Origin of the sequence: Pseudomonas sp. R3-56, from assembly GCF_051132075.1 — a bacterium.
Taxonomy (GTDB): Bacteria; Pseudomonadota; Gammaproteobacteria; order Pseudomonadales; family Pseudomonadaceae; genus Aquipseudomonas.
In genome coordinates this window covers 1,987,754-2,045,424 of the sequence record NZ_CP071657.1, presented here as the reverse complement: position 1 = coordinate 2,045,424, position 57,671 = coordinate 1,987,754, and the positions used below count along the sequence as shown (strand labels likewise).

The 57,671-nt window shown below is 62.4% G+C and carries 47 protein-coding genes (1 of these 47 cut by a window edge); 22 read left to right on the top strand and 25 right to left on the bottom strand.

Annotated elements, in window-relative coordinates; translation table 11 throughout:
* The 4 genes in view from nirB to cobA are tightly spaced (at most 10 nt apart) and all read left to right on the top strand, a layout consistent with a single transcriptional unit that may run on beyond the window.
* On the top strand, positions 1-1,337 hold the 3' portion of the coding sequence (gene nirB, locus J3P96_RS09355) for a nitrite reductase large subunit NirB (RefSeq protein ID WP_434656612.1). 1,117 nt of this gene lie to the left of the window's left edge; the window shows 1,337 of its 2,454 coding nt (coding positions 1,118-2,454); its start codon lies off the left edge, out of view; its stop codon occupies positions 1,335-1,337.
* A complete protein-coding gene (gene nirD / locus J3P96_RS09350; protein WP_434572891.1) occupies positions 1,334-1,651 on the top strand; it encodes a nitrite reductase small subunit NirD in 318 nt (105 codons plus the stop codon). Before nirB ends, nirD begins: the two co-directional genes overlap by 4 nt.
* Positions 1,651-4,368 (top strand): nitrate reductase, encoded by a 2,718-nt coding sequence (locus J3P96_RS09345; RefSeq protein WP_434656609.1) that lies wholly within the window; start codon positions 1,651-1,653, stop codon positions 4,366-4,368. The genes nirD and J3P96_RS09345 overlap by 1 nt, the downstream gene beginning before the upstream one ends.
* A 10-nt stretch (positions 4,369-4,378) precedes the next feature.
* Positions 4,379-5,134 carry a uroporphyrinogen-III C-methyltransferase gene (gene cobA / locus J3P96_RS09340; protein WP_434656607.1) on the top strand — a complete coding sequence of 252 codons (756 nt, stop codon included), beginning with the start codon at positions 4,379-4,381 and terminating at the stop codon, positions 5,132-5,134.
* Between the two features lie 724 nt (positions 5,135-5,858).
* Here cobA and J3P96_RS09335 read toward each other — a convergent pair.
* From J3P96_RS09335 to ppsA, 8 genes are all read right to left on the bottom strand, one after another.
* Positions 5,859-6,893, bottom strand: a complete 1,035-nt coding sequence (locus J3P96_RS09335) for an OmpA family protein (protein ID WP_058542369.1) — start codon at positions 6,891-6,893, stop codon at positions 5,859-5,861.
* A 107-nt stretch (positions 6,894-7,000) separates the two neighbouring features.
* Positions 7,001-7,591 carry an RNA polymerase sigma factor SigX gene (gene sigX, locus J3P96_RS09330; protein WP_025212681.1) on the bottom strand — a complete coding sequence of 197 codons (591 nt, stop codon included), beginning with the start codon at positions 7,589-7,591 and terminating at the stop codon, positions 7,001-7,003.
* A 91-nt stretch (positions 7,592-7,682) separates the two neighbouring features.
* Positions 7,683-8,507: a mechanosensitive ion channel family protein gene (locus J3P96_RS09325; RefSeq protein ID WP_434656604.1), complete on the bottom strand. Its 825-nt coding sequence runs from the start codon at positions 8,505-8,507 to the stop codon at positions 7,683-7,685.
* A 2-nt stretch (positions 8,508-8,509) separates the two neighbouring features.
* Entirely contained in the window at positions 8,510-8,755 is a 246-nt protein-coding gene (locus J3P96_RS09320) for a hypothetical protein (RefSeq protein ID WP_014337331.1), read from the bottom strand.
* Between the two features lie 65 nt (positions 8,756-8,820).
* Positions 8,821-9,816 carry a zinc transporter ZntB gene (locus J3P96_RS09315; protein WP_434656603.1) on the bottom strand — a complete coding sequence of 332 codons (996 nt, stop codon included), beginning with the start codon at positions 9,814-9,816 and terminating at the stop codon, positions 8,821-8,823.
* A 25-nt stretch (positions 9,817-9,841) separates the two neighbouring features.
* Positions 9,842-10,333: a ribonuclease E activity regulator RraA gene (rraA, locus tag J3P96_RS09310; protein WP_305499847.1), complete on the bottom strand. Its 492-nt coding sequence runs from the start codon at positions 10,331-10,333 to the stop codon at positions 9,842-9,844.
* A gap of 126 nt (positions 10,334-10,459) precedes the next feature.
* Positions 10,460-11,449 carry an alpha/beta fold hydrolase gene (locus tag J3P96_RS09305; protein WP_434629535.1) on the bottom strand — a complete coding sequence of 330 codons (990 nt, stop codon included), beginning with the start codon at positions 11,447-11,449 and terminating at the stop codon, positions 10,460-10,462.
* A 227-nt stretch (positions 11,450-11,676) separates the two neighbouring features.
* A complete protein-coding gene (gene ppsA, locus J3P96_RS09300) occupies positions 11,677-14,052 on the bottom strand; it encodes a phosphoenolpyruvate synthase (protein WP_434629532.1) in 2,376 nt (791 codons plus the stop codon).
* Between the two features lie 182 nt (positions 14,053-14,234).
* On the opposite strand from ppsA, the gene ppsR reads away from it, so the two are divergent.
* The gene (gene ppsR, locus J3P96_RS09295; RefSeq protein ID WP_434572879.1) at positions 14,235-15,053 is read left to right on the top strand and encodes a posphoenolpyruvate synthetase regulatory kinase/phosphorylase PpsR; all 819 of its coding nucleotides are present in this window, start codon (positions 14,235-14,237) and stop codon (positions 15,051-15,053) included.
* Positions 15,054-15,188: 135 nt separating this feature from the next.
* Here ppsR and J3P96_RS09290 read toward each other — a convergent pair whose 3' ends face one another.
* The 4 genes from J3P96_RS09290 to J3P96_RS09275 all read right to left on the bottom strand — a co-directional run bounded on the left by J3P96_RS09290 (position 15,189) and on the right by J3P96_RS09275 (position 19,184).
* Positions 15,189-15,416 (bottom strand): MbtH family protein, encoded by a 228-nt coding sequence (locus tag J3P96_RS09290; RefSeq protein ID WP_305499843.1) that lies wholly within the window; start codon positions 15,414-15,416, stop codon positions 15,189-15,191.
* 84 nt (positions 15,417-15,500) lie between these two features.
* Entirely contained in the window at positions 15,501-16,913 is a 1,413-nt protein-coding gene (locus J3P96_RS09285) for an aspartate aminotransferase family protein (RefSeq protein WP_434658138.1), read from the bottom strand.
* Positions 16,914-17,172: 259 nt separating this feature from the next.
* Positions 17,173-18,507 carry an ATP-binding protein gene (locus J3P96_RS09280; RefSeq protein ID WP_434656601.1) on the bottom strand — a complete coding sequence of 445 codons (1,335 nt, stop codon included), beginning with the start codon at positions 18,505-18,507 and terminating at the stop codon, positions 17,173-17,175.
* The gene (locus tag J3P96_RS09275) at positions 18,504-19,184 is read right to left on the bottom strand and encodes a response regulator (RefSeq protein ID WP_305499838.1); all 681 of its coding nucleotides are present in this window, start codon (positions 19,182-19,184) and stop codon (positions 18,504-18,506) included. Before J3P96_RS09275 ends, J3P96_RS09280 begins: the two co-directional genes overlap by 4 nt.
* A gap of 175 nt (positions 19,185-19,359) precedes the next feature.
* Between J3P96_RS09275 and dsbD the strand changes: the two genes are divergently transcribed.
* The 3 genes from dsbD to dsbG are packed head-to-tail and all read left to right on the top strand — an operon-like array spanning position 19,360 to position 22,699.
* Positions 19,360-21,087, top strand: a complete 1,728-nt coding sequence (dsbD, locus tag J3P96_RS09270; RefSeq protein WP_434656599.1) for a protein-disulfide reductase DsbD — start codon at positions 19,360-19,362, stop codon at positions 21,085-21,087.
* Positions 21,087-21,956, top strand: a complete 870-nt coding sequence (locus tag J3P96_RS09265; RefSeq protein ID WP_434656597.1) for a prolipoprotein diacylglyceryl transferase family protein — start codon at positions 21,087-21,089, stop codon at positions 21,954-21,956. Before dsbD ends, J3P96_RS09265 begins: the two co-directional genes overlap by 1 nt.
* Positions 21,932-22,699, top strand: a complete 768-nt coding sequence (gene dsbG, locus J3P96_RS09260; protein ID WP_434656595.1) for a thiol:disulfide interchange protein DsbG — start codon at positions 21,932-21,934, stop codon at positions 22,697-22,699. Before J3P96_RS09265 ends, dsbG begins: the two co-directional genes overlap by 25 nt.
* 158 nt (positions 22,700-22,857) lie before the next feature.
* Here the strand turns inward: dsbG and J3P96_RS09255 are convergent, their stop codons facing one another.
* The gene (locus J3P96_RS09255; protein WP_434656594.1) at positions 22,858-23,670 is read right to left on the bottom strand and encodes an alpha/beta fold hydrolase; all 813 of its coding nucleotides are present in this window, start codon (positions 23,668-23,670) and stop codon (positions 22,858-22,860) included.
* 192 nt (positions 23,671-23,862) lie between these two features.
* A complete protein-coding gene (locus J3P96_RS09250) occupies positions 23,863-36,849 on the bottom strand; it encodes a non-ribosomal peptide synthetase (RefSeq protein WP_434656592.1) in 12,987 nt (4,328 codons plus the stop codon).
* Positions 36,850-37,130: 281 nt separating this feature from the next.
* On the opposite strand from J3P96_RS09250, the gene J3P96_RS09245 reads away from it, so the two are divergent.
* The gene (locus J3P96_RS09245; RefSeq protein WP_025212663.1) at positions 37,131-37,679 is read left to right on the top strand and encodes an RNA polymerase factor sigma-70; all 549 of its coding nucleotides are present in this window, start codon (positions 37,131-37,133) and stop codon (positions 37,677-37,679) included.
* Between the two features lie 102 nt (positions 37,680-37,781).
* On the opposite strand, the gene J3P96_RS09240 is transcribed toward J3P96_RS09245, so the two are convergent.
* Positions 37,782-38,795 (bottom strand): GNAT family N-acetyltransferase, encoded by a 1,014-nt coding sequence (locus tag J3P96_RS09240; protein WP_434629510.1) that lies wholly within the window; start codon positions 38,793-38,795, stop codon positions 37,782-37,784.
* 68 nt (positions 38,796-38,863) lie between these two features.
* A complete protein-coding gene (locus J3P96_RS09235; protein WP_434656590.1) occupies positions 38,864-39,640 on the bottom strand; it encodes a substrate-binding periplasmic protein in 777 nt (258 codons plus the stop codon).
* A 320-nt stretch (positions 39,641-39,960) separates the two neighbouring features.
* Here J3P96_RS09235 and J3P96_RS09230 point away from each other — a divergent pair, with 320 nt between their 5' ends.
* Together J3P96_RS09230 and J3P96_RS09225 are read left to right on the top strand one after the other, a co-directional pair.
* Complete coding sequence (locus J3P96_RS09230; protein ID WP_434656589.1) at positions 39,961-40,503, top strand: exonuclease domain-containing protein; 543 nt, start codon at positions 39,961-39,963, stop codon at positions 40,501-40,503.
* Between the two features lie 87 nt (positions 40,504-40,590).
* Positions 40,591-40,875: a pyrimidine/purine nucleoside phosphorylase gene (locus tag J3P96_RS09225; protein ID WP_003183665.1), complete on the top strand. Its 285-nt coding sequence runs from the start codon at positions 40,591-40,593 to the stop codon at positions 40,873-40,875.
* Between the two features lie 99 nt (positions 40,876-40,974).
* Here J3P96_RS09225 and J3P96_RS09220 read toward each other — a convergent pair whose 3' ends face one another.
* Positions 40,975-41,784 (bottom strand): MOSC domain-containing protein, encoded by an 810-nt coding sequence (locus J3P96_RS09220; RefSeq protein ID WP_434629504.1) that lies wholly within the window; start codon positions 41,782-41,784, stop codon positions 40,975-40,977.
* A gap of 72 nt (positions 41,785-41,856) precedes the next feature.
* Positions 41,857-42,780 (bottom strand): chemotaxis protein CheV, encoded by a 924-nt coding sequence (locus J3P96_RS09215; RefSeq protein ID WP_214999118.1) that lies wholly within the window; start codon positions 42,778-42,780, stop codon positions 41,857-41,859.
* Between the two features lie 461 nt (positions 42,781-43,241).
* Here J3P96_RS09215 and J3P96_RS09210 point away from each other — a divergent pair, with 461 nt between their 5' ends.
* The 3 genes from J3P96_RS09210 to J3P96_RS09200 all read left to right on the top strand — a co-directional run bounded on the left by J3P96_RS09210 (position 43,242) and on the right by J3P96_RS09200 (position 45,495).
* The gene (locus tag J3P96_RS09210) at positions 43,242-43,712 is read left to right on the top strand and encodes a hypothetical protein (protein ID WP_305499818.1); all 471 of its coding nucleotides are present in this window, start codon (positions 43,242-43,244) and stop codon (positions 43,710-43,712) included.
* 233 nt (positions 43,713-43,945) lie between these two features.
* Positions 43,946-44,839 carry a sensor histidine kinase gene (locus J3P96_RS09205; RefSeq protein WP_434658135.1) on the top strand — a complete coding sequence of 298 codons (894 nt, stop codon included), beginning with the start codon at positions 43,946-43,948 and terminating at the stop codon, positions 44,837-44,839.
* Positions 44,836-45,495: a response regulator gene (locus J3P96_RS09200; RefSeq protein WP_305499816.1), complete on the top strand. Its 660-nt coding sequence runs from the start codon at positions 44,836-44,838 to the stop codon at positions 45,493-45,495. Before J3P96_RS09205 ends, J3P96_RS09200 begins: the two co-directional genes overlap by 4 nt.
* Here the strand turns inward: J3P96_RS09200 and yegS are convergent.
* Positions 45,479-46,396 carry a lipid kinase YegS gene (yegS, locus tag J3P96_RS09195; RefSeq protein WP_305499814.1) on the bottom strand — a complete coding sequence of 306 codons (918 nt, stop codon included), beginning with the start codon at positions 46,394-46,396 and terminating at the stop codon, positions 45,479-45,481. The genes J3P96_RS09200 and yegS overlap by 17 nt on opposite strands.
* Before the next feature lie 338 nt (positions 46,397-46,734).
* Between yegS and J3P96_RS09190 the strand changes: the two genes are divergently transcribed.
* Positions 46,735-47,043 carry a hypothetical protein gene (locus J3P96_RS09190; protein WP_305499812.1) on the top strand — a complete coding sequence of 103 codons (309 nt, stop codon included), beginning with the start codon at positions 46,735-46,737 and terminating at the stop codon, positions 47,041-47,043.
* Positions 47,044-47,094: 51 nt separating this feature from the next.
* On the opposite strand, the gene J3P96_RS09185 is transcribed toward J3P96_RS09190, so the two are convergent.
* Together J3P96_RS09185 and moaB are read right to left on the bottom strand one after the other, a co-directional pair.
* Entirely contained in the window at positions 47,095-48,282 is a 1,188-nt protein-coding gene (locus J3P96_RS09185) for a molybdopterin molybdotransferase MoeA (RefSeq protein WP_434631235.1), read from the bottom strand.
* A gap of 22 nt (positions 48,283-48,304) precedes the next feature.
* Positions 48,305-48,844, bottom strand: a complete 540-nt coding sequence (gene moaB / locus J3P96_RS09180) for a molybdenum cofactor biosynthesis protein B (RefSeq protein ID WP_434572850.1) — start codon at positions 48,842-48,844, stop codon at positions 48,305-48,307.
* A gap of 78 nt (positions 48,845-48,922) precedes the next feature.
* Here moaB and mobA point away from each other — a divergent pair, with 78 nt between their 5' ends.
* Together mobA and J3P96_RS09170 are read left to right on the top strand one after the other, a co-directional pair.
* The gene (gene mobA / locus J3P96_RS09175) at positions 48,923-49,525 is read left to right on the top strand and encodes a molybdenum cofactor guanylyltransferase MobA (protein WP_434656587.1); all 603 of its coding nucleotides are present in this window, start codon (positions 48,923-48,925) and stop codon (positions 49,523-49,525) included.
* A gap of 75 nt (positions 49,526-49,600) precedes the next feature.
* The gene (locus J3P96_RS09170) at positions 49,601-49,822 is read left to right on the top strand and encodes a YgdI/YgdR family lipoprotein (RefSeq protein WP_025212647.1); all 222 of its coding nucleotides are present in this window, start codon (positions 49,601-49,603) and stop codon (positions 49,820-49,822) included.
* A gap of 77 nt (positions 49,823-49,899) precedes the next feature.
* Here the strand turns inward: J3P96_RS09170 and J3P96_RS09165 are convergent, their stop codons facing one another.
* From J3P96_RS09165 to J3P96_RS09155, 3 genes are all read right to left on the bottom strand, one after another.
* A complete protein-coding gene (locus tag J3P96_RS09165) occupies positions 49,900-50,790 on the bottom strand; it encodes a pseudouridine synthase (RefSeq protein WP_434601390.1) in 891 nt (296 codons plus the stop codon).
* A 71-nt stretch (positions 50,791-50,861) separates the two neighbouring features.
* Positions 50,862-51,182, bottom strand: coding sequence for a transcriptional regulator (locus J3P96_RS09160; RefSeq protein WP_434572844.1), 321 nt, complete (start codon positions 51,180-51,182; stop codon positions 50,862-50,864).
* Between the two features lie 91 nt (positions 51,183-51,273).
* On the bottom strand, positions 51,274-51,513 hold the full coding sequence (locus tag J3P96_RS09155; RefSeq protein ID WP_434574141.1) for a glutaredoxin family protein: 240 nt from the start codon (positions 51,511-51,513) through the stop codon (positions 51,274-51,276).
* Positions 51,514-51,702: 189 nt separating this feature from the next.
* Here J3P96_RS09155 and J3P96_RS09150 point away from each other — a divergent pair, with 189 nt between their 5' ends.
* Positions 51,703-53,415 (top strand): cation:proton antiporter, encoded by a 1,713-nt coding sequence (locus J3P96_RS09150; RefSeq protein WP_434656585.1) that lies wholly within the window; start codon positions 51,703-51,705, stop codon positions 53,413-53,415.
* A gap of 8 nt (positions 53,416-53,423) precedes the next feature.
* Here the strand turns inward: J3P96_RS09150 and J3P96_RS09145 are convergent, their stop codons facing one another.
* Complete coding sequence (locus J3P96_RS09145) at positions 53,424-54,632, bottom strand: ammonium transporter (RefSeq protein WP_434656584.1); 1,209 nt, start codon at positions 54,630-54,632, stop codon at positions 53,424-53,426.
* A gap of 326 nt (positions 54,633-54,958) precedes the next feature.
* Between J3P96_RS09145 and J3P96_RS09140 the strand changes: the two genes are divergently transcribed.
* The 4 genes from J3P96_RS09140 (at position 54,959) to J3P96_RS09125 (ending at position 57,500) form a co-directional block, all read left to right on the top strand.
* Entirely contained in the window at positions 54,959-55,273 is a 315-nt protein-coding gene (locus J3P96_RS09140; protein WP_434572838.1) for a DUF883 family protein, read from the top strand.
* 2 nt (positions 55,274-55,275) lie between these two features.
* A complete protein-coding gene (locus J3P96_RS09135) occupies positions 55,276-55,665 on the top strand; it encodes a phage holin family protein (RefSeq protein ID WP_305499799.1) in 390 nt (129 codons plus the stop codon).
* Complete coding sequence (locus tag J3P96_RS09130) at positions 55,662-56,006, top strand: hypothetical protein (RefSeq protein ID WP_434629485.1); 345 nt, start codon at positions 55,662-55,664, stop codon at positions 56,004-56,006. The genes J3P96_RS09135 and J3P96_RS09130 overlap by 4 nt, the downstream gene beginning before the upstream one ends.
* 165 nt (positions 56,007-56,171) lie before the next feature.
* Positions 56,172-57,500, top strand: coding sequence for a deoxyguanosinetriphosphate triphosphohydrolase (locus J3P96_RS09125; protein ID WP_305499797.1), 1,329 nt, complete (start codon positions 56,172-56,174; stop codon positions 57,498-57,500).
* Positions 57,501-57,671 lie beyond the last annotated feature (171 nt).

Here is a 57,671-nt window from a genome sequence, read left to right as displayed (position 1 = left end):
CCGCGGATGGCGGCTGGTATTTCCGGCAGATCCGTGAGAACCACGGCATCAGCGAGATCCGCGATCACTTGATGTTTGGCGAAAACGCTTTAGGCGACGTCGGCCACCAAGGCCAGGACAAAGCCATGAGCATGGCCGACACCGCCGAAGTCTGCGGCTGCAATGGCGTGTGCAAGGGCACCATCGTCAAGGCGATCCAGGAACACGGCCTGTTCAGCGTCGATGACGTGAAAAAACACACCAAGGCCGCCAGCTCCTGCGGCTCCTGCGCCGGCCTGGTGGAACAGATCCTGATCAACACCGTGGGCGGCGCGGCGGACGTCAAGCCGAAAAGCGAAAAAGCCATCTGCGGCTGCAGCGACCTCAACCATGGGCAGATCCGCCAGGCGATCCGCGACCAGCACCTGCTGACCATCGCCGGGACCATGGGTTACTTGAACTGGCGCACCCCGAACGGCTGCGCCACTTGCCGTCCGGCCCTGAACTACTACCTGATTTCAACCTGGCCCGGCGAAGCCCAGGATGACCCGCAGTCGCGCCTGATCAACGAACGCGCCCACGCCAACATCCAGAAAGACGGCACCTACTCGGTAGTCCCACGGATGTGGGGCGGCGTGACCAACCCATCCGAGCTGCGCCGCATCGCCGACGTGGCCGACAAATACAACGTGCCCATGATCAAGGTCACCGGCGGCCAGCGTATCGACCTGCTGGGCATCAGGAAGCAAGACCTGCCCGGCGTCTGGAAAGACCTCGACATGCCGTCCGGCCACGCCTATGGCAAATCCATTCGCACCGTGAAGACTTGCGTGGGCAGCGAGTTCTGCCGCTTCGGCACGCAGAATTCCACCCAATTGGGCATCGAGCTGGAGCACGACCTGTTCAACATGTGGTCGCCGCACAAGGTGAAGCTGGCGGTCTCCGGTTGCCCACGCAACTGCTCGGAAGCGGGCATCAAGGACGTCGGCATCATCGGCGTAGATTCCGGCTGGGAGATGTACATCGGTGGCAACGGCGGGATCAAGACCGAAGTCGCCGAGTTTTTCGTCAAGCTCAAGACCGCCGAAGAAGTGCGCGAATACAACGGCGCCTTCCTGCAGCTGTACCGCGAAGAAGCCTTCTACCTCGAACGCACCGTGCACTACCTGCAGCGCGTCGGCATGGAACACATCAAGAAAGCCGTGCTGGAAGACCCGGAGCGGCGCAAGGCCCTGCACGAGCGCCTGAAGTTTTCCCTGTCGCTGGAGCAGGACCCCTGGAAACAACGGCTGGAACAACCGCAACTGAAAAAAGAGTTCGAGGTCATCCCCGTGAAGAACCTGGAGGTACTGGCATGAACTGGCTGGATATCTGCGCGCTGGAAGACATCAACGCCTTGGGCTCACGCATCATCAACGGGCCGAAAGGTGATATCGCGATTTTTCGCACCAGCGACGATGAAGTATTCGCACTCGACGACCGTTGCCCGCACAAGGGCGGCCCGCTGTCCCAAGGATTGATCTACGGCAAGCGCGTGGCCTGCCCGCTGCACAACTGGCAGATCGATCTGGAAACCGGCGAGGCCCAGGCGCCCGATGTGGGCTGCGCCCATCATCATTCGGCCCGCGTCGAGAACGGCCGGGTGATGCTGGCCCTGCGGGACGCAAGCTGATGAACCGCCAGACGACTGCCTCGACCTGCTGTTATTGCGGGGTCGGTTGCGGCGTGCTGATCGAACATGACGGCGAGCGCATTCTCGGCGTCAGTGGCGATCCCACCCATCCGGCCAACTTCGGCAAACTGTGCAGCAAGGGCTCGACCCTGCACTTGACCGGCGACCTCGCCGCGCGCGCCCTCTATCCCGAACTGCGGCTGGGCAAAGGCCTGGCCCGTGGCCGTACCGATTGGGACAGCGCCCTGGACCATGCCGCCAACGTCTTCGCCGACACGATTGTCGAGCACGGACCGGACAGCGTGGCCTTCTACATCTCCGGCCAACTGCTGACCGAGGATTACTACGCCTTCAACAAACTCGCCCGGGCGCTGGTCGGTACCAACAACATCGACAGCAATTCCCGGCTGTGCATGTCCTCCGCCGTGGTGGGCTACAAGCGCAGCCTGGGTGCCGACGCGCCACCGTGCAGCTATGAGGATCTGGAGCTGAGCGACTGCGTGATGATCGTCGGCAGTAACATGGCCTACGCCCATCCCATCCTGTTTCGTCGGCTCGAAGAAGCCAAATCCCGCCGGCCGCAGATGAAAGTCATCGTCATCGACCCTCGGCGCACCGACACCTGCGACCTGGCGGACCTGCACCTGGCGATCCTGCCTGGCACCGATGTCGCCTTGTTCCACGGGATCTTGCATCTGCTGCTGTGGGAAGACTGGGTCGACCGCAGCTTCATCAAGGCACACACCGAAGGCCTGGCTGACCTGAAGAATCTGGTGCGCGACTACACCCCCGCCATGGTTGCCCAGCTGTGCGGGATCAGCGTCGAGCAACTGCACCAATGCGCCGAGTGGGTCGGCACCTCGCCAAGTTTCCTCTCGTTGTGGTGCATGGGCTTGAACCAGTCGACTGCCGGCAGCGCAAAAAACAGCGCGCTGATCAATCTGCACCTGGCCACCGGCCAGATCGGCCGACCGGGCGCGGGACCGTTCTCGCTGACCGGCCAGCCCAACGCCATGGGCGGCCGCGAAACCGGCAGCCTGTCCAACCTGCTGCCGGGCCATCGCGAAGCCGGCAATCCGGAGCATCGCGCCGAGGTCGCCAGCTATTGGGGCGTTGAGCAACTGCCGAGCACCACAGGCTTGAGCGCTATCGAATTGTTCGAGCAGGTTCGCAGCGGCAAGATCAAGGCCCTGTGGATCGCCTGCACCAACCCGGCCCAGTCGATGCCGGACCAGGCCGCCGTGCGCGAAGCCCTGCAAGCTTGCCCGTTCGTGGTGTTGCAAGAGGCCTTCCGGACTACCGAAACCGCCGCCTTTGCCGACCTGCTGCTGCCAGCGGCCAGTTGGGGCGAAAAAGAAGGCTCGGTCACCAACTCCGAACGACGCATTTCCCACGTTCGCCGGGCGATAAACGCACCGGGTGAAGCACGGCCGGACTGGGCGATCACGGTAGATTTCGCGCAACGACTGGAGAAACGCCTGCGCCCCGGCCAGCCCAGCCTGTTCGCCTTTGAAACCCCGGCCCACTTGTTCGATGAATACAAGCAACTGACCCGTGGCCGCGACCTGGACCTGTCCGGAATCAGCCATGACGTGATCGACCGCCTCGGCCCTCAGCAATGGCCCTTCCCGGAGGGCGCCACGGTCGGAACAGCGCGCTTGTACGGGGACGGGATTTTCCCGACTGACAGCGGCCGCGCCCGATTCGTGGCCGACCCTTATCGCGCCGCCAAGGAATTGCGCGACGCACGCTACCCCCTGACGCTGAACACGGGTCGGCTGCGCGACCAGTGGCACGGGATGAGCCGTACCGGTACCGCCGCGCAGTTGTTCGGCCATGTGAACGAAGCGGTGCTCAGCCTGCATCCCGACGAACTGCTTCGCCATCGCCTGCAGGCCGGCGACCTGGTCAGCCTCAAGAGTCGTCGCGGCAGCGTGATCGTGGCCGTGGACAGCGACGACAGCGTGCGCCCAGGCCAGGCCTTCCTGCCCATGCACTGGGGCGACCGGTTTCTCAAGGGCGGGGTCAACACCCTGACTCAACCGGCATTCGACCCGTTGTCGAAACAGCCGGAACTCAAGCACAGCGGCGTACGCCTGGAACCGGTGAACCTGCCCTGGCAGCTGTTCGCTCTGGTTGAGGGCAATGTTCAACAGCATCTGGAGGCGTTGCGTCCGCTGTGTGAGGCGTTTTCCTACGTCAGCCTGAGCCTGACCGGCCGCGACCGTCCAGCGTTGCTGATACGCGCTGCCAGCGCCGTGGCGCCCGAACCGCAGCTTTTGCAGGCGATCGACGAACAGCTGGGGCTGATCGAAGGCCCGGTCCTGGCCTATGACGACCCGCGCCGCGCCATTGGCAAGCGGGTACGGATCGAAAACAGCCGCATCACCGCCATTCGCCTGGCCGGCGAAACCCTGGCCCGGCATTGGCTGCAAAACCTCTGGTTGGAAGGGCGCGCCGACGACCAGTTGCGGCGCTGGCTGCTGGCCCCCTTGAGCGCACCGCCGGGTAACACCGGCGCCGCCACGGCTGGTGGGAAGACGCTGTGCAATTGCATGAATGTCAGCCAGCGTGCGGTTTGCGCGGGCATCGAGCGCGGCCTGGATTTGCAGGGCCTGAAAAAAGAACTGGGCTGCGGCACGCAGTGCGGTTCCTGCGTACCGGAAATCAAGCGCCTGCTGGTTGCCACCGCGCAACCGGTCGCCGCGATCTCATGAGGAAAACACTATGAACGCAAAAGTCTGGCTGGTAGGTGCGGGTCCTGGCGACCCTGAATTGCTGACCCTCAAAGCCGTGCGCGCCCTGGGCGAGGCCGACGTGGTGTTGATCGACGACCTGGTCAACGACGCCGTGCTGGAGCATTGCCCCAGTGCGCGCATCATCGCCGTCGGCAAGCGCGGCGGCTGCCGCTCCACTCCCCAGGCGTTTATCCACCGGCTGATGTTGCGTTATGCCCGCCAAGGCAAATGCGTGGTGCGCCTCAAAGGCGGCGACCCGTGCATCTTCGGCCGGGGCGGTGAAGAAGCACAGTGGCTGCGCGAGCACGGCGTCGAGGTGGAGCTGGTCAATGGCATCACCGCCGGTCTTGCGGGCGCGACCCAGTGCGACATCCCACTGACCCTGCGCGGGGTTGCCCGGGGCGTGACCCTGGTAACGGCTCACACCCAGGACGGCAGCAGCCTGAACTGGCAAGCCCTGGCGCAAAGTGGCACGACCCTGGTGGTGTACATGGGCGTGGCGAAACTGAGCGAGATCCGCGAGCAACTGCTGGCCGGCGGACTGGCAGCGGACACGCCGGTAGCGATGATCGAAAACGCCTCCCTGCCCCATCAACGTGACTGCCGCAGCGACCTGGCCTCGATGGAGACGGATGCCGTCGCGTTTCAACTCAAGAGCCCGGCGATCCTGGTGATTGGCGCGGTGGCCGGTGCAGCCGAACTGGCTGCCTCCCCGCCGGTCTTCGCCCAGGCATCAGCCATCTGACAGCCCTGCACAATGTGGGAGCGAGCCTGCTCGCGATGCAATGTATCAGCAACCTCACTGGTGACTGATTTACCGCATTCGCGAGCAAGCTCGCTCCCACAATGGGATTGAGGTACGACTGGGAGAGATAGGTCGACTGTCAGGCCGCCTTCGCGAGCAGGCTCGCTCCCACAGGGAAACGCGGATCCACCCAAAACCAGGTCGGCTATAAGGCCGCCTCGCGGTGGACGTTGATTTCGGCGCCCCGTTAACCACGCTGGCCGAACGCAGGCATTGCGCAGTGGGCATCCCGGCATGGATGCCGGGATAGCCGCGCTGGGCCAGGGACGGCCCTTCGCGGCGGGCCCACGGAGCAATGCCGGAGTGAGGGCATGCCGAGCCTTAGCGAGGTGCCGAGTGGTGGGGCACAGGCGTTTTGCTTACTTTTGACTGGGCCGGCTTCCGGGCCTCTTAAAAGTGAGCCGCTGTAAAAGCGGAACCATAAGCCGCCGTTACCGCAGCAACGGATATGTACCCAGTCAACAAAATCCTGGCCGACTGTCAGGCCGCCATCGCGAGCAAGCTCGCTCCCACAATGAGATTGGGGTACGACTGGGAGAGACAGGTCGACTGTCAGGCTCGCTCCCACAGGTTTTGTGTTTACCGAGCCCCGCCCCCTGATCAACCAAATCGCAGGCAAAGAAAAGCCCGACCTGAGCCGGGCTTTTCCAAAGCTTTGGGCTAATTACTTAGCTTGGGCTTCAACCTGCGCTTCTACGCGACGGTTAACTGCACGACCAGCTTCAGTGGCGTTGTCGGCAACTGGGCGGGATTCGCCGTAGCCAACAGACTGAACGCGGGACGATTCAACACCGTACTGGTTGGTCAGAACCTGCTTGACGGCGTTTGCACGACGCTCGGACAGCTTCTGGTTGTAAGCGTCAGGACCGACGGAGTCAGTGTGACCTTCAACAGTGGTGCTGGTGGATGGGTACTGCTTCATGAAATCAGCCAGGTTCTTGATGTCGCCGTAGCTGTTTTCTTTAACGACCGACTTGTCGAAGTCGAACTTGACGTCCAGCTCAACACGTACGACTTCAGCAACAGCTGGGCAGCCATCAGCGTCAACGGTTACGTTGGCTGGGGTGTCAGGGCACTTGTCGACGTTGTCGCACACGCCATCGTTGTCGCTGTCGGAGCAGACTTCAGCAGGTGCTGGAACTGGAGCAGCGGCTGGCTTGGAACCGCCACCGAAGTTCACACCGATACCAACGCTAGGCGCCCACTCGGTGTCGCCCTGGTCGATGTTGTACTGAGCTTCAACGCCGGCACGGGCGTAGAAGTTGTCAGTGAAATACAGCTTGGCGCCGCCACCAACGTTGGCGAAGGTAGAACGGTTACGACCGTTGCTGCCATTCTGGTCGATGCTCTGGTCCGAGAAACCGGCAGAGACGTAAGGACGCAGCATGTCGCCTGGGTTGTTGAAGTGGTACAGAGCGTCCAGAGCGGTGTTGGCGCCCTTGACGTTAGTGCCGTCGTCGGTACGTGCGTTGTGCACTTCGTCGTAGGCCAGACGCAGTTCAACGTCGTCGGTCAGGAAGTAACCAACCGAACCGCCAAACAGGTTGCCGTTGTTCTTGAAATCACGAGCGCTGTCGAACATTTCTTTCTTGGCGAAGCCTTCGATTTCAACTGCGCCTTGGCCTTGTGCCAGAGCGCCGAACGAAGTGGCAGCAATCAAAGAACCAATGGCAAAGCCCAAGGTGTTTTTCAGTTTCATCCGTTAAATCCCCATCTGGTGATTGTGAAGCAGTCCCGCAAACCGGGGGACAACTCGGCGGCAAGTCTATCAGAACTTGCCTACACGTAAGAGATATTTGCGCCGAACTAAGTTTCGGCAATGCCTGCAAATTTCTCACGCAGCTTATCGAGCGCGCGCTTGTAACGCATTTTTGTCGCGCTCAAACCCATATGCATTATGTCTGCGATCTCCTGGAATTCCAGTTCTGCGACAAATCGTAGCACCAGAATCTCCCGATCGATCGGGTTCACATAAACCAGCCAGCGGTCGAGCCCACCCTTTTCCTCGGGCTTGGGCGCCTTTTCTTCAGACGCTTCCTCGAGGGGGTCCAGGCTCAAAGCGTCCATCAAGCGACGCTTTCGCCGTTCCTTTCGATACTGCGTGATGCATTCGTTGTAGGTGATGCTGTACAGCCAGGTCTTGAACTTCGATTTCCCCTCGAAGTTCTTCAACCCGTAAAGCACCTTCAACATCACCTCCTGACAGACATCATCAGCATCGCGATCGTTCCCAAGATATCGTGCACAAACGTTAAATAAAGTTCTCTGGTAACGGCGCATCAACTCTTCATAGGCGCGCGTGACGTGGAACAGCTCCGTATGCGCGCGCGCGACCAACTCCTCATCAGAGAGATCACGGGGGTCGTAGCGCGTGGATAGCGATTGGGGTTTGTTCAAAACAAGTCGGGCCGACAGTCTAGGTCAATGTGCGCCGCAACCCGCCGTGGCGGGCATTTTGCGGCGGCATACATTAGCAGGATTTGCCGGGTTAGCGGCTACTCACATGCTGCTCCAGCAGGATCCGATTAGACAGCGATACCAGTTCGCCCTCCTCGGTCAGCAATGTGGTTTTCACCGTGCCGATCTCTTCGATCTGGCCTTCGATCTCGCCAACACGCACTTGTTGCCCAACCTCATATAATTCACGCACATAGATTCCCGCAAGAATCTGACCGGCGATTTCCCGGCTCCCCAACCCCATTGCCAGCGCGACTGCCAGACCAACGGTAATCAGGACGATCACGATCACGTGGTTGAGCAGGTCCGTCTTGACCTCCAACTGGCTGATCGCAACCGAAATACTGATGATGATCACCAGGCCCTGGGCGATACGCCCAACGCCCGAGGCATAGTCCAGCCCGACGCCCTCGGCCGCGCCACGCACCAGCCCGTTGGCCAGTTGCGCCAGCAGTACGCCCACCAGCAGCACCAACGCGGCACCGAAGACCTTTGGCAGATAGAGCGCAAGCATGTCGAGCGTAGCCGAGACCCGCTCCAGCCCCAGGGACTCAGCCGCCGAAACCAGGAAAATAAGCAGGACGAACCAGTAGACGATCTTGCCCACCAGCGTCGAGATCGGAACCTGGATGCCGCCCCGCGACAGCAGCTTGGTCAGGCCGGTACCGCCCATCAGGCGGTCGAGGCCAAGTTTGGCGAGCAATTTTGAGAGCAGCGTGTCGAGGAGCTTGGCCACCACGAAACCCAGCAACAGCACCACCAAGGCGCCAAAGAGGTTGGGGATGAAGTTAGCCACCTTGGTCCACAACGCAGTCATTGCCGTGACGAGGCTCTGGGTCCAGAGATCAAGTTCCATATTCAGTCAGCCTTATCAGCGGTGCGAGTAACGGGTTTGCGACGGGAAACCGGCGAGACATGGGCCGACCCGTTGTTCAGGGCGATCATCAGCGCGGGCAGCCAGCGGCCCAGCAGGCTGAAAAGATCACCGGCGCCAACCTGACGGTTGGCGGTTTTGAGTACGCGTCCCAGGCATGCGTCGTCGTCCCGGCTGGACGGCGAAGCCTTGAGCATGTCGCGCAGAGACTGTTCAAACGGATCGTGCATACGCGCACCTCTCGTGATGTCTGTGGAAGACGCGATCAGATTTCGTCGGGTCACATGAAGCCTCGTCACACCCAGCGCAAACGGCGAAACAGCCACCACTGCCCCAGGGCCACGCACAGCATCAACAGGCAGGCAACGAGGAAACCATAGGGGCTTTCCGAAAACGGAATGCCGCCGACATTGATCCCCAGCAGCCCGGTGAGAAAGCTCATCGGCAGGAAAATGCCGGTGATGATGCCGAAGCGATACATCGTACGGTTCATGCGCACCGAAAGACGCCGGTCCTCGGCCTCCAGCACAAGCCCCACGCGCTCCCGGGTCAATTCCAGCTCTTCCAGGTAACGGGTCAGGCTGTTGTTCAATTCATTCCAGTAGTCGCCGTCGTCCTCGACGAACCAGGGCAATTTGATCCGTGACATCTGGCCGAAGATATCCCGCTGCGGGGCCAGGAATCGCTTCAGTCCGGCCGCCCTTCGACGGATATGCAAAATGGCGTCGTGCTCGGGAGTGTACCGTTCGTCGGTATCGAGTTTTTCTTCCTCGCCGTCGACGATTTCCGAGAGACAGGTGACCAGGTCCTGGACTTTGTTGGTCAGGTATTGCGCCATATAAAGGATGAGTTCCGAAGCCGTCTTGGGCCCCTTGCCCTCGGCCAGTTCCGCCAGCAACTCATCGGTGGCGCGCAACGGGCGCAACCGCAGGGAAATCACCCGCTGGGCCGAGGCGAAGATGCGCACCGAGACCATGTCTTCCGGTTCCGCGCCCGGGTTGAGGTTGATCCCGCGAAGAAACAGCAGCAGCTCGGCATTGGGCAGCGGCAGCAAGCGCGGCCGGGTGTTCTCTTCCAGCAACAGGTCGCAATTGAATTCGCTCAGGCCGCTGGATTTGCGCAACCACGTGTGGGTTTGCGGATGACTGCGGTCCCAATGCAGCCACAGGCTTTCATAAGCCTGCAACTGCAAGTCGTCCAGTTCGGTCCGGGCTATCGAACGCGCGCCGCCTTTACCATCCAGCACCAGGGCATGCACCAATCCCCACTGCGCGTTTTCTTCCTCGAACATCCTCATCCCTTATGGCTGTAGCGCTTCATTCAGGCATTTTCAGCGGGCTCGGCGAAACAATCACGCCGTTGTTGTCCGCATAGACATACTCGCCCGGGCGAAACGTCACGCCAGCGAAGGTCACCGGTACATTAAGATCACCAATGCCGCGCTTGTCGGTTTTCATCGGGTGGCTGGCCAGGGCCTGGACCCCGAGGTCGGTCTGGGCAATGACGTCGACATCGCGGATGCAGCCGTAGATCACCAGTCCTTCCCAGCCATTCTTCGCCGCTTTCTCGGCCAGCATGTCACCCAACAGGGCCCGCCGCAGCGACCCGCCACCGTCGACGACCAGCACTTTGCCCTTGCCTTCGAGCTCAACCTGCTCCTTGACCAGCGAATTGTCTTCGAAGCACTTGATGGTCACGATTTCACCACCAAAGGAGTCGCGGCCACCGAAATTGCTGAACATCGGTTCCAACACCTGCACCAGGTCCGGGTAGGTATCGCACAGGTCGGGCGTGAGGTAATGGTTCATCGGGCAGCTCCTGCAAGGGTTGGACGTCTGGCTGAATGAATAACCGTTTGTGACCGAAACAACGTAGCGCGTCATATCTTAGCCGCAAGCCGACCAGAGCGGAATGCCCTTGTCAGAGCCTTCCTCTCAAACCGCTTCGGCCAGGCGAGGCTGGTCTGCCGACAGCGGCGCGCGCTGATCTTCCAGCCAGCGCGCCACCAGCGGCCAGACCTCGGCTTGCGCGGCTTTGCTGACAAGCATTTCGACATGGCCGTAATCATCACCGAAGCCCTGCGCCCGGCCCAGGCAGACAAACTGCTTGCGCTCGGAACCGATCTGCTCGAAAAGTTTTCGACACGCCCAGGTCGGATCCTGCTGATCGCCGGCGGCACTCACCGCCAGTACCGGCACTTGCACGTCCGCCAGGCCGGCCCACCAGTTCTTCTCGGCATCGCCGAAACGCCCGAACAGGCCATACCAGCGCATGCTCTCCAGGGCCAGGCCGATAGGCTCGTCTTCCGGGCCGCGCTTGAGCCTTGGGCCGGACAATTGGGAAAAACGCTTGAGAATGAAGCGCCCGCTCCACTCCACCGGGGGGATTTTCAAGGGCCAGTAAGTGCGGCTGACCTGAGTGCCGAAAAACGCCGCCGACGCCACGGCGGGCTCGCCCAGGTAATGGCCGCCCAACGCTGCCGCCAGGGTGATGCCACCCAGCGAATGGCCAATCCAGTGGGGCACTTGCCCGCTTTGCTCGCGCACAAAAGCGCCGATGGCTGGCAAGTCGTAACGGGCATAGTCCGCGACCCGGTTATTGCGGTAGCCCTGGTTGCGCTGGGATAACCCATGGCCACGCATCTCGGGAATCCAGACATCGAACCCCAGGCGCACCAGGTACGCTCCCAGCCCCAGGCCCTTGGGCGAATACCAGAAGCGCCGGTTGGAAAAACTGCCGTGGAGCAGGATCACCGGAACACCACGGACCTCGCCGGCATCGGCCATGCCCAGGCGGGTAACGGCCACTTCGACGCTGTAGTCCGGGCTGTTGCCAGGTTTCAGGCGATACACATCTTCGCTCAGATCACCGCGCCGCTCGGCGCTGATCAGGGCGACAGGAAATAGGTTGCTGCTGCTTTGCATGATCTTCTTGCACAAAAAAGGGCGGCGTCCTGGTGGAGCCCGCCCTACTTCAAATCAAAAGGGACTGGGAGACATACAGCCATGGACCTGTGGGAGCGAGCTTGCTCGCGATTGCGGTGGGTCAGCAAAATTAATTCTGACTGACACTCCGCTATCGCGAGCAAGCTCGCTCCCACAGGGACTTCGCTTGACTGACTGGCATCAGCCTACCAAGCCCCTTCACTCAATCAGACCGCAGCCTGACCCTCAGCCAGGAAGAACCAGGTTTCCAGCACGGAGTCCGGGTTCAACGAAACGCTCTCAATGCCCTGCTCCATCAGCCACTTGGCCAGATCCGGGTGGTCGGAAGGGCCCTGGCCGCAGATGCCGATGTATTTACCGGCCTTGTTACAGGCGGCAATCGCATTGGCCAGCAGCTTCTTGACCGCCGGGTTACGCTCGTCGAACAGGTGGGCGATGATCCCGGAGTCGCGGTCCAGGCCCAGGGTCAACTGGGTCAGGTCGTTGGAACCGATGGAGAAGCCGTCGAAGAACTCAAGGAACTCTTCGGCCAGGATCGCGTTGGATGGCAGCTCGCACATCATGATCACGCGCAAGCCGTTTTCGCCACGGGCCAGGCCGTTTTCCGCCAGCAGGTCGACCACCTGGCTCGCTTCACCGAGGGTGCGCACGAACGGCACCATGATCTCGACGTTGGTCAGGCCCATCTCGTTACGCACGCGCTTCAGAGCCCGGCATTCGAGCTCGAAGCAGTCACGGAACGACTCGCTGATGTAGCGCGAAGCCCCGCGGAAGCCCAGCATCGGGTTCTCTTCTTCCGGCTCGTAGAGCTTGCCGCCGATCAGGTTGGCGTACTCGTTGGACTTGAAGTCCGACAGGCGCACGATGACTTTTTTCGGCGAGAACGCCGCCGCCAGGGTGCTGATGCCTTCCACCAGCTTCTCGACGTAGAAACCGACCGGATCGTCGTAGCCGGCAATGCGCTTGTCGACGCTGTCCTTGATTTCCTGCGGCAGGCCGTCGTAGTTCAGCAGCGCCTTGGGGTGCACGCCGATCATGCGGTTGATGATGAATTCCAGGCGGGCCAGGCCCACACCGGCATTCGGCAACTGCGCGAAGTCGAAGGCGCGGTCCGGGTTGCCGACGTTCATCATGATCTTGAACGGCAGCTCCGGCATGGCGTCCACGGAGTTCTTCTTGATGTCGAAGCCCAGCTCGCCTTCGAAGATGTAGCCGGTATCGCCTTCGGCGCAGGAAACAGTGACGCCCTGGCCGTCCTTGAGCAATTGGGTGGCGTTGCCGCAACCAACAACCGCCGGGATGCCCAGCTCACGGGCGATGATTGCCGCGTGGCAGGTACGCCCGCCGCGATTGGTGACAATGGCGCTGGCGCGTTTCATGACCGGTTCCCAGTCCGGATCGGTCATATCCGAAACCAGTACGTCGCCGGCCTGGACCTTGTCCATCTCCGAGACGTCCTTGATGATCCGCACCTTGCCCGCGCCGATGCGCTGGCCGATGGCCCGGCCTTCCACCAGCACGGTGCCGGTTTCCTTGAGCAGGTAGCGCTCCATGACGTTGGCCTGGGTGCGGCTCTTCACGGTTTCCGGGCGGGCCTGGACGATGTACAGCTTGCCGTCGTCACCGTCCTTGGCCCACTCGATGTCCATCGGGCACTTGTAGTGTTTCTCGATGGTCATCGCCTGCTTGGCCAGTTCACTGACTTCGGCGTCGGTCAGGCAGAAGCGCGCGCGATCAGCCTTGTCCACCTCGACGGTCTTGACCGAGCGACCGGCCTTGGCCTCGTCGCCGTAGATCATCTTGATCGCCTTGCTGCCGAGGTTGCGACGCAGGATGGCGGGGCGGCCGGCTTCCAGGGTGCCTTTGTGGACATAAAATTCGTCCGGGTTCACCGCGCCCTGCACGACGGTTTCACCCAGGCCGTAGGCGCCGGTGATGAACACCACGTCACGAAAGCCCGACTCGGTGTCGAGGGTGAACATCACACCGGCGGTGCCGGTTTCGGAGCGGACCATGCGCTGCACGCCGGCGGACAGGGCGACCAGCTTGTGGTCGAAGCCCTGGTGCACGCGGTAGGAAATGGCACGGTCGTTGAAGAGGGAGGCGAAGACTTCCTTGGCCGCCCGGATGACGTTTTCCACGCCACGGATGTTCAGGAAGGTCTCCTGCTGACCGGCGAACGAGGCGTCCGGCAGGTCTTCAGCGGTGGCCGAGGAGCGGACGGCGACGGCGATGTCGGGATTGCCTTCGGACAGCTTGGCGAAAGCAGTACGGATCTCGGCGTTGAGTTTCTCGGGGAACTCGGCTTCCATGATCCATTGGCGGATCTGGGCGCCGGTCCTGGCCAGGGCATTGACGTCATCGACGTCGAGGGCGTCGAGCGCATCGTGGATCTGCTGGTTCAGGCCGCTCAGTTCCAGGAAATCACGATATGCCTGGGCGGTCGTGGCGAAGCCACCTGGCACCGAGACACCGGCGCCGGCGAGGTTACTGATCATCTCGCCCAGGGATGCGTTCTTGCCCCCCACATGCTCTACATCATGGACGCCGAGCTTATCGAGGGAAACTACGTACTCTACCAAGGTGATCTCTCCACTGACTGTGTTGGAAAAGCTCAAGTACCGGCAGCTCCAGGGAGCAATCGCCGGCGATATGGCCTGGACCTGGAAAATAAGTGAGAATGCGGGCCACGGGCGGCCGGCAAATCGCGCCTATCATATCCAAGAATCGTTACTAGCTCACTAGCTTAAGGCCCAAGGCGCAAATGAAACGATCCGCTTTCTTTATCTCCGACGGCACCGGCATCACGGCCGAAACGCTGGGCCAGAGCTTGTTGGCGCAGTTCGAAAACATAACCTTCACCAAGCTGACACGGCCGTATATAGACAGCGTCGACAAGGCGCGGGCCATGGTACAGCAAATCAATAAAGCCGCCGAAACCGACGGTTTTCGCCCGATCATCTTCGATACCATCGTCAATCAGGACATCCGTGAGATTCTCGCAACGTCCAATGGTTTCATGATCGACATTTTTTCCACGTTCCTGGCGCCCCTGGAGCAGGAACTGAGCGAACACTCCTCCTACTCGGTCGGCAAGTCCCATTCCATTGGCCACAACTCCAACTACATGGAGCGGATCGAGGCGGTCAACTTCGCGCTGGACAACGACGACGGCGCCCGCACGCATTATTACGACAAGGCCGATTTGATCCTAGTGGGTGTGTCGCGCTGTGGTAAGACGCCGACGTGTCTGTACATGGCGATGCAATTTGGCATCCGCGCGGCCAACTATCCGCTGACCGAAGACGACATGGAGCGGCTGCAACTGCCCAACGCCTTGCGCGCCCATCAGCACAAGCTGTTCGGCCTGACCATCGACCCGGACCGGCTCACCGCGATCCGCAACGAGCGCAAGCCCAACAGCCGCTATTCGAGCTATGCCCAGTGCGAATTCGAAGTGCGCGAAGTGGAAAACCTGTTCCGGCGGGAGAATATTCCCCACATCAACTCCACGCATTTTTCCGTGGAGGAGATTTCGGCGAAGATCCTGGTGGAGAAAGGGGTGGAGCGGCGGTTCAAGTAATCTAGACGCCCAAAACCAAAACCTGTGGGAGCGAGCTTGCTCGCGATAGCGGTGGATCAGCAACATTAATGCCGGCTGACTCTCCGCTATCGCGAGCAAGCTCGCTCCCACAGGGGTGTTCTCAGAACTTCTGTATCAATGGGCCACAGTCGCCTGCTCTTCCATCTTCTTGCGCAAGCTCAACGGGCGCATGTCGGTCCAGACCTCTTCGATGTAGGCCAGGCACTCCTTCTTGAAGCCGCTCTTGCCCACGGTCCGCCAACCTTCCGGAACGGCCTTGTAGTCCGGCCAGATCGAATACTGCTCTTCGTGGTTGACCACGACCTGGAAGAGGATGTCCTCGCGGTCGAATACTGAAGTCATGGTGTTTCTCCGTCGTTGCTCAAGGTTCGCCGCGCCATGGGCGCAGCCAAGGTATGAAAAGGAACGTACCGGGCCGGATGAAAATTAGGCGTCGGCCACGGCAGCCTCCAGGGCGCGCCGGAACAGCTCGGCCACGCGGTCGATTTCCACCGCCGTAATGATCAGTGGCGGCAGGAAACGCACCACGCCGCCCTGCCGTCCACCCAGCTCCAGGATCAGGCCGCGCTTGAGGCATTCACGCTGCAACCGCGGCGCCAGCCGTGCGTCCACCGGAGGATGGCCCAAAGCGTCCGGCTTGCCGGTCGGGTCCACCAGCTCGACGCCGAGCATCAGGCCGCGACCGCGGATGTCGCCCAATTGCGGAAAATCCCTCTGCAGGATATGCAGGTGCTCGCTCAAGCGCTCGCCCATGGCGGCGGCGTGGGCCGGCAGGTTGTGTTCGACCAGGTAGCGCATCACCGCGCTGCCCGCCGCCATCGCCATCTGGTTACCGCGGAAGGTCCCGGCATGGGCGCCCGGCAACCAGGTGTCGAGCCAATCGCGATACACCACCACGGCCAGTGGCAGGCTGCCGCCAATGGCCTTGGACAGCACCACCACATCCGGAATGATGCCGGCGTGCTCGAACGCGAACATCTTGCCGGTGCGACCGAAACCACTCTGGATTTCATCGACGATCAGCGCCACCCCGGCCTGCTCGGTGATTCGCCGCAAGCCGCGCAGCCAATCAAGATCGGCCGGTATGACCCCGCCCTCGCCCTGCACCACCTCGACGATCACCGCCGCCGGTAACTGCACCCCGGCCTCGGGATCGTTCAGCAGGTTTTCCAGGTAATGCAGATTGGCCTTGACCCCCGCGACGCCACCGAGCCCGAACGGGCAGCGATAATCGTAGGGGTATGGCATGAACTGCACGCCGTTGCTGAGCAATGCCCCCAAGGGCTTCTTCGGCCCCAGGCTGCCCATCAGGCTCAGCGCGCCCTGGCTCATGCCGTGATATCCGCCCTGGAACGACAGTACGGTGCTACGCCCGGTGGCGGTGCGCACCAATTTGAGTGCCGCTTCCACCGCGTCGGTCCCCGTGGGGCCGCAGAACTGGATCTTCGCCTCGGCGGCGAGGCTCGCCGGCAACAGGCCGAACAGGTCCTGGACAAACCGGTCCTTGACCGGCGTGGTCAGGTCCAGGGTATGCAGGGGCAACTCGTCGGCGAGCACCTGCCGGATCGCCTCGATCACGACCGGGTGGTTGTGCCCGAGGGCCAGCGTGCCGGCGCCGGCCAGGCAATCGATGAAGGTCCGGCCTTCGACATCCTCGACGTAAAGCCCCTTGGCGCGCTTGAGGGCCAGGGGAATCCGCCGTGGATAGCTGCGGGCATTGGATTCCTGCCGGCTCTGGCGGGCCAGCAACGGTGATTCGTTGAATTGATAGAGCGTCTCGCCCGACGCGGGACTGACCCGCGCTGGCGCTGCTTCGACAGAAGGATTGGCGACTGACATTTCTCGACCCCGCGATGAGTAACCAAACGGCACACCGGACAGGTGCGCATTCAAGGCGCACATGCAGGTTTCCTGTTGTGGAAACGCATCAGCGAGGCAAGGATTTACTATCACCCTATCCCGTGGCGAGGGAGCTTGCTCCCGCTGGGCTGCGCAGCAGCCCTCTCAAGCCAGAGCACGCGTTAGACCAGATTGACCGAGGTGAAAAGTTTGGGTCCGCTGCGCGGTCCAGCGGGAGCAAGCTCCCTCGCCACGAGATCTACTGGCCCGAAGAGACTTGCACTGGCACGGTCAGTTCGACCCGCAGCCCATCCGGGCGGCTGTCGAAATGCAGGCCGCAGCCGCAACGCTGGACGATCGCCTGGACGATCGCCAGGCCCAGACCGCAGCCGGTGCTGTGGCCGTTGCGCCAGAAGCGTTGGGTCAGGTGCTGGATATCGTCGGCGGCGATTCCGTCGCCATGATCACGTACCAGGAAACGCACGCGCTGGCCGATCATCTCCAGGCTCAGTTCGACCTCGGTATCGGCCGGGGCGTGGCGCAGGGCGTTCTCCAGCAGGTTGCGCAACGCGGCGATGGCCAGCACCGCCGGCATTTGCACCGGCGCATCGGACAGCGGCGGCGATAGGTGCAACCTGATCCGCTGGGGCGCGCCGCCGGCCGCATCCTGGATCGCCAGTCGCGCGACCTGCTCGGCGTTGCATTGCACGCCGTCATCAAACGAAAGGCTGCCCTCGACCCGCGCCAGCAGCAACAGTTGCTCAAGGGTACGGTGCAAGCGGTCGGCGCCCTCCTCTGCCCGGGCCAGGGACTGATCGCGCGCAGCTCCGTCGGTCATGCGCGCCACTTGCAGGTGGGTCTTGATGGCCGTCAGCGGGCTGCGCAATTCATGGGCAGCGTCACCGGTCAACCGGCGCTCGCGCTCGATGGTCTTGCCGATACGCTGGAACAGCTGGTTCTGGGTTTCCAGCAAGGGCCGCAGCTCGCTGGGCAGCGGATGGATCTGCAGGGGTTCGAGGGAGTCGGCGTTACGGCGCATCAACGCATCACGCATGCGATTGAGCGGCGCCAGGCCCTGTCCGATGCCCAGCCACAACAGGCACAGGCAACCGAGCAACGCCACGCCGACCGGCACCGACGCTGCCAGCAGCACCGACAGGTTCAACGCTTCGCGTTCGATCTGGCGATCGGCCGTGGTAATGCGCAAATCGCCTCGAACCAGGGTAAAGCTGCGCCATGGCGCACCGTCGATCATCTGGTCATGGAAGCCTGTCTTCTCGGCTTCCAGGGCCTGCTCCGGGTTACCGTGGCTGCGCGCCAGGATCTCGCCGCGCAAGGAACTGACCTGGCAGGCCATGCCGCCCGGGATGCTCAACTGCTCCGAGCTCAAGTGCGTGCCTTCACCTTTGCTGGGCACCGGTGGCAACTGCTCCAGCAACCCGGCGACCATCCGCGCCGAAGCCACCAGGCGCTGGTCGAGGGAAAACATCATCTGGTTGCGCAGGTCGCTGAGCATCCAGGCCGCGGCCAGGGCCCAGATCAAGGTAAAGGCCGCGCCGAGCGTCAGGCTCAACCGCAGTCGCAGGCTCATCACTTGGAGGATTCCCCGCCATCCGCCGGCCCCAGCCGATACCCCAGGCCACGCACGGTCTCGACAATGCCGTTGCCCAGCTTGCGGCGCAGATGGTGGATATGCACGTTCAAGGCGTTGCTTTCCAGCTCGTCACTGAACCCATAGACACTGTCCTTGAGTTGCTCGGTGGATAACACACGACCGCGACTGTGCAGCAGCGCCTGCAACAGCGACTGCTCGCGGCGCGAGAGGTCCACCGGCTGGCCGCCCAGGGTGGTTTCGCGGCTGCTGGGGTCGTAGGTCAGGCGACCGTGCTCGATCAGGTTGACGCTGCGCCCCGCCACGCGCCGCAGCAAGGTGTGCAGGCGTGCCGCCAGCTCCCGCAGGTCGAAGGGTTTGAGCAGATAATCATCGGCCCCGGCCTGCAGGCCGTCGACCCGATCGGTCACCGAATCCCGCGCGGTGAGGATCAGCACCGGCGTCTCCAGGCCTTGCTGGCGCAATTGCTTGAGCAACTTGAGACCATCTTCATCGGGCAGGCCAAGGTCGAGCACCATGACATCGAATTCGGCGACACCCAGCATCGCCCGCGCCGCCGAGGCGGTGGCGACATGTTCGACGGTCAGGCCTTGAGCCGTGAGCCCGGCGACAATGCCGCTGGCGATCAACTCGTCGTCTTCGCAGACCAGTACGCGCATGGTAAGCCCCGTGGAAAAAGGTACATTAGGCCGCCGGCCGATTAAGTCGACATTATGCGACGAGTACGCCAGGCATGGGGGATCTTCGCTGTAAACCGGCCGTCGCCGGGTTAATCGACGGTTAATCGCCAGCCACCAATGTGCATTCCACTTGCTTCGTTCTAAGGCTTTATCCATGCGTCGATTGTTTTTGCTGTGTCTACTGCTGATCTCGGGTCTGGCCCAGGCCGCCAATCCCTTCGAGACCAAACCCGACTTCCTGCCGGTGGAAAAGGCCTTCGTCTTCACCTCCGAACGCCTGGACTCGGGTGAGACCCAGTTGTTCTGGCAGATCGCCGACGGTTACTACCTGTATCAGCAACGGCTCAAGTTCGACGGCCTGGCCGACGCGCAGAAGCCCAGGCTGCCCGAGGGCGAAGCACACAGCGATGAGTTCTTCGGCGACCAGCAAGTCTATCGCCAGGCACTGGAGCTGAAGATTCCCGCCGGGGCCACCGGCAAGATCAAGGTCGGTTTCCAGGGTTGTGCCGACGCGGGCCTCTGCTATCCGCCCCAGACCCAGGTGGTCGACCTGGGCGGCGACGCACCGGCCACGGCCAGTGGCGAGGCGCAGGACCAGGCCCTGGCCAGCGGCCTGCAACAGCGCGCGCTGGGCTGGAGCCTGCTGGTGTTCTTCGGCCTGGGGCTGCTGCTGGCGTTTACCCCGTGCTCGCTGCCGATGCTGCCGATCCTGGCGGGGCTGGTGGTGGGCAGCGGCGCCGGCCCCCGGCGCGGCCTGGCACTGGCCGGCAGTTATGTCATCAGCATGGCGTTGGTGTACGCCGCCATGGGCGTGCTTGCTGCGCTGTTGGGCGCCAATCTTCAGGCACTGCTCCAGCAACCCTGGCTGCTGGGCACTTTCGCCGCGGTATTCGTGGTGTTGGCGCTGCCGATGTTCGGTTTCTTCGAACTGCAACTGCCGGCCGCTCTGCGTGATCGATTGGAAAATGCCGGCCGCCAGCGCCGCGGCGGCAGCCTGGTGGGCGCGGGCATTCTCGGGGCGTTGTCCGGCCTGTTGGTCGGCCCCTGCATGACCGCGCCCCTGGCCGGCGCGCTGCTGTACATCGCCCAGAGCGGCAACGCGCTGCATGGCGGGTTGATCCTGTTCACCATGGGGGTCGGCATGGGCCTGCCGCTGCTGTTGCTGGTGACCGTCGGCAATCGCTTCCTGCCCAAGCCCGGTGCCTGGATGAACCTGCTCAAGGGCGTGTTCGGCTTCCTGTTCCTGGGCACCGCGCTGCTGATGCTCCGCCCGGTCATCGATGGCTCATTGTGGATCGGACTGTGTGGCGCGCTACTGGTTGTTGCCGGCTATTGCGCCTGGCGCCAGACCCAGGGCTTCGGTCGCGCCGCCTATCTGTGGGGCAGCGTATCGCTGCTGTTCGGCCTGTGGGGTAGCGTGCTGGTGATTGGCGCGGCGGGCGGCAGCGACGATCTGTTCAGGCCGCTGCAGGTCTACAGCGGCGCCAGGGGCAGCGCCACCGTCAGTGCCCACGATGCCTTCGTCACGGTCAGCGAGCCCGCCGCCCTGCAGCGCGAACTGGACGCCGCCAAGGCGCAGGGCCAATGGGTGTTGCTCGATTACTACGCCGACTGGTGCGTGTCCTGCAAGATCATGGAAAAACAGGTGTTCGGCCGCGCCGAAGTGCTCGACGCCCTGAAAGGCGTACGCCTGCTACGCCTGGACGTCACCGCTGACAACGCCGCCAGCCGTGAGCTGCTGGGTCGCTACAAAGTGCCGGGGCCGCCGAGCCTGTTGTGGATCGGTGCCGACGGCGAAGAGCGCCGCAGCCAGCGGATCACCGGAGAAGTGGACGCCGAGGCGTTCCTGGAACGTTGGAACATGACCCGGAACGCACGCTGATGCTGACGTTTACCCTGGGCACCTTTGCCATCGCCCTCAATCATCTGCTGCTGATCAGCGCACTGGCCTTGGCGACTTTCGTCGGCTGGCGCGTGGCCAAGCGCGGCGGCGAGAACCCCGAGTCGGTGCTGTTCGGGCTGTTCCTGCTGGGACTGCTTGCCGCGAGAATCGGCTTCGTCGCCGCGTACTGGAACCATTACCGGGACGACCTCTGGCAGATCGTCGATTTACGCGACGGCGGATTCCTGGCCTGGCCTGGCATCATCGCCCTGGTGGTCGCCGCGCTGCTCTGGGCGCGTCGCCGACCGTCCCTGCGCCGGCCACTGGGCTTCAGCGTCGGCAGCGGTCTGCTGTTCTGGATGGTGGCGACGATGTCGCTGACGATCTACGAGCAAGGCACCCGGCTGCCGGAGATCGAGCTGCGCAACGCTGAAGGCGAAACCGTGAACCTCGCCGACTACCAGGGCGGCCCCTTGGTGATCAACCTGTGGGCCACCTGGTGCCCGCCTTGCCGAAGGGAAATGCCGGTCCTGGAAGAGGCGCAAAAACAGCGCCCGGACCTGACGTTCCTGTTCGTCAATCAGGCCGAAAGCATGCAAAGCGTCAGCACCTACCTCGCCACCCAGGGCTTGAGCCTGACCAACGTGCTGTTCGACGGCAGTGGACGCCTCGGCCAGGCCGTCGGCTCCATGGCCCTGCCGACGACCCTGTTCTACAGCGCCGAGGGTCGCCTGCTGGGCAGCCACCTGGGCGAACTGTCGGAAGCGAGCCTGGCCCGCGCCCTGGAAAATTTCGAAACGCCGGGTTCCACCACGGCGATCCACCCCGCGACAAGGAAATTGCCATGCCCCGCCTCCACCACCTGCTGACCCTGGCATTCGCCGGCGCACTGCTACAAGCGCCGCTGCTTCAGGCCGAAGAGCTGCCCGCGGCGATCAAGAAGATCGAAGCCAAGGGCGCGAAGATCGTCGGCACCTTCGACGCACCGAACGGCTTGCGCGGCTACGCGGCGCAGTACCAGAGCCGCGGCATGACGCTCTATCTAACGCCCGACGGCCAGCATGTGCTGCTGGGCAACCTGTACGACGCCGATGGCAAGGACCTGAGCCTCGAACCCCTGAAAAAGCTGGTCTACGATCCGATGTCGAAGGAGATCTGGGCGAAGATGCAAGCCAGCAGCTGGATCGCCGACGGCAGCAAGGACGCACCGCGCACCGTGTATCTGTTCAGCGACCCGAACTGCCCGTACTGCAACATGTTCTGGGAGCAGGCGCGGCCGTGGGTCAATGCCGGCAAGGTGCAGTTGCGCCACATCATGGTGGGCATCATCCGCGAAGACAGCCCGGGGAAATCAGCCGCATTGCTGGCCGCCAAAGAGCCGGAAAAAGCCCTGGCGGACCACGAAAAAGCCGGCAAGGGCAGCCCGCTGAAACCGCTGAAAGCAATACCGCCGGCGATCCAGGCCAAACTGGACGCCAACCAGCAGTTGATGGATGAACTGGAGCTGTCCGCGACCCCGGCGATTTTCTACCTGGACGACCAGGGCGACCTGCAACAGCAGCAAGGCGCGCCCTCGCCGGACAAGCTGGTGAAGATTCTCGGGCCCAAGTAAAAACCGGCCACCTGTGGCGAGGGAGCTTGCTCCCGCTGGGTTGCGCAGCAGCCCCAAAAAAGCATAGGCAATCAATCTGAAGAACCGCAGCAAGAGAACCAGGGGCTGCTGCGCAGCCCAGCGGGAGCAAGCTCCCTCGCCACGGGTTTGAGCAGCAATCAATGCCTGTGTTTCAGGAACCCCAGCAACGCCTCGGTCACAAACGCCGGGTTCTCCAGGTTGGAAATATGCCCCGCCTCGGGAATCAGCACATGCTCGCAGCCGATCAATTCAGCCATCTCCAGCGCCTCGGACGGTGGCCGTGGCTTGTCCTGGTCACCACACATCACCAGCGTGCGCTCGGCATTCAACTCACGCAATTGCCCCAGGATGTCGTCCCGACCAAAGATGATCCGCCCCAGCGGTACGATGCTGTCGCGCAGACGATCGGCTGGCAACGCCGCCAAGGTGGCGCGAAACTGCCGGTAAAGCGCTGATTGCGGGTCGATGCCGGGCCGGAAGAAAATCGGCACGACGATGTCCAGCAACGGCTCCGGGATGCTACCGCTGGCCTCGATCTTGTCGAATAGCGAAAAGTAATACAGACGTGTCGGCTCCGGTTCGACGCCCACATAGGTGTCCATCAATACCAACGACTGCACGCGTCCAGGCGCCGCCAGCGCCAGGCGCGCGCCCCACATGCCGCCCACCGACAGCCCCACCAGGCTGAAGCAATCGATGCCCAGTTGATCGAGCAACGCCAATGCCTGGCGAGCCAGATCGTTCAGCGAGGACGTATTCTCGGGCAAACGTCCGGACTGGCCGTGGCCCCACAGTTCAGGGACGATGACCCGATAGTGCTTCGACAAGGCGTCAATCTGCGGCGCCCACATGCTGTGGTCCCACAAATAGCTGCTGCCAAGCAGCACCACCGGGCCCTGGCCCTGGTCGAGGTAATGGAGCGGTTGTCCGTCGATCGTTGCGAAGGGCATGAGTGAATTCCTTGATTAAGTCCGGAAAAAACTTCGGGAGACTGGGCCGCGATGGGCGGGTCGTCAACTTCGGGTTTTGCGTTGTTTATGCAGACACCTTCGCGAGCAGGCTCGCTCCCACATGGATCATGTCCACCAATCCACTGTGGGAGCGAGCCTGCTCGCGAAAGGGTCCTTATAGACGCCGCAAAACTACATTCCTTCCAATTCCGCCATCAAATCATTCAGTCGATCGACTTTCTCCCCGGTGATTTCACTGGCCTCCAGCCCTGCGATGTATTCGGCCAGTTCCTGCACCGTGCTGCACTCGAACATGGCCCTGAGCGGCACGTTGCGCTGCAGGGCTTTTTGCACGCGCGAGGCGATCTGTGTGGCCAGCAATGAGTGTCCGCCCAGCTCGAAGAAGTTGTCGCGTACGCCCACCCGTTCGACCTTCAGCACCTCGGCCCAAATGTCCGCCAGGGTCTGTTCCAGCTCGTTGGCCGGGGCCTGGTAATCCTGGCTTTGCAACTGGCCGATCTCCAGGGCCGGCAAGGCCTTGCGATCGAGCTTGCCGTTGGCGTTCAGGGGCAGGCGGTCGAGCCACAGCCAGTGCAGCGGCACCATGTATTCCGGCAATTCGCTGCGCAGGCGCTGCTTGATGCGATCCAGCCGCTCGGTCGGGCTCAGCGTCGCGTCGGCGGCGACCAGATAACCCACCAGATGTCTGCCATTGGCGCCTTCCTGCACGCCCACTGCCGCATCGCGGACTTCGGGCTGTTCATGCAGCCGCGCTTCGATTTCCCCCAGTTCGATGCGATAGCCGCGAATCTTCACCTGGTGGTCGATCCGCCCGACATATTCCAACACCCCATCGCTGCGGCGGCGCGCCAGGTCACCGGTGCGGTACAGCCGGTCGCCCGGCGCCCCGAACGGATCGGGCACGAACACCGGCGCAGTGCGCAGCGGATCGCCGACATAACCGCGCCCGACCCCGATGCCGGCGACGCACAACTCGCCCACCGCGCCCAGCGGCACCAGCTCCAGCGCACCGTCGAGCAGGTACAGGCGGTTATTGTCGGTCGGTGTGCCGATGGGCAGGTAGCTGCCGCGCGTCGAAGCCAGGTCGACCCGGAAGAACGCCACGTCATCGGAACATTCGGCCGGTCCGTAGGCATTCACCAGGCCGATGTCCGGATAACGCAACAACCATTGATGGGCCAGTTCCGGCGGCATTGCCTCGCCGGTCGGAAGCATCCAGCGCAGGCCTTCCAAGCCGATGCGTTCCTCGGCGAGCATGCCCTGGATCAACGATGGCACGCTCTCCAGCACGCTGATGCCCTGGCGTTTTACGTGCTCCAGCAGCCCTTGCGGGTCGTGGGCGATGGCATTGGGCACGATGTCCACCCGAGCACCGAACAGCGGCGCGGCAAGGAACTGCCACACGGAAATGTCGAAGCTCTGCGACGCCGTCTGGGCAATCACGTCCGTCTCGTCCAGCGCCAGGTAAGGCACCTTGCTGAGCTGGTTATTGAGCATGCCCCGCTGTTGCACCATGACGCCTTTGGGCAGGCCGGTGGAACCGGAGGTGTAGATCACGTAGGCCAGGTTGTCCGGCCCGCTGTAGAGGCGCGGATTGTCCCGCGACACATCGCTGGCCTGAACGGTTTCCCAGACCAGCAGCTTTGGCCGGCCGGCGCAGGCGAACTCTTCCAGCAAGGCCAGCGCCTGTTCATGACAGGCCTGGGTGCAGACCAGCAACGGCGTGCGGCTCAGTTCGATGATGCGGCTCAGGCGCTGGCTCGGCAGGCCCGGATCAAGCGGCAGGTAACCGCCGCCGGCCTTGAAGCTGCCGATGATCATGCCCAACAGGTCGAGATCGCGTTCGGCCAGCAGCGCCACCGGTTGGTCGAGCCCGACGCCAGCGGCGACCAACGCGTGGCCGAGGCGATTGCTGCGCTCGTTCAGCTCGGTGTAAGTGCAGCGGGCCTCCAGGCAACTGGCGGCGATGCGTTGCGGATGGGCCGCCACCTGGGCCTCGAACAGCTCGACGTAACTGCGCTCCAGCGGATAGGCGCGCTCGCTCTGGTTGCAGCCTTCGATCAGGAAGTCCTGTTCCGCGCTGCCAATCAGCGGCAGCTCGGCCACGTCACCGTGGAAACCTTCCATCAAGGCCAGCAGCAATCGCTTGAACTCGCCCAGCAGGCCCTGGACGGTGGACTCATCGAAATAGCGCTGGTCGTAAGACAGGTGCAGGCCCAGGTCATCGCCCGGATAGCAGACCGCCGTCAGCGGGAAGTTGGTGTGGGTGCGGCCCGAGTCCGAGGTGGCATTGAGACTCTGGGCACGATCCAGCACCGAGACTTCCACCGGTGCGTTCTCGAACACGAAGAGGCTGTCGAACAGCGGCTGGCCCTTGGGCAGTTCGCTGACTTCCTGGATGCTCACCAGCGGCAGGTATTCGTATTCGCGCAACTGCATGTTGCTGTCCAGCAAGCCGTTGAGCCACTGACGCACGCTGCAACCCTGGTCATCGCCCGGGATCTGCACCCGCAGAGCGACGCTGTTGATGAACAAGCCCACGGTGCGTTGCATCTGCGGCAATTCCACCGGGCGCCCGGCCACGGTGACGCCGAAGAGTACGTCCCGATCGCCGCTGACCCGGCGCAATACCAGGGCCCACGCGGCCTGGGCGAACGTATTCACGGTCAATTGATGGGCCTGGGCCAGTTCTCGCAGTCGCGCGCCGTCCCGAGCGTCGAGCCGGGTGTAGCAGTCACCGACGACCATGCCGCCACTGTCACCGGCGTGTTCGCGCAGGAACGGGCGATCGGCGGGGATCGGCGTGGTCCGCTCGAAGCCTTGCAGGTTCTGCTTCCACCATTGCCGGGCTTCAGCCAGGCCCTGGCGTTGCAACCAGCCGATGTAGTCGCGATAGCGCGGCGGCACGGCCAGCCGGGGCTCGCGATGTTCACCGAGGGCGGTGTAGATCTCGAAGAAATCATCCATCAGCAGTGAGCGGCACCATGCATCGATCAGGATGTGGTGGTTGCTCATCATGAACCAGTAGCGCGCCGCGCCGACCCGGATCAATCGCAGGTGAAACGGTGCCTCGTTGAGCAGATCGAAACCGGCCTCGCGCTCGCGCTTGAGCAGCGCCTGGAGCTTGGGCTCCTGATCGTTCTCAGGCACATGCAGCCAGTCGAGGTATTCCACCGGCGTGCGCCCGGGCTTGTGGATGATCTGCAGCATGTCTTCGCCGACGTTCCAGCAGAACGAAGCGCGCAAGGCTTCGTGGCGGGCAATCACCGCCTGCCAGGCCTGGGCGAAACGCTGCGGGTCCAGTTCGCTGTTGATGCGGTAGCGGTCCTGCATGTAGTACAGGCCCGTGCCCGGTTCGAGCAGGGTGTGCAGCAACATGCCTTCCTGCATCGGCGTCAGCGGGTAGACATCCTCGATCTGCCCGGCCGGCACCGGCAGGTTGTCCAATTGCGCCTGGGTCAGTTTCGCCAGCGGGAAGTCCGACGGCGTCAGGCCGCCCGCCTCGTCCGCCAGGCAATGTTCGATCAGCCGCTGCAACTCGTCGAGATAGGCCTCGGCCAGCGCGACGATGCTTTCACGGTCATGCCGCTCGGCGCTGAAGGTCCAGCGCAACAGCAGTTCGCCGCCGCTGACCTGGCCGTCGACGCTCAGCTCGTTCGGCAGTGGCGCGTCAGGGTCATGAATGGCGCCAAGTGGCGTATCCAGCGGTTGGAACAACGCGTCCTGGCCGAGCGTATGGTCAAGCTGACCGAGGTAATTAAAAGTGATCGCCGCTTGCGGCAAACCGGCCATCGCCTGGCGTGTGCCGGCGTCCGCCAGATAACGCAGCACGCCGTAGCCGAGGCCCTTGTGGGGCACCGCGCGCAGTTGCTCCTTGATGGCTTTGACCGACGCGCCGACATCATCGGCCGCCGGGCTCAGGCGCAGCGGATAGACACTGGTGAACCAGCCCACGGTGCGCGTCAGGTCGACGTCATCAAACAGCGCCTCGCGGCCATGGCCTTCGAGCTGGATCAGCGCCGATTGCTGATTGCCTTGGCGGCACAGCACGCGGGCGAGCGCCGTGAGCAGCAGGTCGTTGACCTGGGTGCGATAGGCGCTCGGTGCCTGCTGCAACAGTTGCCGGGTACGCTCGGCGTCCAGGCGCACGCTGACGCTTGCGGCGTGTCGCTCCTGCCGCCCACCGCCAGGGTTCGCGCAAGGCAGCGTAACGTCCGGCCCGCTCAGTTGGTCGCGCCACCAGTTCAATTCCTCGCGCAGAGATTCGCTGCCAGCGTAGGCCTGCAACCGCGCAGCCCAGTCACGCAACGGGCTGGTCTTGGCCGGTAGCCGCAGCGTCTGCCCGCCGGCAGATTGGCGGTAAGCCGTCTGCAGATCGTCCATCAATACCCGCCATGAAACCCCGTCCACCACCAGGTGATGAATGGCGATCAGCAGGCGCTGCCGACCGTCCGGCAAGTCCGCCAGCACGGCGCGCAGCAATGGCCCGCTCGACAGCTGGAAGCCAAGCTGCGCCTGGGCAAACAGCGCTTCGCAGGCTTGTGTGGATTCCACCGAAAGATGCTGCAGCAACGCCCCATCGAACAAGGGCTGGTGCTCGGCGCGCCAATGCCCGGCAGTGTTGGCGAAGCCCAGGCGCAAGGCATCATGCTGCTGGAAAACAGCCTGCAGCGCCTGCTCCAGAAGCTGTGGTTCGAGCAGCGTGGTCGGCTCCAGCAGCAGCGCCTGGTTCCAGTGATGACGGTTGGGTATCTCGCTGGCAAAGAACCAGTGCTGGATCGGCGTAAGTCCCGACTCACCGCTCAGCAGCCCTTGCTCGACACTCACCTGCTCGCTGCGGGTGGCGATGGCGGCCAGGGCCTGCACGGTTTGATGCTGGAACAGGTCTCGCGGCGTGAAGTGAATTTCCTGCTGCCGGGCACGGCTGACGACCTGGATCGACAGGATCGAATCGCCGCCCAGCTCGAAGAAGTTGTCATTCAGGCCGACCTGCCCGACGTTCAGCACCTCGCACCAGATCGCTGCGAGCGCTTGTTCCAGGGCATTGCTCGGCGCCACGTACTGCTGGCGATTGAGCTCCGGATCCGGTATTGGCAAGGCGCGGCGATCGAGTTTGCCGTTGGCGGTCAGCGGCATGCTCGCCAGCAGGATCAGGTGAGTCGGCACCATGTACTCCGGCAGTTGCGCCTTGAGGTGCTGCTTCAGCGCTTCGCGCAGGGCCGCTTGCGCCGTGGCGTCCTGCTCAGCGATGTCGCTGGCCAGATAAGCGGCCAACTGCTTGCCGCCCGGCATGTCGAGGGCCAGGACCACCGCTTCGCGCACGGCAGCGTGCTCCAGCAGGCGGTTTTCGATTTCCCCCAGTTCGATGCGGAAACCGCGAATCTTCACTTGATGATCGATTCGTCCCAGGTACTCCACTTGGCCGTCGGCACGCTGGCACACCAGGTCGCCGGTGCGGTACAGCCGACCGCCATCAGCGGCAAACGGATCGGCGACGAAGCGCTCGGCGGTCATGCCCGGACGCTGGTGATAACCCTGGGCCAGGCCGGCACCACCAACGTACAGCTCACCCGTCGCGCCTGGCGGCACCAACGCCAGGTCCGCGTCGAGAATGTAGGCCCGCCGGGCGCCGATCACGCTGCCGATCGGTACGCTGCCCGCGCCCTCCTCCAGTTGTTCCGGCGCCAGGCTCGCCAGCGGCATCACCACCGTCTCGGTCGGACCATAGGCGTTGAAAAACAGGCTCGGGCTGAACGCGGCGCGGATGCGCTGCAGATGTTCGCCGGTCAACGCTTCGCCACCGGTGATGCACATGCGCACCGGCAACGTTTGCCCCTGGGTCGCCAGCCATTGCGCCAACTGGCTGCCATAACTCGGGGTAAAGCCAAGAATATTGATGCGGTGCTCACGGATCAGCCCGCAAATTTCCTGAGCACCCCACTGGCCCTGGGCGCGCAGCACCACGTGAGCGCCGCTGAGCAACGGCACCAGCAGGCGCTCGGTGGCCGCGTCGAAATTGATCGAATAGAAATGCAGCTCGCAGTCGTCCGGACGCATGCCGAAACGGTGGATCACCGCCTGGCAATGCATGGCGATTTCACCGTGGGACACGACCACGCCCTTGGGCTTGCCGGTGGAGCCGGAGGTGTAGATCAGGTATGCATGGTGCTGCGGCAGATTGATCAGCGACGGTGACTGGTCCGGATACTGCGCCAACGCCTCGCTGTCGTCCTCCAGGCACCAGCGCTGCACGCCCGGCGGCAATGGGCCGAGGGCCTGGAACATGGTCCGGTCGCTGAGCAGCAGACCGACGCCACTGTCTTCGATCATGTAGTGCAAGCGGTCCAGCGGGTATTCCGGATCCAGCGGCACGTAGGCGCCACCGGCCTTGAGGATCGCCAGCAGGCCGATGACCATTTCCAGCGAGCGCTCCAGGGCCAGGCCCACCCGCACCTGCGGCCCGACGCCCCGCTCGCGCAGCATCCAGGCCAGGCGATTGGCGCGGCGTTCGAGTTCGGCATAGCTCAGGGTCTGCCCGGCGAACGTCAGCGCGGCTGCGTCGGGACGCGCCCGGGCCTGTTCTTCGAACAGCACGTGGAGGCATTGATCGAGGCGATGCTCACCGGGCTCGACGCCCAGGCTGTCGAGCATTTGCTGCTGCTCGCCGACGCCAAGCAACGGCAATTCGCTCAGCCGCCGAGCCGGATCGACCAGCAACGCCTCCAACAGGTTGCGCCAATGACCGGCCATGCGGGCGATGCGCGGCTCATCGAACAGATCGGTGCTGTAGGTCAGGCAGCAACCCAGGCGCTGGTCGAGGTCGGTGACTTCCAGGTTGAGGTCGAACTTGGTGGCGCGGGCGTCGTTGACCAAGTAGTCGACGCTCATGCCGGCCAACGTGCGGCTCTGTTGGAATTCCCAGCGCTGGACGTTGCACATCACCTGGAACAGCGGGTTGTACGCGGCACTGCGCGGCGGTTGCAGGGCTTCGACCAGATGATCGAAGGGCAAGTCCTGGTGGGACTGGCCTTCGATCACGGTGTGGCGCACCTGCTCGAACAGTTCGCCCACCGACATTTGCCCGTCGAGCTGGCAACGCAGCACCTGGGTGTTGAGGAACGCGCCGATCAGCCCTTCGCTTTCCGGGCGGATGCGGTTGGCCACCGGCGCGCCGATGCGCAGGTCGGCCTGGCCGCTGTAGCGATAAAGCAGCACGGCCAGGGCGGCGGTCATGGTCATGAACAGGGTCAGGCCACGTTCGGCATTGAAGGCGCGGACCCGCGCGGCCAACTCATCGCTGAGGTCGAAACGGAACAGTTCGCCACGATGACTTTGCACCGGCGGACGCGGGCGGTCGGCTGGCAGTTCCAGCAAGGGATGTTCGCGGCCCAGTTGAGCGGTCCAGTAGTCCAGTTGACGCTGGCGCTCGCCGGATTCCAGCCATTGGCGCTGCCAGACGCTGTAGTCGAGGTATTGCACCGGCAACGGCTCCAGCGGCGACTCGCGATCATCGACGAAGGCTTCATACAGCGCGCTCAGCTCACGGGCGAAAATATCCATCGCCCACCCTTCGGTGACGATGTGGTGCAAGGTCAGCACAAAGTAATGCTCATGCTCGGCGGTCTTGACCAGGCAGGCCCGCAGCAGCGGCCCGGTTTCCAGGTCGAAGGGTTCGTGGGCCTCGCTGTCGGCCAGTTGCCGGACCCGTTGCTGGCGCATGTCGGCGTCCAGCATCGAGAAATCCTTCCAGCCCATGCGCAGGCCCGTCTCGCCGTGCACCTGTTGGCGAGGCACGCCATCGATGCTCGGGAACGTTGTGCGCAGGGTTTCATGGCGCAGGATCAAGGCCTGCAACGCCGCTTCAAAGCGTCCGACATCCAGCACCCCGCGCACCCGCGCCATGCCGCCGACGTTGTAGGCCGGGCTGTCCGGCTCCATTTGCCAGAGGAACCACATACGCTGTTGGGAATAGGACAGCGGCACCGGTTGGCTGCGGTCGACTTTCTCGATCGGCGGCTGGCGGTTGGTCTGGCCGCTTACCTGAATCAACCGCACCTGTTCAGCGAAGGCGCCCAACTCACTGGCCTCGAACAACGCGCGCAGCGGTAGCTCGACATTGCAGGCCTGGCGGGTGCGGGAAATGATCTGGGTAGCCAGCAACGAATGGCCGCCCAAGGCGAAAAAGTCGTCGCGCAAGCCAACGCGCTCCAGACCCAGCACGTCGCGCCAGATGCCGGCGACCCGCTGTTCGAGGGCGCTGACCGGCTCGACGTGCTCGCGCACTTGCCACTGCGGCTCGGGCAAGGCGCGACGGTCGAGCTTGCCGCTCGGACTCAGGGGCATGACGTCCAGGCGCAACAATTGCGCAGGCACCATGTAGTCGGGCAATTCGCCGACGAGGGCGTTTGTCAGGCGAGCAGACTGGACGGTTTCATCTTCATCGACATCGACCGCGGTGTAGTAGCCGATCAATTGCGCACCGGCCGCGGTGTCACGTACCAGCACCGCCGCTTGGGCGACGCCCTGCTGGGCGAGCAGTCGCGCTTCGATTTCCTGCGGCTCGACCCGGAAACCACGCAGCTTGACCTGCTGGTCGAGGCGGCCGAGGTATTCGATGACGCCGTCAGCGCCCCAGCGCGCCCGGTCGCCGGTGCGGTACAGGCGCGCGCCGGCCGAACCCAGCGGGTCGGCGACAAACCGCTCGGCCGTCAGCCCCGGTCGCCCCAGGTAACCCCGGGCCAGGCCGAGGCCACCGATGCACAATTCACCCGGCACACCGACCGGCACCGGATTGAGGTCGCTGTCGAGGATGCGACAGAGCACATTGGCCAGCGGACGACCGATCGGCGAGCGCTCGCCATCGGCTTCGCTGCAGTGCCAGTGCGTGACGTTGATAGCGGTTTCGGTCGGGCCGTAGCGGTTGTGCAGCTGCACCGCCGGCAGTTGCGCCAGCACCCGGTTGCGCAACTCGGCCGGCAACGCTTCGCCGCCGGAAAAAATCCGCCGCAAGCTCGTGCAGCGGGCGCTCAACGGCTCCTCGAGGAACAGGCTGAGCAGCGGCGGTACAAAATGCAGCGTGGTCACGCCAAACCGCTCGACCAACTGCGCGATGCGGTGCGGGTCGCGGTGCTCGCCGGGGCCGGCCAGTACCAGTTGGCAGCCGTTGATCAGCGGCCAGAAACACTCCCACACCGACACGTCGAAACTGATCGGCGCCTTTTGCATGAGCACGTCGGTTTCATCCAGCCCATAGGCGGCCTGCATCCATTGCAGGCGCTCGGCCAGGGCGGCATGGGTGTTGCCGACGCCCTTCGGCTGACCGGTCGAACCGGAGGTGTAGATCACGTACGCCAGATGCTCGCCATGCAAATGCAGCCCCGGCGGATTGCTCGGCCATTGCTCCAGATGCAGGGCGTCCATGGCGATGACGCTGACGCCTGCGCAGGCCGGCAAGCGGTCCAGCAAGGCGGTTTGGGTCAGCAGCAGATCGACGCCGCTGTCACCCAACATGTAGGCCAGGCGCTCGGCCGGATAATCGACATCCAGCGGCACATAGGCGCCCCCCGCCTTGATGATCGCCAACACGCCGATCAGCAACTGCGGCGAACGCTCGGCGGCAATCGCCACGCAGACGTCCGGGCCGACGCCTTTGTCCCGCAGGTAATGGGCCAGGCGATTGGCCTGGGTGTGCAGCTCGGCATAGTCCAGCGCACCACCGTCCCACTGCAACGCGGTACGTTGCGGGGTGCGGCGGGCCTGTTCGTTGAGCAGTTCCGGCAGCCACTGGCTGGCCGGCTCGCAAGGCGCCGAGCCCCATGGCAGCTGTTGGGCGGATTCAGCGTCGCTCAACAGCTGCACGTCGCCGATCGCCTGCTGCGGGTTGCTACAAACCGCCCGAAGCAGGCTGCAAAAGTGTTCGGCCAAGCGGGTGATAGTCGTGGCCTCGAACAGCTCGTCAGCGTAATCGAACGACAGCGCCAACCGTCCGTTGCGGTCCTCTTCGCTATGCAACTGCAAGTCGAACTTGGCTTCGCGGCTGTGCCAGGGCAACTCATCGGCCAACAGCCCCGGCAGGCGCCGCAACGCGCCGAGGTCGCGCTGCTGATGGTTGAACATGACCTGGAACAGACCTTGTTCCCGCGCCTGTGGGTACGCTTCCAGCAGTTGTTCGAAAGGCAGGTCCTGATGCGCCTGGGCGCCCAGCGTGGCTTCCCGGGCCTGGGCCAGCAGCGCGGCGAATGGCTGGCGCGAATCGATTTGCGCGCGCAGCACCTGGGTGTTGATGAAGAAGCCGATCAGGCCCTGGGTTTCCCGGCGCGGGCGGTTGGCGTTGGGCACGCCGATGCGGATGTCGGACTGGCCGGTGTAGCGCTGCAGCAACGCCTGGAATGCCGCCAGCAAGAATATGAACGGCGTGGCGTCATGAGCCAGGGCCGTCCGGCGCAGGGCATCGCCGAGGTCCTTGTCCAGGCGCAGGCTGTGGCGCGCGGCGCTGCGCTGATGCAGGGCGCTGCGCGGATGATCGGTGCTCAGTGCCAGGGTCGGATGCTCATCGCCCAGTTGCTGTTTCCAATAGGCCAGCTGGCGCTCAGCTTCACCTTGCCCGAGCCATTGGCGCTGCCAACTGCCGTAGTCGGCGTAGTGCAACGGCAACGGCGCCAACTCGGCGACCTGCCCCTGGGACGCCGCGGCGTAGAGCCGTGAGAACTCCTCGATCAGGACGTTCATCGACCAGCCATCGGCGATGATGTGGTGCATCGTCACCAACAGTTGATGGTCGTCCTGATCCAGGCGCAACAAGGTGACCCACAGCAGCGGACCCTTTTCCAGATCGAACTGGGTGGCGGCTTCGTCTTCGCGGATCTGCCGCGCCCGCGCTTCGCGCTGGTCAGCAGGCATGTCGCAAAGATCGATCACCTGAAGATTGAACTCGCCGGCCGGATCGATTTGCTGCAAGGCCACCCCATCGCGTTCCAGGAACCGCGTGCGCAGGGACTCATGGCGCTCGATCAATTGCTGGAAGCTGGCGCGCAAGGCGTTTTCGTCCAGCTCGCCGCGCAGGCGGATGGCGCCGGGAATGTTGTAGGCACGGCTTGCCGGATCCAACTGCCAGGTCAGCCACAAGCGGTTTTGCGCCAACGATTGCGGCAGCGGCTCGTGGCGTGGCAACCGGCTGATGGCGTCCTGGGCCTGGCCGCCGTCCTGCTGCAGGTTCGCCACCGCCGCGGCAAGAGCGCCGAGCGTTGGGGCTTCGAAGAGCAGGCGCAGGTTGAGCTCCAGGCCGAGGGTTTCGCTCAGCCGCGCAATGACTTGGGTGGCGGCGATGGAGTTGCCACCCAGCAGGAAGAAATGATCGGCGCCCTGGACCTGGTCGACCTGTAACTGCTCGCACCAGATCTGGCCAATCAGCGTTTGCAGCTTCGATGAAGCGCCCGCCTCATGGGTTTGCTCCACCTCGACCGAGGGAAACAGCGCATAGCTGTCGAGGCTGCCGTCAGCCAGTCGTGCCCGGCAGGCCGACCGCTGCAGCTTGCCGCTCGAAGTCTTCGGCAAGGCTCCGGGATTGAGCAGCACCACCACGCTCGGGGCTTGCTGGCAAGCATCGGCCACGGCCTGGCGAATCGCTTTGATCAAGGCCTCGGCCGGGAGGATTTTCTGCACACTGCGGCTGATTTCCGCGGCAATCCCGATCCCCTCTTCGCCGCCGTTGTCGACCGCGAATGCAGCGACCCGTCCCTTGCGCACCACCTCGATCTCGCGTTCTACGGCTTGCTCGATGTCCTGTGGATAAAGGTTATGCCCGCGAACGATGAGCAAATCCTTCAGGCGCCCCGTGATGAACAGCTCGCCTTCGCGCACAAAGCCAAGGTCGCCGGTGCGCAGCCAGGTGCGGCCGGCATGCTGGACGAATGTCCTGGCGCTGGCCTCGGGGTTGCGCCAGTAACCGTGGGCAATGCTCGGCCCGGCGGCCCAGACTTCGCCGACCTGGTTGTCGGCCAGCGGTTGTAGCGTGGCGGGCTCGACGATCAGTACCGAGTGGTCCGGCTGGCTCACGCCGCAACTCATCACTGCGTTGCCCTGCCCCGGCTCGGCGCGGTTTTGCGCCAATGCCGCGTCATCCATCCGCATCGCGGGGATCCCTCGGCCACGCGGCGTGCCGGCGACGAACAGGGTGGCTTCAGCCAAGCCATAGGAAGCCATGAAACTGTCCGGCGTGAAGCCGCACGAGGCAAATTTTTCGGCGAAGCGCTCCAGGCTGTCGAGGCGAATCGGTTCGGAGCCGGAATAGGCCACGCGCCAATGGCTCAAGTCGAGGCGCTCCAGGGCCGACTCACTGACCCGCTCGCTGCACAGCCGGTAGGCGAAATCCGGGCCGCCGCTGATGGTGCCGCCGTACTCGCTGATCGCTTCCAGCCAACGCAACGGTCGGGCGAGGAAATACGCCGGCGACATCAGTACGCACGGCACCCCGCTGAAGATCGGTTGCAGCAAACCGCCGATCAGGCCCATGTCGTGATACAGCGGCAGCCAGCTGACAATGACGTCGTCGGGATTCACGTCAATGCCGAAGCCATGCCGGATCAGCGCTTCGTTGGCCACCAGGTTGCCGTGGCTCACCTGCACCCCCTTGGGCAACGCAGTGGAGCCGGAGGTGTATTGCAGGAAGGCGATGTCATCGTCTTGCAGGTTCGGCGCCCGCCATTGGCCGGCGTGGGCCGGATCGACGGTATCGACACAGAGTACCGGCGGCGCCGATTCGATGGCCTGTAGCGTGTCGCGCACCTCACTGCTGGTGAGCAACAGCCGCGGCTGGGCGTCGGCGATGATCGATAGCAGACGCTCCTGATGGTGGCGGCGGGTGGACTCGGGTGGGTAGGCCGGAACGGCGATCACGCCGGCGTACAGGCAACCGAAAAAAGCCGCGACGTAATCCGGGCCGCTGGGGAATAGCAGTACGGCGCGATCACCCAGTTCCGCCTCGGCCTGCAAAGCGGCGGCGATGGTCCGGGCGCGCAAGTCCAGGTCGCGATAACTCAACACGACGCCCTGCTGCGGGGTGTCGGCAAGAAAGCGCAAGGCCACCCGGTCCGGCGTCAACGCGGCGCGGCGCTGGAGGGCATGGGCCAGGGTGCTGGGGAGTTCGAACGCGTCGGTCATGTGGGGTTCCTGCCTGGATTCGGCTTGCAAGTGGTCACCCTTGGGAACGGATTACACCGGCAAATAATTAGTCGCAGGCCTTGCCTCCGCTCATCCGGATGATCATCGGACGGCGCCACGCCGCGGCAACGGGTCGCAGTTTCCAGGCTGGACTTCCGCCCATCAATAATTCTTCTTCTCAATTGACAACGATTATCATTAAGCCTAATTTGGCGCTCGACATGTAGGACGGGTCCGATGCACGGGTCGTCCCGCTAACTATTTGCAGTAAGGTGAATTCCATGACGGAACAAGTATCCACAAGCAGGTGCGACTCACCGCTACTCCAGGCCTTCGTCGACAACCGGATGATCCTGGTCAAGATCGCAGCGCGTATCACCGGTTGCCGCTCCCGCGCGGAAGACGTGGTCCAGGATGCGTTTTTCCGGTTGCAATCGGCGCCTCAGATCACCTCGTCCTTCAAGGCTCAACTCAGCTACCTGTTCCAGATCGTGCGCAATCTGGCGATCGACCACTACCGCAAACAGGCGTTGGAACAGAAATATTCGGGGCCGGAAGAAGAAGGATTGAACGTGGTGATCCAGGGTGCTTCGCCAGAAACGTCGCATATCAACTTTTCCACCCTCGAACACATTGCCGACGCGCTGACCGAGCTGCCTAGCCGAACCCGTTACGCCTTCGAGATGTACCGCCTGCACGGCGTGCCGCAGAAAGACATCGCCAAGGAACTGGGCGTCTCGCCGACACTGGTGAACTTCATGATCCGCGACGCCCTGGTGCATTGCCGCAAGGTGTCAGGGGTGCGTGGGGATACGTTCGCCCGGCGGTGAAATCCGCATTGGGTTGCTGTCCTCATCGCGAGCAAGCTCGCTCCCACAGGGTTCACGACCAACCTGTGGGAGCGAGCTTGCTCGCGATGGGGCCTTGAAGCCCTACACCAACGAACACCGGTCAAAAAACCGCTCGCGCCCCAGGATCATCAGCGCCGCGCGCTTGTGCGGGAAATCGAATTCCTTTTCGCAGTGAAAACACTGGTTATGCAGATGCCCGATCATCCGGGCATTGTCGGCCCGAGGCTCGGCCACCACGCGCTGGGTACGCGGATCGTCGAGAAACAGGTAATGCACCAGTGCCGATAGCCAGCTTGCGACCTTGTGCGGACCTCGATGCTGCTCTTCGCCCACCAGCATGTGGATGCCGCGGTCATAAGCGTGAGCGTCATAAAACGGTGCGATTCGATCCTCCTTGGCCCAATAGGCTTCGAAGTAGGCGAATGGCTGCTCATCGAAACAACCGATCAAGGTCAAGACCCGAGGGTCATGCTCAAGCCTGGTCAAGTACTCGCGGTGCTGTTCCAGGCTGCCCTCCTCCTGCCAGAAGCTAGCCACCCTGGGGCTGTTCTGCCAGCGGTTGAATCGCGTCAGGTCTTGCTCGATTTCAAGCGTGCGCAAAGACACCCAGGCCCCTAGCCGCGCGTCGAAACGGCGATACACCTCGCCGCGCGGCTTGATCGGGCGACGTGGATGGCGCTTGCCGTCGGTGACGATCATCTGTTGCGGATAACTGCCGCTGAACGACTCTCCCAGCCAGGGCTGCGGCAGTTGCCAGAACAGCGTGCGTTCGCAGATATATTCGTCGCTGAGTTCCCCGCCCGTCAGCAAACCGCTGAGCAGGGCCTCACCGGGACGCTCATTGAGGTGCCAGACCAGGCGCTGACATTCGGGATCCCTGGCAAACAGCCAATAGCAGGCCGCCCAGAGTGCCGGGCCGACCGGCCGGTCGTTGTTTTCCTGCAAATGCACGTGCAACTGGGGACCGCGCTCCAGGCGCAGGCGGATCAGCGGCGCGCCTTCGAGCATCAGGCTCAGGTGGCGTTCGGTTTCATCGGCACCCAGGCTGCGCCCGCCGGGCAAGGGCAATAGGGTCGGCTGATTGAGGTTGGACATGGGAGCTCACGTTTTCGTCGGTGGTCAACGTGTGACGTGAGCCAGGCAGATAAATTTAAGGTCCGCTTTCAATGGGCGTGGGTCGGCACCAGCTCGATCCGGTAGGGCTGGAAGATTTCCAGCAACTGGCCGTTGTCCCGCAACTTCTGCAATATCTGGGCGAACGCTTGGGGAGAAATGGGAGCCTGGGGCCGGATCAGTGCGTAATGATGGTAAATCTGGTCGATGCGTTCGGATACCAGCAACTGCGAGGCCACTTGCGGATTGCGCAACACGTAATCGCTGAGGTAGGAACGGGTCACCAGGGCAATGTCCGCGCGCGTGCGCAACACCATCTGCAGGTTGCTGTCGTGGGAATAGGTCAACGTGGCGTTGTATTGGCCGATGAGGAACTTCGGATCGGCGTTGAATTCGGCAAACGCATAGTGATAACCGCTGAACAGGGCCAAGCGCTTGCCCCTGAGATCGGCGAAATAGCTCTGCTGGCGATCCGGCTGGCGTTGGGCGACGAATATCTCCGCATCCTCCAGGCCCATGTCTACCGGAGTATGGGGCACATCCTGCCAGCCCCAGTCGGGGTTTTCGAAAATCGCCATGTCGACCCGGCCCTGCTTGAAATCGTTGAACCGGCGCGGAATCGAAGTGGGTACCAGCACGAATTCATAGTCGGCCTGTGACCGGTTCAAGGCTTCCACCAATTGCGGTAACAGACCGGTGTCGGCGCCGTTTTCGGGACGAACGGTATAAGGCGGGAAATGCGCCGCGCCGATCCGGACCACTTGTGCAGCTTCAGCTGACACGGTCAAGAACATGGCCAGGACGGCCAGCAAGGTACGTGAGGTCATCCCCATCGGCGAACACGTCAAGATAACACTCCCCAAAGTCCCCATCACTCTTCACGCTAGGCGGTTTCAGCCGCTTAGCCAGCCGCACGATCAATTTAAAACAGCGGCTCGATCATTGTTCTTCTTTCATCCGGTCGCGCGGGGCAATTTAAGCTGGCCAAGGCAACCAAGCAAGCGCTCGGACAGCGAACAGCCATCTTCCATGCAGGACAACCTCCATCAGGCCGGTCTGGTCGCTCGGGCGTCATCAGGGACTAGGCGGATGCTTCGGGTTTGACTACGCTCAAACCCATCTGCACGCCGATACCGGGAACCTTGCAATGCCTTACTGGCTGGTGATTGATCTGGAAGCCACCACCGACGAAGGTGGCTGGCCGGTTACCGAAATGGAAATCATCGAAATCGGCGCCACCCTGGTGAATCGGGATGGGCGCGAGGTGGACCATTTCCAGCGGTTTGTACGGCCGCTGAGGCGCCCGTTGCTGACCTCTTTCTGTCGCACGCTGACGCATATCAGCCAGGCCAATATTGACGGCGCCGCACCGCTGACCGAGGTCTGGCCGGCATTCGAACACTGGCTGGCGCCTTATCGAGCGAACCTCGAAGGCTGGGTCAGTTGGGGGGACTACGACCGCAAGCAGTTGCTTCAGGAATGGCAAGGCCAGCACTTGCAAAGCGCGCTCGCCCAGGTACCGCACATGAATCTCAAGCAGCGCTTTGCCAAGGCCCGTCGGCTGGAGCGACCGCTGGGGCTCAATGCGGCGTTGCAACTGGCCGGTCTGCAGTTCTGCGGCCAACAGCACCGTGCATTGGAGGACGCCCGTAATACGGCGCGATTGTTGCCGCTGGTGCTGACCGGCTGAGCGCCCTGCCAGGCGCGACAGATGACGACTGTTGTGGCCTTGTGCATACTGGCCGGCCTTTTTCAGCCCTTTCTCGAGGAATCGCCCATGTTCAAAGTCAACGAGTACTTCGACGGCACCGTCAAGTCGATCGCCTTCGGTACCGCCGAAGGTCCAGCGACCATCGGCGTCATGGCACCGGGCGAATATGAGTTCGGCACTGCGCAGCGGGAAATCATGCATGTTGTTTCCGGCGCCCTGACAGTGAAACTGCCCGACAGCACCGATTGGGAAACCTTCGCCGCCGGTAGCCAGTTCAACGTCCCGGCCAACAGCAAGTTCCAGCTCAAGGTAGCCGTCGACACGGCTTACCTCTGCGAATATCGCGGCTGAGCCGTGGCGAGGGAGCTTGCTCCCTCGCCACCAAAGCGCCTGCGTGATAAATAAAAATGCCCGTGTCCAGCGACACGGGCATTTTTATTCAGGGATCTTCTATTCCAGCACTTCGACCGGCATGCCGACCTCAAGTCGGCCATTGCCATCGTTGACCAGATTCTGGCCGAACATCGCACCATCCGGCGTAGAACGGTACTGCTGCAACGTGGCGAAAGGCTCGCGCTGCGGATCGCGTTCGCCGGTTTGCGGATCGACCGTGGTCATGATGCAGCGTGAACACGGCTTGACCACCCGGAACTCCACCTCGCCGATACGAATACGCTTCCAGCCGTCTTCGGCGAACGCCTCGCTGCCCTCGACCACCAGGTTGGGACGAAAGCGCAGCATTTCCAGCGAGCGGCCGACCCTGCCCGATAAATCCTCCAACGAGGCCTGGCCGATCAACAACAAGGGAAAACCGTCGGCGAAGGCCACCTTGTCGTCATCCTTGCCGTAGCCGGCTGCCGTGGTACGAGCCAACTCCACCGGCACATGGACCAGCCGGGTGCGATTGCCGATGAACTCACTGACCCAGGCAGCCGCCGCGTCACCGGCATCCGGCACACGCAGCGTATCGCGCCAGATGATCACGCCACGCCGTTGTTCTTCGAGAGAAGGCGGCAGCGGCACCTCGATGGCGCCGTAGCCCGGCGCGCTGAGTGTCAGTCCGCCCGCCGCGTTCCACAACGCCGAAAGCTGGCTCAGCTTTGCCACGGCCCGCTGGGTCAGGAAGCGCCCGCTGGCCTCATCCACCAGCATCCAGCGTCGATCACCGTCGAGCCCGAGCTTGTCCAGGCCGATGCCCTGCAGCGGCTGCCCCTTGCCGGACTTCAACGGATACCGATACAGCGCGCTCAGCCGCAACATGATCAACTTTCCCTGATGACGAAAAAGCGCAACCTTATACGAGCGAGCCGGTGAAGCAAACCTCGATCAGCCTCAGCCGAGCATCAACCGCTGGCGCACCACGTCGACCAGCTTGTCCGGCTGGAATTTGGAAAGGAAGTTGTCACAGCCAACCTTCTTGACCATCGAATCGTTGAAGCTGCCGGACAGCGAGGTATGCAGCACCACGTAGAGCCCACGCAGGCGTGGATCGTTGCGGATTTCCGTGGTCAGGCGGTAGCCGTCCATCTCGGGCATTTCCGCGTCGGTGAAAATCATCAGCAACTTGTCGGTCATCACTTCGCCGGTGTCGGCCCAGGCCTTGAGCATGTTCAGTGCCTTCAAGCCGTCGCTGGCGATGTGCATCTTCACGCCCAACTGGCCCAGGGTGTCACGCAACTGCGAGAGCGCGACATTGGAATCGTCCACCAGCAGGACTTCTCGACCGCGGGCTCGTTCCAGCACCGGATCCTCGAGCTTGTCCCGTGAGACCTTGGCGTTGTAGGGGACGATTTCGGCGAGGACTTTCTCCACGTCGATGATTTCCACCAACTGGTCGTCGACCTTGCTGATAGCCGTCAGGTAATGCTCGCGCCCGGCACTGGTCGGAGGCGGCAGGATGGCTTCCCAGTTCATGTTGACGATGCGGTCCACGCCCCCTACCAGGAACGCCTGTACCGAACGGTTGTACTCGGTGACGATGATGGTGCTGTTAGGTCCCGGCACGAGCGGACGCATGCCGATGGCCTGGGAAAGATCGATCACCGGAAGGGTCTGGCCACGCAGATTGACCACACCACAGACGAACGGGTGGCGCTGGGGCATCAAGGTCAGCTTCGGCAGTTGCAGCACTTCCTGGACCTTGAATACGTTGATGGCGAACAGTTGGCGCCCCGCCAGGCGAAACATGAGAATTTCCAGGCGATTCTCACCCACCAATTGGGTTCGTTGATCTACTGTGTCGAGAATGCCGGCCATCGATGACTCCTGGGCTTGTTCGGATGAATCTGTAAAGACGCTATCGGCGGTATGCGCCGGATCTTGACCCCGACATTAAATACCGCCGCGGGCATTGATGTCACATAGACATCATGCTTTACTGGCCTTCCGTTTTACATCCGTTTTTTCCGCTGCGCGACTTCCGTTGACGCAGTAAGTTCCCCTGCCTAAGGGATTCCCCTAGGCACAATCAGGTCTAACCTGATATTCCCGATATCCAATAGCCATTAATGTGACGCCATTCTCATTGCTGAACGGAGTCAGGCTTTTGTGCGCGACTGCAGAACAACGGATTTCCAGCCTCCCAACCGATTTCAGTGCAATCGTTTGCGAGGCCGAGTTTGCGATCCGCAAGGCACCTTCGTTCGTACCGGCCATGAGATCCAGCCGTTCGCCACACGCGATCTACTTTCGCCTGACATGATGTTGTGGAGATAAGCATGCCGAACGATCGCAACAATTGGAGCCAGCGCCTTCCCGAGTTCCTGATTGAAGCCGAGACACTCTTGGCCAAGTCGGAGGAATGCCTGAGCCATCTGGAGCTGATCAACAACGACAAGGATGCCATCGACTGCATGCTCAGCACGTTGCTGAAGCTGGCAAACAAGGCCGACGCTCTCGCATTGGAGGCCGTTTCGGAGTTTTCGCTGCATATCCATGGCTTGCTCAGTCATGCGCAACACCACATGGAGCTGCATGACCAGGCACTGGTCGCGCTGAAAGATTGCTTTACCCTGATGGCCTGGCAATTGGAGCTCGTCGACCACACCACCGGCAAACTGAGTCTGGACAACACTGAACAGACCTCCCTGATCGAAGCATTTGCCTTCCAGGTTGGCCAGAGTCCCTGCGAGGCGTTGCCGACGCCGCGCCCGATGGCGTTGGTTCCTTACGCACAAAAACAAGCGTGAGCTGGTAGCAGCCGACCAACATCATGTGCCTGGCCCGTCGTGCTTTGCCGCCGCCAAGCCGGGCGCGACCAACGAAATCCGAAGTGGTACTATGTCTCGCGTCAGTCGCCTCGGACAGCGGCGCAAGAAGCCGCCAACCGAAGCCGTCCCCGACCTGAAACATTTACCCGACCCGGCCCGTCAGATGCGCTGACTGGCCTGCCCGCAGCGAACATTCATTGGCTCCATCCGTTATGCACGCCAGCTTCAAGTCAATCATCACCTGGCCACCGTCCCGAGAAAACGCCCGCCGGTTCACATTGCTGCTGTGTATCTGCTCGACCCTCGGTTGCCTGCTGGCCTACTTGTTGGCCCATCCGCTGCCGTTGGGCTTGCTGGTGCTCAATGGCGCGGCGCTGGCCTGTGTCTGGATCCACTATCGACTCTCGCGCAAGTCCATCAAGTTCCAGCCGCAGGAACTGGCCGACCGACTGCTGGAGGTCCAGGAAAACGAGCGTCACCGGCTCAGCCGCGAACTGCACGATGACATTGGCCAACTGCTGACCGCGGCAAAACTGCAAAGTGAATGGCTCAAGCGCCGCCTGCCGGAAGACTTGCAGGGCCAATGCAGCGTACTGAGCGACACGCTGGACGAAACCCTGACCAAAGTGCGTGATGTCTCGGCGATCCTCAATCCCAGGCAACTGACCAGCCTTGGGCTCGAAGCCAGTCTCCGCGCTCATCTACTCAAGACATTGGCCAATACGCCGGTGAAATGGAGCCTCGATTGCCAGCAGCGCATGACCGGCATCCCGGACGAAATGACCGTCGCCGCCTTTCGGATCACCCAGGAAGCCGTCACCAACATGTTGCGCCACGCCCAGGCGAGCAATCTGCTGGTGCGCCTGCAACGCCTTCCTGAAGGGCTGACGTTGCTGATCAGCGATGACGGCCAGGGATTCGTCCCGGCCAGCCACCCCGGCCGCGAAGGACAGCGCGGCATGGCCGGCATGTCGGAGCGAGTCGAACAGTTGGGCGGCACCCTCAAGGTCACCAGCGAGGCCGGCAAAGGCACACATATCGAAGCTCGTATTCCCTGGGCACCGCGTGCCCTTGAGCGGGCCAGCAAGAATAAGGTTCTCCATTGACTTGTAATTTGCTTCTGGTAGATGACCACTCGCTGATCCGGGCCGGTGTACGCGCCCTGGTCCTGGATCTCCCTGGCTACGCCGTCGTCGGCGAAGCCAGTGACGGCGCGCAATTGCCGGAACTGGTGGAACGCCTCAACCCCGATATCGTCCTGCTGGATATTTCCATGAAGGATACCGGCGGCCTGGAAGCCTTGCAGCAACTCAGGAAGGTACGCCCCCAGAGCAAGGTGCTGATCCTGTCCATGCACACTGACCCCGCGCTGATCATGCAGGCGCTGGAATCAGGAGCCCATGGCTACCTGCTCAAGGACACCACGGCCACCGAGCTGGCGCACGCCCTGGACGCGTTGCGCAACAACGAACGCTACCTGAGCCCGGCCATTGCCCATACCGTGATCAACCAGGCGCTGACCCGCGTTCAGAAACATCAGCCCGATCCAGCCCAGAACCACAACCTGACGGCGCGCCAGCTGGAGATCCTGCGGCTGATCGTTCGTGGCAAGTCCACCCGGGAAATCGCCAACGGCCTGAGCCTGAGCATCAAGACCGTGGAAACGCACCGGGCCCAGATCATGAAGCGCCTGCAGATCCATGACGTGGCCGGACTGGTACTGTTTGCGGTCCGCGAACAGATCATCAGCCTGGATGATTGAGCAGCGCCGCACCCTCCAGCAATGGCGAATCCGACGGCAGGTGCACCCGTAGCGCTTTCGGGCGCACGGTGAAACGTAGATCGTCGACCTGCAACGGCTCGCCATCCAGATTGATGTCCAGGCCCTGCGCCACCTTGATTTCCACCCAGGGCAAACGCGCTCGTACGAACATGTTGTCTATGCCCAGGCCACCGGCCAGCAGATCCTTGAGCGTACTGACAACCTCTTGAGGCGCCGGGAGGATGCTGATATCGAGCAAACCGTCGTCGGCGAACGCCTGCGGACAGAGCAAATGCCCCCCACCCGCCTGCCGACCATTGCCGATGCCCAGCGCCAGCAAGTCGCCGCGCCAGTGAAAATCGGGGCCCTGCAGTTCGCCATAGGCTGCGCTCAACTCACTGAAACGCGACAGGCCGGTAAACAGATAAGCGGCGCCCCCAAGGACTTTCTTCAAGTCCTCGGAGGTATTGGCGGTCACCTGGCTACCGAAGCCGCCCGTCGCCATGTTCAGGAAAATACAGCCGCCGACCTCGCCCACATCAATCGCCCTGGGCGTGACATCCAGCAGCTCCAGGGCCTGGTCCGGCTCCAACGGGACGCCGGCCGCCCGGGCAAAATCGTTAGCAGTGCCCAGGGGGAGCAACACCAGGCTGGCATCGCCAGGCCGCTGGACCATCGCCTCGGCGATATCGCGCAGGGTTCCGTCACCGCCGCCGGCGATCAATCGGGTGTAACCGGCATCCAGTGCTTCGTCGACGCATCGCCGGGCATCCCCTGCTTCCCAGGTCAACCGTACCGCCAGGTCCCAGCCCTGTTTGCGCTTGAGCATCACTGCCGCGCGAACCTCTTCGTTGAGCGCTTGCTTGCCGTGCAGGATCAGTAGCGCCTTGCCTTTGCTCATCGTTGTCTCCGTCATTGGAAGGTTCAGGAAATGGGACCGCTCATTCAGCCGAAAAAGCCCGGCGCTGCTCAATTTATACAAAATAAGACCCAGCACCTCGAAGGAGGCGGCGGACTGCCTCTTCTCGGCAACCCTTCATTCAAGGACTTTTCCTACAAGATCTGGCGAATCAGCTCAATTGACCCTCCAGCCGTATTGGAACACCTTGGCATTCTGTTGCGCTGAATCGAAAAAACACCCAATAGACAAGGATGGATAACCCATGGATGGATACATCAAGGCCCGCAGGGGCAGGACCAATCATTTGAAGGCTCATGGAAACAGCGGAGGAGCGCCTCATGCCCGGCCATGAATTCAAATTGTCCCCCCGGCAATTTGGCCCGCTCAGGAGCGAGCGGGCCGATAAGCAAAACGAAGGCAAAAGTTGCATTAATCCCGTAGGAGGAATTGATTTGGAACCGCGCGTCGTTGAACTGGAAACTCACCTCAAATACATCCGCAGGGACATGGATGAAATCCGTACCGATGTGAAAGCGGTCCGACACCGGCTCGCCTATCTGGCCGGCGCAGCCGCAGTGGTGGTCGGCCTGCTGGGCTGGGTGGCGAACAGCCGCTTCGATCAGGTGGTGACGTTGCTGTCGCGATAAAGGCCGGCATAAGGCACGGTTACTCACTCGGGGCGGACAACGTTGCCAGGATTAATCCAGCACTTCGCTCAAGGGAATGAAGCTCACTTCATCACCCTGGACCAGTGTTCGCCCTTCGAGGACTTCGACCAGCCCCTCGGCCCAGGCGGCGCTGCGCAGGACACCGGAGCTCTGGTTGCGGTAGATGATCGCCTGACCGTCTTCAATGCGACCTCGCAAGTACTCTCGGCGAGAGCCCGCCTTCGGCCAGGTGAAGCCTGCAGGTATCTTGAACTTGAGGGGCGCCACTGACTGAACGCCCTGGCGCCGCAGCAGGTAAGGCCGAGCCAACAGCGCAAAGGTCACCAGCGTAGAAGCGGGATTTCCCGGCAGGCCTATTACCGGCAGGCCACGGAAGTGCCCGAACGTCAGCGGCTTTCCAGGCTTGATAGCGAGCTTCCAGAGCGTCAACTCGCCTTCTTCGCGCAATGCAACGCCTAGAAAATCCGCCTCCCCCACCGATACGCCGCCGGTGGAAAGGATCAGGTCGACATCCGACAGCCCGGCCAGACAGCGACGCGTAGCGGGCAAATCATCGGGCAGGATACCTGCGTCGACAACATCGCAACCCAGGCGCTGCAACCAGCTACAGAGCAGGACACGATTGCTGTTATAGATCTGGCCTGGACCCAGGTTCTGACCAGGCTCCACCAGTTCGTCACCGGTCGACAGCACCGCAACGCGTACTTTGCGCACCACTGGCAGCGATGCGCACCCCAGGGATGCCGCTAGACCCAACTCGATCGGACCCAGGCGGGTGCCGGCGTCAAGGACTCGCTCCCCGATGGTTGTTTCCTGTCCTTGAGGTCGAATGTTCTGTCCGCTGACCATGGGCTGGGTGAATCTTACCCGCTGATCATCGTCGACAATGGCGTTTTCCTGCATTTCGACGCAATCGGCACCCGGCGGGACCGGCGCACCCGTGAAGATACGCGCGCAGGTACCCGCGGCGAGAGCGTCTGGAGCCTGCCCGGCGAAAACCCGCTGACTGACGACCAAAGCCTCGCCGCTCCAGTCATTCAGGCGCAAGGCGTAGCCGTCCATCGCACTGTTGGGCCAGGGCGGCAGGTCAAGTGTCGAGACCAGGTCCTCGGCCAATACTCGCCCCTGCGCCTCGGACAGCGGCACGCGCTCATGCTGAGTAATGGGCGTGGCTGCCGCCATCTCGAGCAACCGCTCCAGCGCGACCTCGACGGCCATCAGGGCGCCGGCCTTGCCCGGTTTACCCACGGGATTCACAAGGGGCAGCCTGTTTCAGATGGGCGACGAAATTACACGGCCGATGGCGCGCGTCCAGTTGTTCGGCGAGGATCCCGTCCCATCCGGTACGCACCGCATTGGTCGAACCCGGCAAGCAACAGACCAACGTACCGTTGGCCAGGCCGGCCAGCGCCCGGGACTGAACGGTAGAAGTGCCAATGTCCGCCACGGATATCTGCCGGAACAATTCACCAAAACCATCGACCTGCTTGTCCAACAGGCACGTAACGGCCTCGGGCGTGCTGTCGCGACCGGTGAAACCGGTGCCACCGGTGATCAACACCACTTGCACCACGTCGTCGGCGATCCAGGTGGCGACTTGAGCGCGGATCTTGTACAGATCATCTTTAAGCAGTACCCGGGCCGCAAGGTTATGCCCCGCCTCCGTGAGGCGGTCGACAAAAACCTGTCCCGACGTGTCGGTTTCCAGAGTACGGGTATCACTGACAGTCAGCACCGCGATATTGAGCGGTACGAAAGGTACATCAGCCTTGGCTTTCATAGGCTCGTCCAGTTGTAGGGGAAACAGCCCGGTGTTATATCACAGCGGCCCATTTTTTCGCCTGTGCGGAGACACATCATGACCTCGAACGATCCCTTGCCAGCCTGCTCGATCCTGCTCCTGGCGGGTGGCCGCGGACAACGCATGGGAGGCCAGGACAAAGGCCTGCTGGAATGGCAAGGCGAACCGTTGATTGCCCACCTTCATCGGCGGACCCGGGCCCTGAGCGACGATCTGATCATCTCTTGCAACCGCAACCCGGAGCGCTACGCATTGTATGCCGACCAGCTGGTGCATGACGCCGAAGGGGATTTTCCCGGGCCGCTGGCAGGCATCCGGGCGGGCCTCAAGGTGGCGCGGCATGCGTATGTGCTGGTACTGCCTTGCGATGTCCCGCAAATCGACTCAAGCCTGCTCGACAGCATGCGCGAAACGGCAAGCCGCCATCCCGGCAAGCCGTTGATGGTGCGTCAGGGGGAGCATTGGGAGCCGTTGTTATGCATCATCCCACGGGTCCTGGCAGCAGACTTTGAAAGGGCCTGGGACGAAGGCGAACGCAGTCCCGGCCGCATCATGCGCAGACTGCACGCCGTCGCCTTGCAATGCCCGGCCAACGATGCCCGGCTGGCCAATCTCAATACGCCGGAACTGCTGGCCCGGCATACAGGCGTGTCAGATTGACACTAGCCAGGAACTAACATGCGATGTATACGTCTTACGGTCAGTAACTTGAAGAATCCATTTCGGAGAAACACCATGACTCAACGGACCCTCGCCACTTTCATGCTCGCGCTGGGCCTCGCCACTCTCGCCGGGTGTGCATCGCCAACAGTGATTACCCTGAATGACGGTCGCGAAATCCAGGCCGTCGACACGCCAAAATACGACGAAGACAGCGGCTTCTACGAATTCGAGCAACTGGACGGCAAGCAGACTCGCGTGAACAAGGACCAGGTTCGTACCGTTAAAGACCTGTGATCTTCAGCGTTACAGCCAGATAGAAAAAAGCCCGCAAGCATTGCGGGCTTTTTAATGCCTGGCGGAAAGTGCGATGGCTACCAGCGCAGGGCAATATCACTCTCGAAGACCCGCTCCTGACCCGTGATCGGATCGATGAAACCTAATCTCTTGGCCAACAGCTTGAGCGGGTTGGCATAGTCATCCTGGGCATCCCTAATCACATCGGGATAAAACGGATCGTTGCAGATGCCAGCCCCCAAGGCACTCATATGCACCCGCAGCTGGTGCTTTTTCCCGGTAACCGGATACAGGCCGTACCGCCACAGGTCGCCGTTCCTCTCAAGCACCTCCATGGCCGTCTCGGTATTGGGCTCGCCTGGCCCCTCCTGCATTCGGAAAAAAGGCTCGCCGTCGATCATCCGGCTTCTGTGCACACACGGAAAAGCCACTCCAGGCAGTGCGGGGGCAATGGCTTCATAACTTTTTTCGATTCGCCGCGTCGGAAACAACGATTGATAAGCCGAACGCGTCTGCGGATTGGCGGAGAACAAGACCAGCCCGGCCGTGTGCCGATCAATACGGTGCAAGGGCACCAGATGGGGGTTGTCCAGGCGCCGGATCAAACGGCGCAGCAATGTCTGCTCCACGTATTCCCCCGCCGGCGTGACAGGCAGGAAATGCGGTTTGTCCGCCACCACCAGATGCTCGTCGACGTAGAGAATCGACTCCACCACCGGGATCGGTTTTTCATCGGGCACTTCGCGAAAATAGTGGATCCGCATGCCTTCGCGATAGGGCAGGTCAACACCGATCGCCCGCCCCTCCCCGTCCAACACCCGCCCTCGGACAATCCGGTCCAGCCACTGCTCGCGGCTGATCGTGCTGAAATGCTCGCAAAGACATTCCAGCACCGTCTGCCAGGAGCCAGGCGGCAAGTACAGTGTGCTGGCCTGATGGTGGGCGGCGGAAAATGATGAACCGGACATTAAAAACTCTTGAGCGTTTACGGGGCCGGTATTATCCGCCACTCGCACAAGCCGGCACAGTGCTTATTGGCTCATGCGCGAATTGATGTCGGTTTTTCCGCTGCCTCGGTGAACTCCTTCAACCAGCGCAGCACCTCGACTGCCTCCCAACGTCCCGGGTCGTACAATGCATACAACAGCCCCTGGTAACCCACCACGTCCAATTGCTTGTGGTAACCGGCACGCTGGAACAACGCTTCGATCTCGGCAAAACAGGTGTTGAAATGCAGCTTGTTGAAGGGTGTCTTGCCTTCGGTTACCAGACCATCCAGGCGCAACTCCAGGACCGCCTCGCGCACAACGTCCGCGGACATCCTGTTCACGCTGTTTTTCAATTGTTCGACATTGACCAAGGGACGCACTCCGGATTGCTGTATGGGCATACAGTAACCGAAGAATGTCATTTCGCCAATGGCGGTGGATGGACTCAGGCGATGGAAGGTATCAACGCAGAAACGCCGCAACCCGATCAGGGTCATCGAAGGGCCAGTCCAGCTCCGCCCCTGTATCGATCCGACGGAGCACGGGGATGCGCAAGCCATAGGCTTCGGACAAGGCCTCGCTTTCGGCGATATCCACCAGTTCTACCAAGAGGCCATGCTCGACGAAAGGCATCAGCACGCCCTCGGCAACTTCACACAGGTGGCACCCCAGGGTGCCGAACAACTGGCATTCAGGCGGCATGGCAGGTAGACCCGAAAAAATAGACGATCATTCTAGGCTCGCTCCACGTGGCCGTCGAGCGGCGTACCGTGGCTCATCATGTTTCAGTAAAACGCTGACGCAAATCATTGAGCTCAAATGTCTTTTCGGCAATGCTCGACATATTTTCTCTCCTAAGCTGGATGTCAGCGTCTTGAAACGGAGTTCCTCTTGTTCGCCAACCTGCTGATCATCCTAGCCTCGTCCCTGGTAGTCATCGCCCTGTTCAGGCGATTGCGCCTGCCACCGGTACTCGGCTACCTCTGCGTCGGGCTGGCGGTCGGCCCCACAGCCCTGGACTGGGTAAACGACAGCGAGGAATTGCCGGATCTGGCCGAGCTCGGCGTGGTCTTCCTGTTGTTCTCGCTGGGGCTGGAATTCTCGTTGTCGAAGATGCTCGAACTGCGCAGGGTGGTGTTCGGCCTCGGCAGTTTGCAGGTGGTGTGTTCGGGGGTGCTGCTGGGGGGCGTGCTGGTGATCTGCGGTGCCCCGGCGCTGGCGGCACTGCTCCTGGGCGCCGGGCTGGCGCTGTCGTCCACGGCCATCGTCAGCAAGGAGCTGACCAGCCTGGGAGAAATTTTCAGTAGTCACGGCCAGAACGCTATCGGTGTGCTGCTGTTCCAGGATGTCGTTGCGGTATTACTGCTGACCCTGGTGCCGGTCTTTGCCGGCAGCAGCGAGTACGCCTGGTACTGGGCGCTCCCCGTGACCTTGGGCAAGACTCTGCTGCTGTTCGGCGGCCTGCTGCTTGCCAGCCGCTGGCTGCTGCCCCGACTGTTCCATGAAGTAGCCGCGTCCCGGTCCGCCGAACTGTTCGTGCTGCTGGCGCTGGTGATCGTACTGCTCACCGCATGGCTGACGCACCTGCTCGGCCTGTCACCGGCCCTGGGGGCATTCCTGGCCGGCATGCTGCTGGGAGAAAGCCATTACCGGCACCAGATCGAGGCCGATATACGTCCATTCCGCGACATCCTGCTGGGGCTGTTTTTCGTCAGCATCGGCATGCTGATCGATCTTCAACTGTTTATCGACGATGGTCTGCAAATACTCGGCTTGACCCTCGGCTTGATGATCATCAAGGGCTGCGTGGTCGCCGCGCTGGTCAAGTGGCGTGGCAGCGACGGCGAAACCGCGTGGCGCAGCGGGCTGGCCCTGGCTCAGGGTGGCGAGTTCTGTTTTGCCCTGATGGCATTGATGCAGCAGAACCGCCTGATGCCCGCCGACATCGGCGGCCTGCTGTTGGCCGCGACATTCTGCTCGATGCTGCTGACTCCGCTTCTGCTGCGTGCAGCGCCGGGGATTGCCGCGCGCCTGCACCACAAACCCAACCAGGAAGCACAACTGGACCAGATCAGCGAACTCAATGCAGGCTTGTCGGGTCATGTGGTGATCTGCGGGTATGGTCGGGTGGGCCAGTCCATCGGGCGGTTCCTGCGCCGCGAAGGCCTGGCCTTTGTCGCCCTCGACGACGACCCGGTGATCATTCAGGAAGCGACGGTCGATGAGCGTTGCGTACATTACGGGGACTCACGCCGGGCAGACCTGCTGGCCGCCGTCGGACTGAGCCGCGCCCGGCTGCTGGTCATTGCGGTCGACAAGACCGACATCGCGCTGACCGTGCTCAGGGCAGCCCGACGCGTCAACCCGCAGGTACCGATTCTGGTGCGCACTCGGGACGACAGCCAACTGGCCGAACTGCAGGCCGCCGGAGCGACCGAAGTGGTCCCGGAACTGCTTGAATCGAGCCTGATGCTCGCCTCTCACGCGCTAGTCATGCTCGGGCTGCCGGAGCAGCGGGTCCGGCATCATGTGGATCAGGTTCGTCACGAACGCTATGGCCTGCTGCACGGGTTCTATCCCGGCAATCAAGACAAGGAACCGTAGCGCAGCACTCAGTCCTGACTGACGGCACCGATCTTGTGGATCGACAGATCGGCACCGTAGTACTCCTCTTCCTGGGTCAGCCGCAGGCCCAGCACGAACTTGATCGCGCCATAAACCGCGAACCCGCCAACCAGGGCAATGACGACGCCCAACGCGGTGCCGACCAGTTGACTGACCAGGCTGACGCCGCCCAGGCCACCCAAGGCTTGCTGGCCGAAAATGCCGCAGGCAATGCCACCCCAGACGCCGCACAGGCCATGAAGGGGCCAGACCCCGAGCACGTCGTCGATTTTCCACTTGCCTTGGGCCGCGGTGAAACACCAGACAAACAGCCCGCCCGCGATGGCTCCGGTCGCCAGCGCACCCACCGGATGCATCAGGTCGGAACCGGCACAGACCGCCACCAACCCGGCCAACGGGCCGTTATGCAGGAAGCCGGGGTCGTTGCGCCCGATGATCAAGGCCGCCACGGTCCCGCCGACCATTGCCATCAACGAGTTGACCGCCACCAACCCACTGACTCCAGGCAACGTCTGGGCACTCATCACGTTGAAACCGAACCAGCCGACAATAAGAATCCACGAGCCCAACGCCAGGAACGGGATGCTCGAAGGCGCGAACGCCACCAGGCGCCCGTCCCGGTAGCGGCCATTGCGCGGTCCGAGCAACAGTACCGCGGCCAATGCCAGCCAGCCGCCCATGGCATGCACGACCACGGAGCCGGCAAAGTCATGGAAACTGGCGCCGAAACGGGCTTGCAGCCAGGCTTGCAGGCCGTAGTTGCCATTCCAGACCAGGCCTTCGAAAAACGGGTAGATGAACGCTACGATCAGCACCGTGGCGCACAACTGCGGTACGAACCGGGCACGCTCGGCGATTCCTCCGGAAATAATGGCCGGGATCGCGGCGGCAAAGGTCAGCAGGAAGAAAAACTTCACCAGGCTGTAGCCGTGATCGGCGCTGAGCACCGCCGCCGGCTGCAAAAATGTCACGCCGTAGGAAATCCAGTAGCCTATGAAGAAATAGGCCAGGGTCGACACTGCGAAATCGCTGAGAATCTTCGACAACGCATTGACCTGATTCTTTTGCCGGACGGTGCCTACTTCAAGGAACGCGAAGCCGGCGTGCATGGCCAGAACCATGACCGCACCGAGCAGGATGAACAGCGTGTTGGAGCTGTGGACCAGACTGTCCACGGCGCTTTGCAGATTTTCCATGGTGTTGGCAGACCTGAAAAAAGTTGAAAAGGCACCAAAGCGGTTCATTCGAGCGGCCGACGCACCAAGTTGAAACGCCGCACTCCCCTGCGAGCCGCTTTGGTGCACGAAAGCCGCTGTCGCGACGTTACGCAGCGAGGTGCTTCGCGGGTTTTGATTATTTGAGTTAAGGTTTTGCTGGCTTTTGCCCAGCTTCAGCGCACCGGCGCATGCTGACGCACCAGTACATGGCGGATGCCAGAGCAAAGTTGTACCAGCAGTTTCACTGAACCTTCCGGCAAGGCTCATACTCGAACGCTTCAGACGTCACTTACGGAGATGCACCAATGGCCAGAACCCAGGCAAAGACTGCTCAAGAAACCTTGAAGGAAGACTTCCAGACGCTGGTCAAGGACACCGAACGGTTGCTGGACCACACGGCGACCCTGGCGGGTGATCAGGCTGACGAATTGCGCAGCCAGATCCACGAAACCCTTTTGCGCGCCCGTGAAACCCTCCAACTGACCGAAGACTCGGTACGCGAGCGCGGTCAGGCTGCAGTGATTGCCACCGAAGAATATGTGCAGGCCAATCCTTGGCAATCGGTCGGCATCGCTGCGGGCGTGGGCTTTTTGATCGGACTGCTGGCGACACGGCGCTAATGATGGGCATCGACGAATCCGGCTCGCCCGAATCGGGCACGAAGCCTACCGCGCGGCGCCTGGGCGCGGCATTCCTCGGCTTGCTGCACAGTCATGTCGAACTGTTCGGCATCGAATTGCAGGAGCAGAAGGCCCGCACCGTCAGCCTGTTGTTGTTTGCCGGGCTTGCGCTGGTTTTCGGTTTGCTGCTGCTGGTGGGGCTGTCCGCACTGGTGCTGATTCTGGTGTGGGATACCTATCGCCTCGCGGGAATCATCGGCCTCTGCCTGTTTTATCTGCTGGCGGCGTTGTTCTGCGGGCTTCGGCTCAAGGCAGCGATTTTTGATGAGTCCTCGCCTTTCCATGCCACCCTCGAAGAACTCGCCAACGACCGGGAGCGCCTGTTGCCATGAGTCGGCCCGATATTCCCCAAGCCCGTACCCGGCAGGAGATGCGCAAGGCGCTGGTGCGCCTGCGCATGGAGATGCACCGCCAGGAAATTCGCCAGGAAACCCGGCAACTGCTGCACCCGCTGCAACGGGTGCGCGGCTTTACGCAAAGCTGGCATGAGGGCTTCGGCCTGAAGCATGCGTCACTCTGGGGCGTGGCCGCCGTGTCCTTGCTCGGCTTCCTCGGCGGCAAGCGGACCCGAAGCGGACGCTCAGGACGCTCAGGTGGCTTCTCGCGACTGATCCGGCTGGCAACCGCGCTGCTGCCGCTGATCAAGCTGGCCAAGACTGTACGCAAACCCTGACGGCCGTGTCCTCGGACCGACCCTGAACGGGCCTTTCCATTGGAACGGCCCGATTGCCCCGTCCGTGCAACACCCGGGTACAACAGGCCGATGCCTGCGGCCCTTGCAGGACGCGTCCCGAACCGGGAAGCTAGGGCATCGACTCACCAAACGGAGCAACTGGCCTTGGATTGGCACACCCTGCTGACTCGCGAACGCCTGGGAAAACCCCTGCACAGTCCGGAAGAACTGGGCCGCAGCCCTTTCCATAAAGACCACGACCGCATCATCTTTTCCGGTGCATTCCGTCGCCTCGGACGCAAGACCCAGGTGCATCCGGTCTCCAGCAACGATCATATCCACACGCGCCTGACCCATTCGCTGGAAGTCAGTTGCGTCGGGCGCTCCCTGGGCATGCGCGTGGGAGAAACCATCCGCGGCGCCCTGCCAGACTGGTGTGAACCCAGCGACCTGGGCATGGTGGTGCAATCGGCCTGCCTGGCCCACGACATCGGCAACCCGCCGTTCGGCCACTCCGGTGAAGACGCCATCCGCTACTGGTTTCAACAGGCGGCCGGACGAGGCTGGCTGGATGCCATGAGCGAGGCCGAGCGCAATGACTTTCTCAATTTTGAGGGTAATGCCCAAGGATTCCGGGTCCTCACCCAACTCGAATACCATCAGTTCGACGGCGGCACCCGGCTGACCTACGCGACACTTGGCACTTACCTGAAATATCCCTGGACTGCCCGCCATGCCGACTCCCTGGGCTACAAGAAGCACAAGTTCGGCTGCTATCAGAGCGAACTGCCGTTGCTCGAGCAGATTGCCCACAAGCTCGGCCTGCCGCAAATCGAGGACCAGCGCTGGGCAAGGCATCCGCTGGTCTACCTGATGGAGGCAGCCGACGATATCTGCTACGCGCTCATCGACCTGGAAGACGGCGTGGAAATGGAGCTGCTGGAATACCCGCAGGTGGAATCGCTGCTGCTGGATCTGGTCGGCGATGACCTGCCGGAGACTTATCGTCAGCTTGGCCCGTTGGATTCCCGGCGGCGCAAACTGGCGATCCTGCGCGGCAAGGCCATCGAACACCTGACAAACGCCGCCGCCCGGGCGTTCGTCGAGCAGCAGGAGGCGTTGCTGGCCGGCACATTGCAAGGGGACCTGGTGGAACACATGCATGGCCCGGCCAAACGCTGCGTCTTGAACGCCAAGGACATGGCCCGCAAGAAGATATTCCAGGACAAGCGCAAGACCCTGCACGAAATCGGTGCCTACACCACGCTGGAAATTCTGCTCAACGGGTTCTGTGGTGCCGCCCTGGAACAACACGGCGGCCGTACACCCTCGTTCAAGAATCGGCGCATCCTCGATCTGCTGGGCAACAACGCGCCAGATCCTGACGGCCCCTTGCACAGCGCGTTCCTGCGAATGATCGATTTCATCGCCGGCATGACCGACAGCTATGCCAGCGAAATGGCACAGGAAATGACCGGTCGCACTCGTCAATAAGCTCAGCGCCGCCTTTATCGGCGGCTCACTCAACAGCAGATAAACAAACTTTTCTAAAACTCGCTATCTCTACGAAATGAGCGAAACAAGCTACTGACGGACTACGCGTGCCTGATTAAAAGTTAAACACCTTGCCTTGAATAGAATATAAGACGCGCTCGTCCCACTCCA

Excerpts from the sequence above, each read along its gene's own strand:
- nirD (WP_434572891.1), top strand. The coding sequence starts at position 1,334 with ATGAACTGGCTGGATATCTGCGCGCTGGAAGACATCAACGCCTTGGGC.
- J3P96_RS09345 (WP_434656609.1), top strand. The coding sequence starts at position 1,651 with ATGAACCGCCAGACGACTGCCTCGACCTGCTGTTATTGCGGGGTCGGT.
- cobA (WP_434656607.1), top strand. The coding sequence starts at position 4,379 with ATGAACGCAAAAGTCTGGCTGGTAGGTGCGGGTCCTGGCGACCCTGAA.
- J3P96_RS09335 (WP_058542369.1), bottom strand. The coding sequence starts at position 6,893 with ATGAAACTGAAAAACACCTTGGGCTTTGCCATTGGTTCTTTGATTGCT.
- J3P96_RS09325 (WP_434656604.1), bottom strand. The coding sequence starts at position 8,507 with ATGGAACTTGATCTCTGGACCCAGAGCCTCGTCACGGCAATGACTGCG.
- J3P96_RS09320 (WP_014337331.1), bottom strand. The coding sequence starts at position 8,755 with ATGCACGATCCGTTTGAACAGTCTCTGCGCGACATGCTCAAGGCTTCG.
- J3P96_RS09315 (WP_434656603.1), bottom strand. The coding sequence starts at position 9,816 with ATGTTCGAGGAAGAAAACGCGCAGTGGGGATTGGTGCATGCCCTGGTG.
- rraA (WP_305499847.1), bottom strand. The coding sequence starts at position 10,333 with ATGAACCATTACCTCACGCCCGACCTGTGCGATACCTACCCGGACCTG.
- J3P96_RS09305 (WP_434629535.1), bottom strand. The coding sequence starts at position 11,449 with ATGCAAAGCAGCAGCAACCTATTTCCTGTCGCCCTGATCAGCGCCGAG.
- ppsR (WP_434572879.1), top strand. The coding sequence starts at position 14,235 with ATGAAACGATCCGCTTTCTTTATCTCCGACGGCACCGGCATCACGGCC.
- J3P96_RS09290 (WP_305499843.1), bottom strand. The coding sequence starts at position 15,416 with ATGACTTCAGTATTCGACCGCGAGGACATCCTCTTCCAGGTCGTGGTC.
- J3P96_RS09285 (WP_434658138.1), bottom strand. The coding sequence starts at position 16,913 with ATGTCAGTCGCCAATCCTTCTGTCGAAGCAGCGCCAGCGCGGGTCAGT.
- J3P96_RS09275 (WP_305499838.1), bottom strand. The coding sequence starts at position 19,184 with ATGCGCGTACTGGTCTGCGAAGACGACGAGTTGATCGCCAGCGGCATT.
- dsbD (WP_434656599.1), top strand. The coding sequence starts at position 19,360 with ATGCGTCGATTGTTTTTGCTGTGTCTACTGCTGATCTCGGGTCTGGCC.
- J3P96_RS09265 (WP_434656597.1), top strand. The coding sequence starts at position 21,087 with ATGCTGACGTTTACCCTGGGCACCTTTGCCATCGCCCTCAATCATCTG.
- dsbG (WP_434656595.1), top strand. The coding sequence starts at position 21,932 with ATGCCCCGCCTCCACCACCTGCTGACCCTGGCATTCGCCGGCGCACTG.
- J3P96_RS09255 (WP_434656594.1), bottom strand. The coding sequence starts at position 23,670 with ATGCCCTTCGCAACGATCGACGGACAACCGCTCCATTACCTCGACCAG.
- J3P96_RS09250 (WP_434656592.1), bottom strand. The coding sequence starts at position 36,849 with ATGACCGACGCGTTCGAACTCCCCAGCACCCTGGCCCATGCCCTCCAG.
- J3P96_RS09245 (WP_025212663.1), top strand. The coding sequence starts at position 37,131 with ATGACGGAACAAGTATCCACAAGCAGGTGCGACTCACCGCTACTCCAG.
- J3P96_RS09240 (WP_434629510.1), bottom strand. The coding sequence starts at position 38,795 with ATGTCCAACCTCAATCAGCCGACCCTATTGCCCTTGCCCGGCGGGCGC.
- J3P96_RS09235 (WP_434656590.1), bottom strand. The coding sequence starts at position 39,640 with ATGACCTCACGTACCTTGCTGGCCGTCCTGGCCATGTTCTTGACCGTG.
- J3P96_RS09230 (WP_434656589.1), top strand. The coding sequence starts at position 39,961 with ATGCCTTACTGGCTGGTGATTGATCTGGAAGCCACCACCGACGAAGGT.
- J3P96_RS09225 (WP_003183665.1), top strand. The coding sequence starts at position 40,591 with ATGTTCAAAGTCAACGAGTACTTCGACGGCACCGTCAAGTCGATCGCC.
- J3P96_RS09220 (WP_434629504.1), bottom strand. The coding sequence starts at position 41,784 with ATGTTGCGGCTGAGCGCGCTGTATCGGTATCCGTTGAAGTCCGGCAAG.
- J3P96_RS09215 (WP_214999118.1), bottom strand. The coding sequence starts at position 42,780 with ATGGCCGGCATTCTCGACACAGTAGATCAACGAACCCAATTGGTGGGT.
- J3P96_RS09210 (WP_305499818.1), top strand. The coding sequence starts at position 43,242 with ATGCCGAACGATCGCAACAATTGGAGCCAGCGCCTTCCCGAGTTCCTG.
- J3P96_RS09205 (WP_434658135.1), top strand. The coding sequence starts at position 43,946 with ATGCACGCCAGCTTCAAGTCAATCATCACCTGGCCACCGTCCCGAGAA.
- yegS (WP_305499814.1), bottom strand. The coding sequence starts at position 46,396 with ATGAGCAAAGGCAAGGCGCTACTGATCCTGCACGGCAAGCAAGCGCTC.
- J3P96_RS09190 (WP_305499812.1), top strand. The coding sequence starts at position 46,735 with ATGCCCGGCCATGAATTCAAATTGTCCCCCCGGCAATTTGGCCCGCTC.
- J3P96_RS09185 (WP_434631235.1), bottom strand. The coding sequence starts at position 48,282 with ATGGCCGTCGAGGTCGCGCTGGAGCGGTTGCTCGAGATGGCGGCAGCC.
- moaB (WP_434572850.1), bottom strand. The coding sequence starts at position 48,844 with ATGAAAGCCAAGGCTGATGTACCTTTCGTACCGCTCAATATCGCGGTG.
- mobA (WP_434656587.1), top strand. The coding sequence starts at position 48,923 with ATGACCTCGAACGATCCCTTGCCAGCCTGCTCGATCCTGCTCCTGGCG.
- J3P96_RS09170 (WP_025212647.1), top strand. The coding sequence starts at position 49,601 with ATGACTCAACGGACCCTCGCCACTTTCATGCTCGCGCTGGGCCTCGCC.
- J3P96_RS09165 (WP_434601390.1), bottom strand. The coding sequence starts at position 50,790 with ATGTCCGGTTCATCATTTTCCGCCGCCCACCATCAGGCCAGCACACTG.
- J3P96_RS09155 (WP_434574141.1), bottom strand. The coding sequence starts at position 51,513 with ATGCCGCCTGAATGCCAGTTGTTCGGCACCCTGGGGTGCCACCTGTGT.
- J3P96_RS09145 (WP_434656584.1), bottom strand. The coding sequence starts at position 54,632 with ATGGAAAATCTGCAAAGCGCCGTGGACAGTCTGGTCCACAGCTCCAAC.
- J3P96_RS09140 (WP_434572838.1), top strand. The coding sequence starts at position 54,959 with ATGGCCAGAACCCAGGCAAAGACTGCTCAAGAAACCTTGAAGGAAGAC.
- J3P96_RS09135 (WP_305499799.1), top strand. The coding sequence starts at position 55,276 with ATGGGCATCGACGAATCCGGCTCGCCCGAATCGGGCACGAAGCCTACC.
- J3P96_RS09130 (WP_434629485.1), top strand. The coding sequence starts at position 55,662 with ATGAGTCGGCCCGATATTCCCCAAGCCCGTACCCGGCAGGAGATGCGC.